Raw genomic sequence first — 56959 nt, 5'->3', positions numbered from 1 at the left:
CCCGGTGGCGGCATTGGGCGAGCCGGGTCGGGTAGGTAGGCGACGTGGCGGGTAACCGTCGCGTGACCTCGAAAGGGAACGCCCAGAGCCACCGCACGGGGGAGTGCAGCGCACATGGGTGTAGGAAGCGGCATCTTTCTCATCGCGCTCGGCGCGATCATGACCTTCGCTATCAGGGCAAACGTCTGGTGGATAGACCTGCGCGCGGTCGGCTGGGTGTTCATCCTGGCCGGACTGGCCGTGCTGCTGACCACCCTCTGGTTCTGGCAGGACCGGCGCAAGCGGGCCCGGACCCTCATCGTCGAGGAGAACCGGCTGTCTCATCCGACGGCGATGATGCCACCGCCGCCGGACCCGCCGCCGCCGACCGCGCCACCCTCCTGATCGCCTGAGCAGGTACGCCTGAGCCACCCGTCGCGCCCGGCGGGTGGCTCAGCCGCGTGCCGTGTGCCGCTGCGCGACAGGCGCCCCGCCTCGGCCCCACTGGGTCCAGGTGGCCGCCCCGCGGTGCACGGCCAGCTCGGCGGTCCGTAAACCCTCATCGTCAGACGTCTCCGGGTCGAGAAACGCCGACAGCAGCGAGACGCCCGGATTGTGGGCGATCAGCAGCACGACCCGAGCCGTCGGATCGGCGGTGCGGACCAGCGCCAGCAGTTCCTCGGGGTGGGCGTCGTACGCGCCGGGCTCGTAGCGGACGGTCGGGCGGGGACCTGTCGGCCCACCCTCCGGCGGTGAACCGGCCATCCCCATCGCCACCCCGTGCCAGGTCTGCCGGGTGCGCCGTGCGGTAGAGCAGATCACCACGTCGGGCAGCAGATCGTGGTGGGCCAACCAGGCGCCGGCCGCCGCCGCGTCGGCCTCCCCGCGAGCGCTGAGCGTGCGCCCGGCGTCATCCGTGCCCTCGTCGCCCTGCTCGGCCTTCGCGTGCCGGAGCAACACCAGTGTCCGCGTCTCGACGTGGCTGTCCGTCATGCCACCAGCTTGCCCGATTGGCGATCTCCCTGCCGGGGTAAGTCCAGGGATGCCGCACCCCCTACCAACGGCCGCGGCGGGCCGTACGCCAGGTTAGAGCCGAGGAGCGAGACATGGGCATTGGTGGCAGCATCTTCCTGATCGCGCTGGGCGCGATCTTCGCGTTCGCCGTGGAAGCCGACCTGGGTTGGCTGGACCTGGCCGTGGTCGGCTGGGTGTTGATGCTCGCCGGCGTGGCCGGCCTGCTCACCACCCTCTACTTCTGGAACAGCCGCCGCCGTACGGTGGTCGCCGCCCCGGTCCGCGAGGAGCGTGTGGTGGCCGACCGGGTGGTGCCGGTCCAGGGCGACCAGGTCATGCAGGAGTACCGCGAGGTGCGTCGGCCGGGCCGCCCGGTCTGATCCCGCACGCGCACACTCCGGGGTCCCGCAGCGTGGCGGGGCCCCGGCTCGCGTGTGTGGCGGTCGGCCTCAGGCGAACAGCGCGAAGTAGATCGCGATGTGGTGGCACAGCGCCGCCAGCAGCGTGCACGCGTGGAAGAACTCGTGGTGGCCGAAGACCGTGGGCCACGGGTTGGGGCGGCGCAGCGCGTAGAAGACCGCGCCGACGCTGTAGATGGCCCCACCGGTGATCAGCAGCACCAGCGCCGCGACACCTCCGCCGTGCAGGATCTGCGGCAGCATGGCCACCGCCACCCAACCGAGCGCCAGGTAGAGCGGTGCCGAGACCCAGCGCGGCGCGTGCGGCCAGATCACCTTGAGCGCCACACCGGCCAGTGCGCCACCCCAGACCAGGGCCAGCATCACAGTGGCCTGCCGGGTCGAGAGCAACATGGCGCAGAGCGGGGTGTACGTGCCGGCGATGAACACGAAGATCATGCAGTGGTCCATCCGGCGCATCACCTGGTAGCCGCGCTCCGACCACACGCGACGGTGGTACAGGGCGCTGGTGCCGAACAGCCCGCAGACCGTCAGGCTGTAGATGGCGCAGCTCACCAGGGGTGCCCAACCCGGTCGGGTGGCGGCGATCGAGCAGAGCACGATGCCGCAGACCACGGCCACGAAGAAGGCGTACGTGTGCAGCCAGCCGCGCATCCGGGGCTTGCCGATGTCGACCGGCTTCAGGCGAAGCGGGGCGGAGGTGGTCACAGCATCAGGTTACGGCACCGTAGGTTACTTTCAAGTAGTCAGACTGGTGACACCGCGCACCGTCACCGTGAACACCATGCGGGTACGGCATCGGCGAGGATGAGCCGATGCGGATCCGACCCGTCGGTGTGCACGCCCTGCTGCTCGACTGCACCACCCCGGCCGACATCCCCGAGGCGGCCCTTGTCGAAGCGTGGCGGGCAGAGTTGTGGCGCCGCCGCGAGCAGGGCGACCTGAGCGCCGTCGAGATCGTGCCGGCGGCCCGTACCGTCCTGCTCGACGGCCTGCCCGACCCCGCCGGCACAGCCGACCTGCTGTCCCGCTGGGCACCCGCGGTCACCGCCGCCGTCACTGCCGCCGCCTCCACTGCGCGCGGGGAGGTTGTCGTTCCGGTGGAGTTCGACGGGCCGGATTTGCCCCTCGTCGCCGAGCACTGGGACGTCGACGTGCCGGCCGTGCTGCGCCGCCTGAGCGGCACCCGGTTCCGGGTCGCGTTCTGCGGGTTCGCCCCCGGTTTTCCGTACCTGACCGGGCTCCCCGCCGACCTGGCGCTGCCCCGGCTGCCCACCCCCCGCCCCCGGGTGCCGGCCGGCTCGGTCGCCCTCGCCGGCCCGTACGCGGGCATCTACCCGAGCGCGTCCCCCGGCGGCTGGTTGCTGGTCGGCCGCACCGACCTGCCCCTCTTCGACGTCGACGTCGACCCGCCCGCCCGACTCGGCCCCGGCACCCGGGTCCGGATGGTGGCGACATGACCCGTCCGGCCGAGATCGAGGTGCTCCGCGCGGGTGCGCTCACCACAGTGCAGGATCTGGGCCGACCCGGCTGGGCGCACCTCGGCGTACCCCGTTCCGGGGCCCTCGACCCGACCGCCCTGCGGCTCGCCAACCGGCTGGTCGGCAATCCCGAGCAGGCCGCCGGCCTGGAGATCACGCTGACCGGCTGCACGCTGCGGCTGACCCACGCCGCCACCGTGGCGATCACCGGCGCCGAGGTGGCGGTGCGGGCCGGCGACCGTCCGGGCGACACCGGCCGTCCGCTCACCGTGCCGGCCGGGACCGTGCTGCGCGTCGGCCCCGCCCGTCGGGGCGTACGGAGTTGGCTCGCCGTGGCCGGTGGGATCGACGTGCCGCCGGTGCTCGGGAGCCGTGCCACCGACACCCTCGCCGGGCTCGGCCCACCCGTGCTGCGCGACGGCGACCGGCTGCCGCTGGGCGTGCCGCTGGCCGAACCCGCCCCGGTGGACGTGACAGTCGGCCCGCCACCCGCACCCGAACTGCGCCTGAGCGTGCGCCTCGGCCCCCGCGACGACTGGTTCACCCCGTACGCGCTCGGCCTGCTGTTCGGCACCCCGTACACCGTCAGCCCGGTCAGCAACCGGGTCGGCGCGCGGCTCGCCGGCGCGGCCCTGCCCCGCGCGGTCGCCGGCGAACTGCCCAGCGAGGGCATCGTGCTCGGCGCGATCCAGGTGCCGGCGGACGGCCAACCCCTGATCTTCCTCGCCGACCATCCGACCACCGGCGGTTACCCGGTCATCGGGGTGGTCACCGACGTGACCCCGCTCGCGCAGGCCCGGCCAGGTACTACCGTCAGATTTCATGGACCTCAACGCTGACCTGGGCGAAGGATTCGGCATCTGGCGACTCGGTGACGACGACGCGCTGCTGGCCCTGGTGACCTCCGCAAACGTCGCCTGTGGCTTCCACGGCGGAGACCCGTCCACCATGCGGAGGGTCTGCGAGGGCGCGGCGAAACGCGGCGTCGTGGTGGGCGCGCAGGTCGGCTACCGGGACCTGGCCGGCTTCGGCCGGCGGCGCATCGCATACGACTTCGCCGAACTGCGCGACGAGATCACCTACCAGTTGGGCGCGCTTGACGCGTTCTGCCGGCTCTTCCGCACCCGGGTCCGCTACCTCAAGCCGCACGGGGCGCTCTACCACGCGGCCGCCACCGACGAGTCCCAGGCGGCGGCGGTGGTCGCCGCCGTCAGCGGCCACGACCCCGAAATGCCCGTGCTCTGCCTGCCCGGCTCGACGCTCGCCCAGCTCGCCGTCGGCGCGGGGCTACCGGTGGTCGCCGAGGCCTTCGCCGACCGCGGCTACCTGCCCAACGGCTCGCTGGTGCCGCGCGGCGCACCCGGCGCGCTGATCACCGATCCGGAGGAGGTGGCCACCCGGGCGGTACGGATGGCCACCGAACGGACCGTCGTGGCGGTGGACGGCACCGTCATCCCCTGCCCGGTGGAGTCGATCTGCGTACACGGGGACACACCGGGGGCGGTCTCCGCCACCGAGCTGGTCCGCGCCTCCCTGATCGACGCCGACGTCCCGCTCGCCCCGTTCGCCGCCTAGGCGCCGAGCCCGCAGTGCCGGTCAGGCGTCGAGGCCGCGGGGCCGGTCAGGCGTCGAGGCCGCGCAGGACCAGCGGAAGCCGGGACGCTGCCCCGTCGACCACCCGCACCGGTACGCCCCAGTCCTGCCGGGTCAGGTGGCAGGCCGCGTGCTCGACGTCCGCGTCGCAGGTCGCCGCCTGCGCGGTCACCTGCAAAATACCGCCGGTCGCCTCGCTGTTGAGCACCAGCCGACGGGACAGCTCGGTGCCGGTGCCGGCGCCCTCCAGCAGCAGCTCCGGCGGGGACGCGGAGACCACCAGCCGGGTCGACGGCCCGTACGTCTCGTCCAGCTTCTGCCCCGGCGCGGGTGTGAAGACGATGTCCAGGGTGACCTCGCCCGCCGCCACGTCGGTCGGCTTCCGTTCGGTGCGGTGCCGAGGGCCGTCCACGGTGCTCGCACCCGCCGCCGACAGCGCGCCGGGCGCCAGCCGGGTCAGGCGGTGCGCGGCGGACTCCACCACCAGCACCTCACCGGCCGGGGTGAGCACCAGGTCGCTCGGCTCGGCCAGCCCGTCCGCGACCGTGGACACCTGGCCGGTGGCCGGGTCGAAGCGCCGCACCGCGCCGTTGTAGGTGTCCGCGATCAGCACCGACCCGTCCGGCAGCGCGCACACCCCCAGCGGGTGCTGGAGCAGCGCCGACTCGGCCGGCCCGTCCACGTGCCCGAAGTCGAAGAGCCCCTGCCCGACGGCGGTGCCCAGAACACCGTTCTCGACGTACCGGACGGCACTGGTCTCGCTGTCGGCGATCCAGAGCCGGACGCCGTCGGCGGAGACGGACAGCCCCGACGGCTGCGCCATCCACGCCTCGGCGAGCGGGCCGTCGCGCAGCGCCTCCACGGTGGTGCCCGCGTACATGCCGGCGGTCCGCTTGATCGGGTCGAACCACCAGAGCTGGTGGATGCCCGCCATCGCGATGATCAGCTTGTCGTCGTACCAGGCCAGGTCCCACGGTGAGGACAGGTCCACGGAGAGCGCGTCGTGCGCGTGGTCGTCGACCGAGGCCCGCCACTGCCGGCCGCTGCCGGCCACGGTGACCACCTCACCGGACCCCAGCCGTACGCCGCGCAGGAGGTGGTTCACGGTGTCGGCGACCACCAGGTCGTAACCGGCGACCTCGGCGACGTGCGTGGGCAGCAGGCAGAGGCCCTGCGGCTCGGAGAACGTCGCCGCTTCGGCCGGCCCGTCGGCCCGACCCCGCTCGCCCGAGCCGATCCGGCGTACCGGCGTCTCGCCGTCCGGGGCCACCTCGACCAGGGAGTGCCGGGCCGAGTCGGAAACCAGCAGGTTGCCGTCCGGCAGCAACACCGCCTTGCCCGGGAAGCGCAGCGCCGTCTCCGGGGCTGGCGGCGGGACGTACGGGCCGGTGCCCCGGTGCAGAGTGCCCTTCGCCTCGTGGGTGGCGATCAGCTCGTCGATCAGCCGGGCCAGCCCCTCGGCGTGGCCCTCGCCGGCCATGGTGGCCACCACATAACCCTCGGGGTCGATCACCGACAGGGTCGGCCAGGCCCGGGCCGCGTACTGCTGCCACATGTCCAGCTCGGGATCGTCGAGTACGGGGTGGTGCACGCCGTACCGCTCGACGGCCGCGACAAGCGCGTCGGCGTCCTTCTCGTGCTCGAACTTCGGCGAGTGCACGCCGATCACGACGAGCACGTCGCCGTACTTCTCCTCCAGTGGCCGCAGCTCGTCGAGCACATGCAGGCAGTTGATGCAGCAGAAGGTCCAAAAGTCAGCGAGGACGATCTTTCCGCGCAGATCCTGCAGGGTCAGGTCCTTGCCGCCGGTGTTGAGCCACTGCCGGCCCCGTAGCTCCGGTGCCCGTACGCGCGCTGTCGTTCCCATGCCTGTCAGCCTGCCACGCCCCGCAGGCCCGGCCCCCGTGACCCGGACGACAGGGCAGCCGGCCACGGTGATCGTTGACGGCTTAGCAACGCGATGCTCGGCGTGTCGAGTTGCTCAGCTGCCACCGATCAAGGAGGCGACGACGAGCCTGCGCAGGCATCTGTTGACCACTCGAAGGCCGGACCGGGTGGTCAGCGGCCGAGCGAGCCCACCTCGCTGATCTCGGTTGCCAGGGTTGGACAGACCCAGACGGCTCGGCCGGTGCGTACCACAGGCGTCAGAGGGTGACTCTCCGGATGCTCGGGACAGGGTGGCCAATTGGTGGCACGGCCCAGTGACCACAGCGCCTCGATCGCCCACTCCTGAACCTGGTCGGCGAGCGTGACGAGCTGGGTGACGGTCGGTTGGCCAAGGTCGACCGAGACTCCCTGGCCAGAGCCATCGGCAGCGTAGAGAAAGGCGCTGGCGGTATGGGCGTCGTCTCGCCACGGTTCGTCACGAAGGTCGGGCTGCACCCCGCCGTGCGCTTCGAGATCGGACAGGATCAGCTCCAGCGCCACCGCCAGTTCGCGTTCCACAAGCGGATTGTGCCCGAGTTCGGTGAAGCGGCGGGGAACGACGACAGCGGGGCCACGGTGTTGCCCGTGGCCCCGCTGTCGGTGGGTCTACTTGGTGGCCGGCTTGAGGCAGAGCACCCGGTTGGTGCCCTCGCCGGGCAGCACCACGTGGGGCTGAGCCGGGTCGGCGCACTTCTCCTTCGCGTCCACCTTGGATACGACAGTGAACGCGCCCGCCTCGCCGCAGTTCACCGCCGACGCGCCCTGGCCGACCTGCTTCACACAGGTGCCGACCGCCGGGTCGAAGGCCTTCGAGTCGTCTCCACCGCCGAACTTGCCGAGCAGCATCAGCAGGCCGAGCGGCACCGCCAGGATGAGCACGGCGGCGACCAGCACCGCGGCCAGGACCCGCCCGTTGCGCACCTTCGGCGCCGGCGCCTCCACCTTGGGCTCTTCCGCGTCCGGCTTGAACGCGTCGAACCGCCCCTGGTCCGACTCGGTGGCCTCCTGGCCCCAGGACGGCACCGGCTGCTGCGGCGGCGGGAAGGCCGGGAACTGCCCGCCCGGCGCCTGCTCACCGAAGCTCGGCGCGCTGCCCACCGCGGCGGCGCCCGTGGCCGGTGCCCCGAAGCGGTCGGCCGGGCGGTCACCGCCGGACTGCGGTCGAACCCCGTTCACGGGCCGGTTGTTGCCGGGCGCGTCGACGAAGGAGGGAACTCCGGGTGGGAACGCCGGCGGCGCGGCCGCGGCGGTGGGCTCGCCGAACCCGTTGGGTGCCGACGCGCGGTCCCGATCGTCGAACTGCGGCTCGGACGGCGAATCGTCGCCCCAACCGGGGAAGCCCTGCCGATCCGGTCCGTTCTGCCAGTCCGGCGTGGCCGGGCGCTCCGGTGCCTGCTGCCAGTCGGGTGCGCCGGGGCGGCCGGCGTCCTGCTGCCACTCGGGCGTGGCCGGGCGCTCCGGTGCCTGCTGCCAGTCGGGTGCGCCGGGGCGGCCGGCGTCCTGTTGCCAGTCGGGCGTGGCCGGGCGCTCCGGTGCCTGCTGCCAGTCGGGCGTGGCCTGGCGGCCGGCGTCCTGCTGCCAGTCGGGGATGCCCGGGCGCTCGGGGCTCGGCTCGGCCTGGAACGCGTCCAGGGCCGCCTGCTCCGGCTCGTTGTCCGGCTCGGGTTGGGTCGGGCGGCCGTACACCCGGGGTTGTGGCGTGGCGGCGCTTGTCGGCCGCATCGCCTGGTCGGCCGGAGGCATTACCCGGCTGGCCAGCGGTACCGAGGCGCTCGCCGAGGCGCGGCCCGCCGCGCCGGCGGCCGAGTCGGCGTCCGAGACCGGTACGACCGCGCGGCCCGCTCCGGACTCCGGGGAGGTACGCGGGGCAGGCACCACGGCGGCGCTCGCCGATGCCTCCTCGGCCCGGCCCCAGGCGGCCGGTTCGGCCTCGTACGGTGCGGCAGCGTCCGGGGCCTCCCGCTCGGCGTACGCCGGTTGCTCGGGGATCGGCGGGTACTGCGTCGAGGGCGCGTAGTCGGCAGGCGGGGCGGCGGCGAGGCTGGCGCCCGGCACGCGCTGCTCCTGCGGGGGCAGCGGCACCGCGTTGGCGGGTGAGATCCCCGGCGCGGGCGCGGGCTGGTAGATCGGCGGCTCGTCGGCCCGGTCGGCGTCCCAGCCACCGCGCGACTGGGCGGAGGCCTCCGCCTCGGCGCGGCCCCACACCTCGCCCGGCGCCCACGGCTGCACCTCAGCGACGCCGGAGCTGGCCTGCGGCGGGTTGTCCGGACCGGCGGCGGCCCAGCCGGGCGTCGCGTCGTTGCCGGGCACGCTGACGCTGGCCCGGGCGGTCGCGGGGCCGGCCTGCTCGGCCTGGGGCCATGCGGTCGGTTCCGGACGCTCGGCCGGCTGGTCCTGCGGCGAGAGCACCCAGTCCGGTTGCTGCGGGCGGCCTTCGGCGCCACCCCATGCGCCGGGTTGCGGAGCTTCCTCCTGCGCGTTCCAGTTCGGCGTGGGGACCTGTGCCGCCCCACGGGCGCTGGCCGGCTCGGTCTGCCCCCAGGCGGGGGACGGCTGCTCGGTCTGCCCGGCGGGTTGGCCCCAGGTCTGGGGGGCCTGCTCGGCCGGCGTCCAGACGGGCTGGTCCTCCCGGGCTGCGGCACCGACGGCCCAGCCACCGGACCCGGAGGGGTCGTCCTGCGGACCGGCCGCGCCGGCTCGGCTGGCGGGCTGTGCCGGCTCGGCGTTCCAGTCGGCGGCGGGCGGGTTTGCCTGCGCCGCGCCAGCGGCCCATCCGCCGGAGCGGGACGGGTCGTCCTGGGCGCCGCCGGCGGCCCATCCGCCGGAGCGGGACGGGTCGTCCTGGGCGGCGGGCCAAGTGGCGGTGGCCGGGGGCACCTGCGCTGCGCCCCGGGCGGCCGGCTGGGCCTGCGCCCAGTCGGGCTGCTCGGCGGAACCGGCGGACCAGGCGGGCGCGGCCTGCTCGGGTGGCGTCCAGCCCTGCTGCGGGGGAGTCCACGGGGTGGGCTGCCCCTGCTCCGGTGCGCCACCGCCGGTGGCCCACGCGGGCTGTGCCGGGTCGCTGGGCTGCGGTGCGGCGGCGGCACCCCAGGCGGGGTTCGGCTGCTGCTCGGACTGGGTCGCCCAGGCCGGGGTGGCGGACGAGTTCGGCCGCGCCGGTGGCGGGGGCGCCCAGCCCAGGTCGGGGCCGGCGGCGTCGTAGCCGTTGTCCGGCTGCGCCGGGCGGTCGCCGTACGACGCCGGTCCGCCGGCGCCCGGTGACACCTCGTCCGGCTCCTGGCCGGGGCGGTGCGGGCCCTCGGACGTCATGGGTGCGCCTCCTCCATCACATGTCGGCCGCCGGTGCCGATCGGTCTCCTCGGCATGGCTGCCGGCGTCACCGGCGTACCGCCGTGCCGGCTCCCCGCACCGTATCCGTTGGGCGCACGCGGCGTCCAAGGAGCACCGGTCGTCACTCCCCGTCGCCGGGTGGTGTCGAGCAGCTTCTATCGGCTCGGCGTCGGCCGGGCCGGTGGGCGGCGACCGAAGCCCACCGTACCGGGCGCTGCGGCAGGGCGGAATCCCGGTGTCAGGTGCTGGCGGAACGCCGATGGCCCACCCGGGGAGCCGGGTGGGCCATCGATCTGGAGGAGGTGCGGAATGTCGTGGAGCGTCAGCTCATGTGACGCTGGGCGATGACGAGGAGTTCCTCGCGAACGGCCGGCGAGTTGGCCGAGCGCAGCGCGTGCTCGATGGCACGGGCGCGGCGGTTGGCGTCGCGGTGGTTGCGGATTCGCTCGATCATGCTCATGGCTTGGGTCCCCCTGGCTATTCGGTTGTCGGCCCCTGATGCGTCTATTCAACAGCAGAACGCGGCCAACTTCCATCGATTATTAGGTGAGCTGAGACACTGGCCTAACAATCAAAGGTCAACAGGGTTCGTGGCCGACGGTTTCGTCGCCCAACGGACACGGCCGGTGTGCCGGGCGTTAACCCGTGGCACACCGGCCGTGGCTGGCGTCTCCAACCGTCAGGTCCAGGCGAGCAGTGCCGCCTCGGGGTCGGCGAGGAAGTCGCCGATGTCGCGCAGGAACTTCGAGCCCAGCTCACCGTCGATAATGCGGTGGTCGAAGCTCAGCCCCAGCGTGGTGACCTGCCGCGCCTTGACCTTGCCCTTGTGCACCCACGGCATCTCCCGCACCGCGCCGAAGGCCAGGATCGCCGACTCGCCCGGCGGCAGGATCGGCGTGCCGGTGTCCACCCCGAACACCCCGACGTTGGTGATGGTCAGGGTGCCGCCGGACATGTCCGCGGGTGAGGTGCGGCCGGACTTCGCCGTCTGCACCAGGGCGTTCAGCGCGTCGGCCAACTCCCGCAGCGAGAGCCGGCCGGCGTCCTTCACGTTCGGCACGATCAGGCCGCGCTCGGTGGCCGCCGCGATGCCGAGGTTGACGTACTCCTTCACCACGATCTCGTCGCCGGCCCAGGTCGAGTTGACCATCGGGTGACGCTTGACCGCCAGCAGCACCGCCTTCGCCACCAGCAGCAACGGCGACACCCGGACGTCACGCCACTCCCGCCGGCTGCGCAGGCGCTCCAGCGCCTTCATCGCCCGGGTCACGTCGACGGTCAGGAACTCCGTCACGTGCGGGGCCGTGAACGCCGAGCGGGACATGTTCTCGGCGGTGAGCTTGCGGACACCCTTGACCGGGATGCGCTGCTCACGGTCGGCGCCGAAGCTCGCGGCGCTCGTCGCGGTCGAGGTGGCCGCGACCGGCTCGGCCGCCACCACAGCCCCGCTCGCGGCCTGCTGTACGTCCTCCCGGGTGATCGAGCCCAGCGGCCCCGACCCGGTAAGCGCGCTCAGATCGACGCCGAGGTCCTTGGCGAGCTTGCGCACCGGCGGCTTGGCCAGCACGAGGCCGCCCGTCGCCGGACCGCCGTGCCCGTTCCGGACCGGCTCCGGCGCGACAGGTGCCGGCGCGACAAGCGCCTCGGCCTGCGCCGGGACGGCACCCTTGCGGGGCCGGCGCTTCGCGGCGGTGGTACGCGGGCCGTAGCCGACCAGCACCGCCGTCCGCCCGCCCGGGGCGACACCACCGATCAGACCCGGCTCGATCATGCCCTCGGCCGGGGCCACCTCAACGGCTGCCAGCGAGGCCGCCGACGGGGTGGGCAGGTCGCCTGTGGGCGTGGCCGTGGTCGACGGGGCGGTGTCCAGCGGGCCGGCACCGGGGTCGGTGTCGATCGCGATGATCGGCGTACCGACCTCGACAGTGGTGCCCTCCGGGTGGTGGATCGCCTGCACCTGCCCGGCCCACTTCGCCGGGATCTCCACCGCCGCCTTGGCCGTCTCGACCTCGACGATCGGCTGGTTCAGCTCGATGGTGTCACCGACCTTGACCAGCCAGGCCAGGATCTCGCCCTCGGTCAGCCCTTCGCCCAGGTCGGGCAGGTTGAACGTCTTGATCCGGGACATGTCGCTCACCAGCCGAAGGTGCGGTCGACGGCGTCGAGCACCCGGTCGAGGTCCGGCAGGTACTCCTCCTCCACCCGGGCGGCCGGGTAGGGGGTGTCGAAGCCCGTCACCCGCAGCACGGGCGACTCCAGGGAGTAGAAGCACTCCTCGGTGATCCGGGCGGCCAGCTCGGCCCCGAGGCCGATGTTGGAAGGCGCCTCGTGCACCACCACCGCGCGGCCGGTGCGCTTCACCGACTCGTAGGCGGCGGCGAGGTCCAGCGGGGACAGCGAGCGCAGGTCGATGACCTCCAACTCCCGGCCGTCCTCGGCGGCAGCCGTCGCGGCGTCCAGGCAGGTCCGCACCATCGGCCCGTACGCCAGCACCGTCACGTCGGTGCCGGGCCGCACGACCCGCGCGGAGTGCAGGGGGTACGCGTCGGACAGCGGCGCGTCCAGGTCGACCTGGCCCTTCTCCCAGTAGCGCCGCTTGGGCTCCAGGAAGACGATCGGGTCGTCCGAGGCGATGGCCTGCTGGATCATCACGTACGCGTCCTGCGGGTTGGAGCAGGTCACCACCTTCAGGCCGGCGGTGTGGGCGAAGTACGCCTCCGGCGACTCGGAGTGGTGCTCGACAGCGCCGATGCCGCCACCGAACGGGATCCGGATGACCATGGGGATGCTGAGCCGGCCGCCCGAGCGGTAGTGCATCTTCGCCACCTGCGACACGATCTGGTCGTACGCGGGGTAGACGAAGCCGTCGAACTGGATCTCGCAGACCGGCCGGTAGCCACGGATGGCCAGGCCGACGGCGGTGCCGATGATGCCGGACTCGGCCAGCGGGGTGTCGATCACCCGCTGGTCGCCGAAGTCCTTCTGGAGCCCGTCGGTGATCCGGAAGACGCCGCCGAGCTTGCCGACGTCCTCGCCCATGATGATGACCTTGGGGTCGGTCTCCAGGGCGCGGCGCAGACCGGTGTTGAGGGCCTTGCCGAGGGTGAGCGTCTCCGTGGCCATCAGTGGGCGCTCCCCTCGAACGACTCCATGTAGCGGTTGAACTGCGCGCGCTGCTCGTCGAGCAGTGGCGACCCGTTGGGGTAGACGTTGTCGAACATCGTCACCGGCTCGGGGTTGGGCATGCTGAGGACCCGCTCGCGCAGGTGCACCGACTCGCGGCGGGCCTGCTCGTCGACCTCGGCGAAGAAGGCCGCGTCGGCGATCTGCTGCTTCTCCAGGAATGCCTTGACCCTGGCGATCGGGTCCTTGGCCTGCCACGACTCGACCTCGCTGGCGATCCGGTAACGGGTCGGGTCGTCGGAGGTGGTGTGCGCGCCCATCCGGTAGGTGTACGCCTCGATCAGGCTGGGGCCCTGCCCGTGCCGCGCGTTGTCCAGCGCCGTGCGAGTGACCGCGTACGACGCCAGCACGTCATTGCCGTCCACGCGTACGCCTGGGAAACCGAAGCCGGCGGCCCGCTGGTAGAGCGGGACGCGGGTCTGCCGCTCCAGCGGCTCGGAGATCGCGTACTGGTTGTTCTGGCAGAAGAAGACGAGCGGCGCGTTGAACACGCTGGCCCAGACGAACGCCTCGTTCACGTCGCCCTGGCTGGTGGCGCCGTCGCCGAAGTAGGCGATCGCGGCCTCGCCGTCGTCGGTGCCGACCTTGCCGTCCATGGTGATGCCCATGGCGTACCCGGTCGCGTGCAGGGTCTGCGCGCCGATGACGATCGTGTACATGTTGAACTTGAACTCGTTCGGGTCCCAGCCGCCCTGGTCGACACCGCGGAACAGGCCGAGCGGCATGATCGGGTCGATGCCCCGGCAGTAGAGGACGCCGTGCTCCCGGTAGGTCGGGAAAGCCATGTCCTGCGTCCGCAGCGCACGCCCGGAGCCGACCTGCGCGGCCTCCTGGCCGAGGAGGCTGGCCCAGAGGCCCAGCTCGCCCTGGCGCTGCAGCGCGGTCGCCTCGGCGTCCAGCTTGCGGACCAGAACCAGATCGCGGTAGAGCCCGCGGTACTCCTCATCGGTGAAGTCGACGCGGTACTCGGTGCCGTCCGGCCCGGTGGCGCTGTCGATCCGTTCACCGTCGGGGGTGAGGAGCTGCACCAGCTCCTGGTTACCGGCTGCGCCCTTTTTGGAGCGGGGTGCAGCCCGCCTGCCGCGGGTGGTGCCCCCGGGGTCGCCCTTTGCCATCGGTCTCTCCCTGTCGTGTCTGCGTCGGCACCGGGGGGTCACCCGGCCACGCAACTCGTGCGCCTGCCCGGCTGCTGCCGGACCGGTTCCTGGCGGCCGCGCCTAGCCCCGGTGGGGGTTGCCGCACGGCGTGAGCCGGGTTCTGGCCGAACCCGGATCGGGGAGCGCCGGCGCCGGGCCGCGCCTGCCGCGAGGGTGCGCGGAGGTCACGGCTGCGTTGCCGTCGTGCTCCATATTCGCAGAGCAGGTGAGCGCGCCCACAGTACGCCCGCCCCGCATTCCGACCGCCCACGGTTTGGGGGCCTTTGTCGCCATCGTTGCGCCACGCGTCCACCGGTCGATCCGGTGCTGATTCGTCACCGTTCGGTCAGTGCCGCGTGTCGACACGCGGTGGATGTTGGCTGACGCAGGGTAACTGGGCGAGGCTGATTGCCGCAGGAACGTACCGATCGGGTGATTGGCCGGAATCTCGCCGGTGGACGCCCCGTGCGTGCTCCAACAGCGACGACAAGGGGTGTGCGGTGGACGAGCCAGGTGACGGTCCCGGCACACCCGCTCTCGGCCGCCACCGGTCTCCGGGCGACTACCGCCGGGTGATCGGGTCGCACCGGGCACCGGGCGCGGGTGGCCCCGCCCGGGGTTACCTGCTCACCGTCGCCCTGCTGGCCGGCACCGCGTCGATGCCCGTCCTCGCTGCGGTCAGCGCCGGCTCGGCCACACCGGGCAGCAGCGCGCTACCGGACACCAGCACCCCGTTCATCCCGACCCCGTCGGTCGGGCCGGTGGTCATCCCCATGCCGGTGACCAGTCAGCCGCCGCCGCTCACCCTGCCGTCACCGGGCACACCCAGCGCCGGCCCGACCGCGACCGCCGACTGGGTCCCCGCCGCTCCCTGGCGTCTCCCGGACGAGTCGTGGTCCGGCCCGACAGGCGACGACCGGGTGCCCACCCGCCGGGAGGAGTCCGCGCCGCCCGCGCCGCGACCCACCCGCAGCGCCCCGCCGGCCGCGCCCCCGCCGCCGTCCAGCCCGTCGCACTCGCCGGCGCCGACCGGGTCACCGGACCCCGACCCGACCGAAACGCCCACGCCGAGCCCGACGCCGGCCGACCCGACCACACCCAGCGCGACCGGTTCGTCGTCCGCCACGGCCGTCCCCACCAGCACCCTCTCCGCACCCGCCAGCACGATCCCGCCGTCGCCCGACCCGGGCCCGTCGATCACCCCGGGCCCGTCGGCCAGCCCGCCCGAACCCACCACCGCGCCGTCAGCGGCGGCGTCGCACTCGCGTAGTGCTTCGGCCCCGCCCGCCTCGCGCAATGCGTCGGCGCGCCGGGACGCGGGTGTGAACCTTCGATGATCAAGAGATTTGCGTCAGGAATCGCGGTCGCGGTGACGCGGACTTCTTGATCGCCGCGGTCCGCCGCAACCGCCGGCGTAGGCCGAGCCGGTCCGCCGGCCGGACCCACGCATCCCACCCTCTCCCCGACGGTACGGTGACGAGCAGGCGTCGCCGGTCGGCGGTAGGCGCGTACCGGAGGGGGTGGCGTGGGCGGCGGTGCGGAACCCCGCCCGGTCGCCGCCCGGCCCGGTCCGGGGCTGCGGGTCGCCCGACTGGTCACCGAGCTGACCGCCCCGGCGGTGCTGGTGTCGCTGCTGATGATCGCCGTGAGCTGGCACAGCACCCGGGGCAGTGGTCGCGGCCTGCTCTGGGGTCTGCTCGCGACGCTCTTCGTCACCGGCATCCCGTTCGCCTACATCGTCGGCGGGGTCCGCCGCGGTCGGTTCACCGACCACCACATCGGCCTTCGGGAGCAGCGCCGGGTGCCGCTGCTGGTCGGTCTCGGCTCGGTCGCCGCCGGGCTCGCCCTGCTCGTCGTCCTCGGCGCCCCCCGGCCGTTGCTGGCGCTGGCGGTGGCGGGGCTGGTCGGCCTGGTGGTGGCCGTCTCGGTGAGCCACTGGTGGAAGATGTCGATCCACTCGGCGGTCTCCGCCGGCACCCTGATCATCCTGGCGCTGACCTTCGGGCGTGGGTTCCTCGTGGCCGCGCCGCTGTTGGGTGTGGTCGGCTGGTCCCGCGTACGCCTGCGGGACCACACCGTGTCGCAGGTGCTCGCCGGCGGTGTGCTCGGCGCGCTGATCGCCGCGGTCGTCTTCGGTCTGCTGCGCTGAGCGACGCCGCCGGGCGAACTGCCCCGGGCGACTGTCTCCGGGCGGGCGGCGTGGGCCGCCCGCCCGGCGGTCGTCAGGCGCCGTCGTCGGCGAGGCGGTGCCGGTTCGCCTCGATCCAGGCGTCCAGCGCGGCCGGGTCGTCCGGGTCCACACCGTCGGCCATCAACTGCGCGACAGCGGCCGTGGCCGGGCTGCGCCGCTCGCCTGTCGAGTAGAGCCGGGCGAACTCCGGCACCATCTCCTCGATCGCCTCGTCGGTGCGTGTCGCGGCCGCCTCGGGCAGCCCGCGCTGCCGTGACGCGTACCGGGCCCAGGCGCGCAGCACCCGGGGCAGCATCGCCGCGTCGTCCATGTCCAGCACGGCACGACGGTGCACCCAGTCGAGCAGGAAGAGCCCGGACACCGCCGGGCTCCACCGCATCGGGTCGGCGTCCGGGAAGGAGGCCGAGTGGTCAAGCAGCAGGCTCAGGCAGAAGTGCAGCGAGGCGAGTTCCGGGCCGTCGACGCTGTCGAGCCCGAACCGCGCGGCCTCCGGCGCCGCCAGGAACCGCCGGACCAGGTCGGTGCGCTCGGCGGCGGACAGCGGCTCGACCTCCGCCGGACCGGTCGGATCGGCGGCCGTGGGCAGCAGCGCCAACCGCGCGCCGACAAGCGCGCGGTCGGTGGCGAGCGAACCCTCGTCGGGGAGCTCGGTCAGGTCGTCGGTGACCGAGAGGTGACGGGCCACCTCGCCGCGCAGCCGGGACGGATCCTCGGTGCGGAACCAGGTCAGCTCGTCGTCGGCGCACATCTGCCGGACCTGGTCCAGGATCCGCTCCGCCGGCCCGCCGACGAAGATGTCCTTGGTGATCCCGATGTTGTGGTCGATGAGGGCCACCAGCGCGTGCTCCGGGCCACCGGCCGCGTCGTCGTACGCGAAGGTGGCGAGGTAGGAGGTCTGGTCGCCGTACACGTCGCCGTACGCCCAGCTGCCGGTGAGGTGCACCCGGCCGAGCTGACCGGACCAGGTGGGCGCCTGGCTGCCCGGACGCACCCGCTCGGCGCCCTCGGCGGTCGGGACGAGCGTGGCGAAGACCTGCCGGATGGTGGTGGCCGCCGCGATCCGACGGCGGGCCGTGGCGGCGAGGAACCCGGTGACGAACTCCCGCACTGCGGTGTCGCGGTCGGTTTCCGCGATCGCGTAGACACTGCCCAGCAGCGCGCTGCCGAGCATCTCGGCGTCCAGGGCGGACTCCAGCTTGGTCACGTCGCGTGCGGCGTGCAGCACCGCGTCGTAAGGGGTCTGAGGCGTGGCCATGCTTCGACCCTACGCCGGTCGGGGCGTACGCAGAGGCGTCAGCGGCGGGCGGCTTCCCGCAGCGCGTCGCGTGCCTGCGCGTAGGAGGCCAGCACGATCCGCACCGGGGCGAGCACGTACTCCTCGCCGACGCGGGCGACCTGGGCCGTCAGCCGCAGCTCGGCGCGGCTGCGGGCCCGGCGGGCGGCCCAGCGCACCACCGGGCGGGTCAGCGCCGCCACCAGCAGCCCGGCCAGCAGGCCGCCGAGCAGCAGCACTGTGGGCAGCGGCACCTGGCCGACCATCGGGTTGTCCAGCGCGGGCAGGCCGAGCGCCCGCAGCGCGTAGCCGAGCACCAGCCAGCCCAACCCGACCACGGCGGCCAGGGTGACAAGCCACTGCACACCGCCGACGATCCGCCACCAGAGCGGCCGCCGGCCCAGGCCGAGGTCCGTGCCGGCGATCGTCGCGTCCAGCGCGTCCGGTAGGTCGCCCAGGCGGGACCGGGCGGCGGAGGTGACCGCCGCCGGCCAGGCGGCGGGCAGGTCGGCGGCGGCCCGGTCGGCCACCGCGCGGATCGCCAGACCGAGCGCCGAGCGCTGGGCGGCGGTCGGGTCGGGCACCGAGGTCGCCGCGACCAGGCTCTCCGCCGGGTCGGCCTTGTCGCCGGACGGGCCGGGCAGGTGCAGCCGGCGCAGCGGGTCGGGTCGGAACCGACGCCAACCCCGCACCACGGGCCAGCCGGTGGCCGCGCCGGCCCGATGCCGGTACGCCTTCTCCACCGCCTCGGTCACCGCGGGCACACCTGCCGTGCCGGCCAGTGCCCGGTTCAGCGCGTCGACTGCCGTGTCGTCCGGGCCGCCCGCCGGTCGGGCCGAGCCGACCAGTTCGTCGAGCCCGGCGACTACCGAGTCGGCGTCGCCGGCCAGCCGACGCAGGGCGGCCTGCCGTTCGGCGACCGTACGCTCCAGCGCGGCGCGTAGCCCGACCATCCCGGCCGGGTCGATGGCGGTGGTGGCGAGCAGTGGCACGCCGGTCAGCCCGTCGGAGTCGAGCAGGCGGCGCAGGTCGTCCAGGACGCGGGGCAGCTCGTTCGGCGACAGCCGGTCGGCCTGGTTGAGCACGACCACTGTGACGTCGCGGTGCCTGTGGAACTCGCGCAGGTAGCTGTCGTGGATGACCCGGTCGGCGTACTTCTGCGGGTCGACCACCCAGACCACCTGGTCGACCAGGCCGAGCAGCCGGTCCACCTCCAGCCGGTGGGACCGCTGCACCGAGTCGAAGTCGGGCAGGTCGAGCAGGATCAGCCCGTGCAGCGCCGTCTCGTCGTCCCCGTCGAGGGCGCTCTCCCGCACGAAGCGGTGCCGGGGCAGCACCCCGGTCCAGTCGAGCAGCCGGTTGGCACCCTCCAAGGGCCCCCACACGCACGCGTGTGTCACGCCTGTGGTCGGCCGGCGGACCCCGACCGGGGAGAGTTCCAGCTGGGCCAGCGCGTTGAACAGGCTGGACTTGCCACTGCCGGTGGCGCCGGCGAGGGCCACCACTGTGTGGTCACGGGACAGCGCGAGCCGGGTGCCGGCCCGCTCGACAAGGGTGTGCGCGGGCACCAGCTCGGCGTCCGGCAGCAGGCCGTCGACGGCGGTCAGGAACCTGCGTACGGCGTCCAGGCGGGCGATCAACGCGTCGGGGTCGACACGCTGATCCCCGCGGAACGCCTCGCGTACCCGGCCGGCGATGTTTGTCACCGCGAACCCTCCTCGTCGCCGACCCGCAGTGTGCCGTCGCCGGTGGCCAGGCCGCTGCGGTGCCGGGCCAGCTCGACCCGGCCGGCCGCCCGCCGCAGCGCGTCGCCGGCCGCCTCGGCGGGCCGGGCCTCGGCGGTGCGGGCAAGGAAGCGGTCGGCCTCCGCGTCCAGCAGCGTCCGGACCCGCGCCACCAGATCGACCCGGGCCTTGGCGGCGAGGGTACGCACCGCCTGGTCACCGAAGATCGCCTGGAGGACGGCCTGCGCGGCGACAGTCGTGCCGGCACCGGTGGCCAGCTCCAGCCCGGTGGGGATGAACGCTGTCGAGGCGAACACGGCGATCATCACGGCGAGCCCGGTGGCGTTCACCGCGTACGCGGCCGTGCGGGCCACGAACCGCTTGTCGCCGCCCTCGACCCGGACCAGCTCCAGCACGCCGCGTTGCCAGTCGCGGACCATCCGTTCGGCGCGTTCGGGCAGGTCGTCGCTGGGGTAGGCGAGCCCCGGCTCGAGCAGGTCCGCTCCCGCCGGGTGTGCCTTCCACCCGGTGTACGCGGATTCGGCGGCCTCGGACGCGACACCTCGCAGCAGGGTGATGAGCTGCGACTCGATGGCGTTGCGCAGCTCGGCGGCGGGTGCGGGCCGGCCGGTGACGGCGGCCACCACCCGGTCGCGGAGTCGCCCGATGCGGGCCTCCAGCGTGCGGAAGAACTCGCCGGTGCCGACGAACTCCTGCCAGCGAGCCAGCACCTCACCGCGGAGCAGTCGACCGTCCTGCAGGCCCTGCTCGACGGTCGACTCGGCACCCCGGTATGCCGCCCGGACCCGTTCGTCCAGCCCGTCGGCGGCGGTGACCTGCTCGTCGGCGGCGTCGGCAAGCTCCTCGACGGCGGGGTGCAGGGCGGCCAGCGCGCCGTCCAGGGTCTGCCGGACCACTGCGGCGCGGGCGTCGGCGTCGGCGGCCAGCCGGGCGAACCAGTCGGCAAGCGGCGCGGTGACGCCCTCGGGCAGCAGCCCCTGACCGTCGACCCAGGTCTCCGGGAGGACGAACAGCGGCGCTCGGCGCAGATCCTGTGCGGCGAGCATCTCGGCCAGGTGCGCGGCGATCTCGTCGCTCGCCTCGGCGGGTACCCGGTCGAGCACCATGGCGATCACGGCGCCCCGGGCCCGCGCGCTGCGCAGCAGCTCCCACGGCACCGCGTCGGCGTACCGGGCGGCGGTGGTGACGAAGAGCCACAGGTCGGCGGCGGCGAGCAGTTGGCTCGCGAGCGCGCGGTTGGCGTCGACGACGGAGTCGATGTCCGGCGCGTCGAGGAAGGCCAGACCCGGCGGCAGGGCGGGGGCGGTGACCAGGTGCAGGGAACGTGGGTCGTCGCTCGGCTCGGTGGTGCGGGTGAGGCCGGGCAGCAGGTCGCCCTGCCGGAACCAGGACGCGTCGGCCGGGTTGCAGACCAGCACCGGGGATCGGGTGGTGGGACGCAGTACGCCGGCGGCGCTGACCCGGGCCTTGACCAGGCTGTTGACCAGGGTCGACTTGCCCGCGCCGGTGGAACCGCCGACCACCACGAGCAGTGGGGCGTCCAGTCGGGCGAGGCGGGGCAGCAGGTAGTCGTCGAGCTGGTCGGTGAGGGCGCTGGCGGTGTGCCGGGCGGAGGCGGCGGAGGGCAGGGCGAGCGGATAGCGGGTGGCGCCGATCGCGGCCCGGAGGCCCGACAGCGCGCCGGGGAGGCTGTCGTCCCCGGTGGTGGCGGGCGGCTCCTCCGCGGCGTCCGGCGGGCCGGTGCGGGCTGCGACGGCGGGCGCGCCGGAACGGGTGGCGGAATCGCCGTACGTCGTCACCGCTAAAGCGTGCCCGACCGATGCAAGGGAAGACAACCGGACGGTAATAACGGCTAGGTTGCGTCGGGTCGGCTCAACTCGACTTGACGATTCGCCAGCGCGTGGCACTATTGAGTCAAGTTCACTCAACTTGTGGTGGGGTCCGCTGCGGGCGGTGCCCGCCAGCAGCCCACGGGCGACGCCCGTCACCTGCACAACCTTACGAAGCGAGGAAGCGAAGATGGCACGTGCGGTCGGTATCGACCTCGGCACGACGAACTCCTGCGTCAGCGTTCTCGAGGGCGGTGAGCCCACCGTCATCGCCAACGCTGAGGGCTCGCGGACGACCCCGTCGATCGTCGCGTTCGCCCGCAACGGCGAGGTGCTCGTCGGTGAGGTCGCGAAGCGCCAGGCGGTGACCAACCCGGACCGGACGATCCGTTCGGTCAAGCGCGAGGTCGGCACGAACTGGTCCGTCGACATCGACGGCAAGAAGTACACGCCGCAGGAGATCTCGGCCCGGACGCTGATGAAGCTCAAGCGGGACGCCGAGGCGTACCTGGGCGAGCAGATCACCGACGCGGTGATCACCGTCCCGGCCTACTTCAACGACAGCCAGCGCCAGGCCACCAAGGAGGCCGGTGAGATCGCCGGCTTCAACGTGCTGCGGATCGTCAACGAGCCGACCGCGGCCGCCCTGGCGTACGGGCTGGACAAGGGCTCCAAGGAGCAGACCGTCCTGGTCTTCGACCTCGGCGGCGGCACCTTCGACGTGTCGCTGCTGGAGCTGGCCGAGGGCGTCATCGAGGTCAAGTCGACGAGCGGTGACAACCACCTCGGTGGCGACGACTGGGACCAGCGGATCATCGACCACCTGGTCAAGACGTTCCGTGGCGAGCACGGCATCGACCTCGGCCAGGACAAGATGGCCCTCCAGCGCCTCCGTGAGGCCGCCGAGAAGGCCAAGATCGAGCTGTCCGCCGCCACCACCACCAACATCAACCTGCCGTACATCACCGCCGGCGCGGCCGGCCCGCTGCACCTCGACGTGACGCTCAGCCGCGCCGAGTTCCAGCGGATGACGCAGGACCTGCTGGACCGCTGCAAGGGCCCGTTCGAGCAGGCCGTGAAGGACGCCGGGATCAAGATCTCCGACGTCGAGCACGTCATCCTCGTCGGCGGTTCGACCCGGATGCCCGCCGTGACCGACCTGGTCAAGCAGCTCACCGGTCGCGACCCCAACAAGGGCGTCAACCCGGACGAGGTCGTCGCCGTCGGCGCCGCCCTGCAGGCCGGTGTGCTCAAGGGTGAGGTCAAGGACGTCCTGCTGCTCGACGTGACCCCGCTGAGCCTGGGCATCGAGACCAAGGGCGGCATCTTCACCAAGCTCATCGAGCGCAACACCACCATCCCGACCAAGCGCTCCGAGGTCTTCACCACGGCGGACGACAACCAGCCGTCGGTGCTGATCCAGGTGTTCCAGGGTGAGCGGGAGATCGCGGCGTACAACAAGAAGCTCGGCACCTTCGAGCTGACCGGCCTCCCCCCGGCGCCGCGCGGCGTGCCGCAGATCGAGGTCGCCTTCGACATCGACGCCAACGGCATCGTCAACGTGCACGCCAAGGACCTGGGCACCGGCAAGGAACAGAAGATGACGATCACCGGCGGCTCCTCGCTGCCGAAGGACGACATCGAGCGGATGCGCCGGGACGCCGAGGAGCACGCGGAGGAGGACAAGCGCCGCCGCGACGACGCCGAGACCCGCAACGTGGCCGAGGCGCTCCAGTGGCAGACCGAGAAGTTCCTCGCCGAGAGCGGCGACAAGCTGCCCAGCGAGAACCGGGAGCAGCTCAACGAGGCGCTCGGTGAGCTGCGCGGCGCCCTGGGCGGTCAGGACATCGAGAAGATCAAGACCGCGCACGAGAAGCTGGCGCAGGTCTCCCAGCAGGCCGGTTCGCTGCTCTACTCCCAGCAGGCCGAGCAGGGCCAGCAGCCGGGCGGCGAGGCCGGCCCGGGTGCGACAGGTGCGACCGGTCCGCAGGCCGGCACGGCAGGTGGCGCCGACGACGTGGTCGACGCGGAGATCGTGGACGAGGACGGCAAGAAGTGACAATCGGCCTCCGACACGTAACCACGGCGAAGGGGATGAGGTAGCCGCATGACGCAGAAGCCACGAGCCGCCGACCCGGGCGACACCGGGTCGACGCCGGGTGGCTCCGCGCCCACGGAGCCGGCCACCGGCGACGGGGAGCGGGTCGTCATCCGCAACAACCGCAAGCTCACCGACACGTCGGAGCCGGAGGGGACCGCCGCGGACGCGGAGACCGGCGCACCGGCCGAGGGCCTCGTCGAGGACGCCGAGGTCGTGGTCGACGAGATCGAGGTCGAGGTCAACGCCACCGACGGGCCGGAGCCGTCCGGGCCGCCGGTGGTGGACGCCCCGGCGCAGCCGGTGGACGGCGGTGGTGTCGGCACGTCGCTCGGCGCCGAGCTGGAGTCGCTCCGGGCCGAGCTGGACGAGCGCACCCGAGACGTCCAGCGGGTGTCGGCGGAGTACGCCAACTACCGCAAGCGGGTCGACCGGGACCGCAGCCTGGTGCAGGAGCAGGCGACCGGCTCGGTGCTGGCCGCGCTGCTGCCGATCCTCGACGACCTGGACCGGGCCCGGGAACACGGCGACCTGGTCGGGCCGTTCGGAACGGTGGCGGAACAGCTCACCACCGCGCTGGGCAAGTTCGGCCTGAACGCCTTCGGCGAGCAGGGCGACCCGTTCGACCCGACCCGGCACGAGGCGGTCGCGCACCAGACCTCGGCCGAGGTCAGCGAGCCGACCTGCGTGCAGGTCATGCGACGCGGCTACCAGCTCGGTGAGCGGCTGCTGCGCCCCGCGCTGGTAGCGGTCGCGGATCCGGAATAGTGCGAGACGGTGACCGGGCCGTCCCGTCCCCCGCACAGCGGTGGGCGGGACGGCCGGGCCACGACGGTCGGAAGGAGGAGGTGGTGGACCGGTGAGTTCGAAGGACTGGCTCGAGAAGGACTTCTACGCCGTGCTCGGCGTGGACAAGGCCGCCTCCGCGGATGACATCAAGAAGGCGTACCGCAAGCTGGCCCGGGAATCGCACCCGGATCACAACCCGGGTGACCCGAAGGCCGAAGAGCGGTTCAAGGCCGTGTCCGAGGCGTACAACGTGCTGTCGGACGCCGGCCGTCGCCGGGAGTACGACGAGATGCGGTCGCTGTTCGGTTCGGGCGCGTTCCGGCGTAACGCCCGGGCGGGCGGCCAGCCGGGCGGGATGCCGTTCGACGTCTCCGACCTGTTCGGTGGTGGTGCCGCCGGTGGCGGTGACCGCCGCTTCGGCGGGGCCGGCTTCCAGGACCTGTTCAGCTCGATCTTCTCGGGCGGGCAGGCCGGTGGGCAGGCCGCTCCGCGTGGTCCGGCGCGCGGCCGGGACGTGGAGACCGAGGTGGCCCTGGACTTCGGCGACGCGGTGCGCGGGGTGACCCTGCCGCTGACGTTGCGCGCCCCCGGCGTCTGCGACACCTGCCACGGCAACGGCGCCAAGCCCGGCACCCAGCCGCGTACCTGCCCGGTCTGTCACGGCGCCGGGGTCACCACCCGCAACCAGGGGTCGTTCAGCTTCTCCGAGCCGTGCGGCAACTGCCAGGGCGTCGGCACCGTGGTGGAGGAGAAGTGCCCGGAGTGCCACGGCAGCGGCGGGGTGACCAAGACCCGCACGATGAACGTGCGCTTTCCGGCCGGTGTGGCCGACGGTCAGCGCATCAGGCTGGCCGGGCGCGGTGAGCCGGGTGAGCGTGGTGGTCCGGCCGGCGACCTGTTCGTGCACGTCAAGGTCCGGCCGGACGAGCTGTTCGGGCGTACCGGAGACGACCTGACGTTGACGGTGCCGGTGACCTACGCGGAGGCCGTGCTCGGCACGGACCTGCGGGTGCCCACGCTCGACGGCGCGGTGACGTTGCGGGTTCCGCCGGGCACGCCCAGCGGGCGGGTGCTGCGGGCCCGGGGCAAGGGTGTGGTCCGTCGCGACGGGCAGGCCGGTGACCTGCTGGTCACCCTGGACGTGGTGGTGCCGGCCCGGCTGTCCGACGAGGCGCGGGCGGCGCTTGAGGCGTTCGCCGAGCAGAGCCCGCCGGCGGCGCGGGAACATCTCGACGCCCGGGTGCGTCGGGTCGGTTAGTCCGGTGGGATGGACGCGGAGGTGAGCGGGATGTCGGGCGAGTTCCTCGGTTCGGGTGACCCTGCCTACGAGGCCAAGGTGCTCATGATCTCGGTGGCGGCACGGATGGCGGGAATGCACCCGCAGACCCTGCGCCAGTACGACCGGCTGGGGCTGGTGCAGCCCGGCCGGGCTGCCGGCGGTGGCCGTCGGTACAGCGTCCGGGACGTGGTGCTGCTGCGCGAGGTGCAGCGCCTCAGCCAGGACGACGGGATCAACCTGGCCGGCGTCAAGCGGATCATCGGGCTGGAACGGTTGCTGGAGCAGGCGCAGCAGCGGGTCGCGCGACTGGAGGCGGAGCTGGACGCCGCGTACCGCCGGGTGGCCGAGCTGGAGTCGCTGGCCCGCTTCCCGGGCCGGGATCTGGTGCCGACCAACCGTACGTCCACCGCGCTGGTGGTGTGGCGTCCCCGCCGTACACCCGATCGCTGACCCTGTTTCCTCGGCCTGGCCCGTGCCGGATTTTCCGGCGCGGGCCAGGCCGTTTCCGTTAGCCTGTCGATACGGGTCCTATCGCCTTAATTCGGGCCTATCGGCGCGGTTGGGGGAGCGATGGCGGAGCCTGCGAAGAAAGTGGCCCAGCAGACGGAGGACCGGCTGGAAGACCTGGCCGACACCGTCCGGGAGAAGTTCGACAGGGTGACCGAGGGAAGTTTCCGGGATCGGATCATCGAGGGGCGGTTCGCCGAGGAGTCCGACGGCGACCACCGCCGAGCCGAGACCGAGCGCAAGCAGGACTGATCCGGTAGCCGACGTGCGGGCCGGGACCCACGGGGGGTCCCGGCCCGTTCGCCTAGTTGGTGCGGGCCGGGACGCAGGGGTGCCGCGGCGGGGGTCCCGGCCCGTTCGCCTAGTTGGTGCGGGCCGGGACGCAGGGGTGCCGCAGCGGGGGTCCCGGCCCGTTCGCCTAGCTGGTGCGGGCCGGGACGCAGGGGTGCCGCGGCGGGGGTCCCGGCCCGTTCGCCTAGATCCACTCGGTTTCCCGGAAGTCGTGGTGTCCGACTAAGCGGGAAAGCCCGGTTTCCGGGAAGGCGAGTTGACCAAGGGCGGATCGATCCCCCGGTCTCAGCCGAGGCGGCGGTTTTCGCGGACCAGGCCGCCCTCGCACCAGTCCCGGTAGACGAAGAGATCGGGTCGGGCCAGCAGCACGCGGCCGTTGTGCGCCCAGATCCTCATCAGCTCGTCGCCGTCACGCTCGGCCTGCTCGACCAGCTTGCGGAAGCGGCGCTTGGGGTGGGCGCGGAAGTTCGTCCGGATGCCGTCCGCGGCGTAGATGTAGAGGCAGTGCAGCGCGAAGCGCCGCGCGGGGCAGGTCGGGTCCATCGCCAGCTCGAAGAGCGTCAGCACCAGGCGGTCCCCGGAGACCAGGAGGTCCCAGTCGGGTGGCATGGACGACAACGGCACCGAATCGGGCTGGAACGCCCAGGCTCGCAACTCCGCCGGCGTCGGATCGACGGGGTTGGCAAAGCCGTGGAACGTCGACTCCTGCACGCTCACCGGCCAACCTTCCGCTCTCGCCCGCGTCTGGCAACGCTGCCTGCGGACCGTGGCTGCTGGGGCGAAACGGTAACCCGCCGCCGAGGGCTGCGGTAGTACCCGCAGGGAGCAATTCGGCATCCGCCGGCCGGGCCGCCCCGAACGGCCGTTCGGGTGTCCTGGCCACCGCCGCTGCCGCGCCGAAGGGGTACGGCAGCGGCGGTGCGCGTCAGTCGTGGATCGGCACCGGGTCCCGACGCTGGGCCGCCGCGCGGTTGCGCAGCCACCGCTTGAACCACGGGAAGTCCGGCAGCCGGGCCAGGATCGGCCCGGTAACCACGGTGATCAGGACGTACGTCGCGGCGAGCGCGGCCAACCGCGGCTCGACGCTGCCGGCCGCGACCGCGAGCCCGGCGATGACGATCGAGAACTCCCCTCGGGGTACGAGCGCCAGGCCGGCCCGCCAGCGACCGGGTTCGGCGATACCGACCCGGCGGGCCGCGAGGTAACCGGTGAGCGTCTTCGTCGCCATGGTGACAACGGCCAGCGCGAGCGCCGGCAGCAGCACCGGCGGAATGTCCTGCGGGTCGGTGGTCAGGCCGAAGAAGACGAAGAACACCGCCGCGAACAGGTCCCGCAGGGGCGAGAGCAACTCGGTGGCGTGGTGCGCCACCGGGCCGGAGAGGGCAATGCCGACCAGGAACGCGCCGACCGCCGCCGACACCTGGAGCGACGCGGCGAGGCCGGCGATCAGCAGGGTCAGACCGAGTACGCCGAGGAGCAGCGCCTCCGGGTCCTTCGCCGACAGGGCGGACGAGATCAGGTGGCCGTACCTGATGGCGACCACGAGCACGATCAGCACCGTGCCCACCGCGACGGTGAGCGCGATGCCACCGCCGAGCAGGCCGGTGCCGGCCAGGACGGCGGTGACCAGCGGCAGGTAGAGCGCCATCGCCAGGTCCTCGATCACCAGCACCGAGAGGATCACCGGGGTCTCCCGGTTACCGAGCCGACCCAGGTCGGCGAGGACCTTGGCGATGACCCCGGACGAGGAGACCCAGGTGATGCCGCCGAGCACCAGGGCGGCCACCCAGTCCCAGCCGAGCAGCAGGGCGAAGATGGCGCCGGGTAACGCGTTCAGCACCCCGTCGATCAGGCCGGCCGGTGCTGCCGAGCGGAGATTGCCGACGAGTTCGTTGGCCGAGTACTCCAGGCCGAGCATCACCAGCAGCAGGATGACGCCGATCTCGGCGCCGACCGCGAAGAACTCCTCGCTGGCGTCGAGGGGTAGCAGCCCACCGTGCCCGAAGGCGAGCCCGGCGAGCAGGTAGAGCGGAATGGGCGACAGGCCGATGCGCCGGCTCAGCCGACTGAGCAGCCCGAGCAACAGCAGCAGCGCACCGACTTCGATGAGCAGTGTGGTGAAATCGTGCATCCGCCTCAGCCGTCCGGGTCACTGTCGGCGAGGATGGCGGACACGCCGTCGAGACCCTGACGGGTCCCGACCACTACCACCACGTCACCGGCCGCGAAGCGGAAGGAGGGCTCGGGCGACACGTTCACCGTGCCGTCGCGCAGCACCGCCACGATGGAGGCGCTGGTGCGGGTACGCGCCTTGGTGTCGCCGAGCATCCGGTTGACGTACCGCGACCCCGCCGGGATGGCGATCTGCTCGGTGAGCAGACCGGCAGCCTGCTCGCGCAGCCCGGAGAGCTGACCGAGCATCAGCGACGCGCCGAGGATGTCGGCAAGCGCCTCCGCCTCGTCGTCGGTCAGCGGGATGTCCGCCTGGCAGGAGTCGGGATCATCCGGGTCGTAGAGGACAAGATCACGACGACCGTTGCGATGGGAGACCACGCCGAGTCGACGGCCGGATTCGGTCACCAGATCGTGGCGCACTCCGATGCCAGGTAAGGCAGTCTGTTCCACACGTACTCGCACCCGGGCAAGGCTACCGCTTCGGAGACGCCGATGATCGGACGGAGATCAGGTCGGGCGGTGGTACTGCTGCTCGTACCCCTGCTAGCTGGGTGTTCGATCGGCGACGTCCGCCGGAATCCACCTACCGCGCCGTCGTCCCGAGCCACCCTCACCGCGCCGTCTCCATCGGCCGCCGTCGCGGAGATCCGCCGCGTCCGGGTCGCCGTTCCGCAACGGTACGACCCGCCGTACGTCGAGTTCGTCGACGCCGAGCACGGCTACGCCCTCTTCGCCAGCTGCGGCGAACCGTCGCTCGACGACGACTGTCCGGCGTGGGTCTTCGCCACCGATGACGGCGGACGATCCTGGCGGGAGTTGCGACATCCCCACCCGGAGGCGAAGAACCACCAGCTCTACGCCGCGCCGGGGGTGCTGACGCTGTTGAGTGAGCCGCACGGCTGGTGGACCTCGACCGACGGTGGTACCTCGTTCACGCACACGCCCGACGGGCCACCGCGGCAGTGGGTCGGCGCGCAGGGTCGATTTCAGTTGATCGAGGGCAGTGGTCAGGTCGGCGAGTGGGACGGTCAGCGGCTGCACCCGCTGGCCACCCAGCCGCGCGTACCCGGAATGAACACGGTCGACGCGGGCGACGGCCTGCTGGTGGTCGCGGCCGGGGAGAAGGACGGGAAGCCGCACGCGGCGGTCTCGTTCGACAGGGGGCGGACCTGGCAGCAGACTCCGGTGCCGGCACCCGAAGGGCCCGTCGGCGTCCTGCGGGCCGTGGTCGATCGGGACGGGACGGGATGGCTGGTCGGGGAGCGGCCGGACCGTAGGTCCTTTCCGGCGCTCTGGCGACTGGGCCGGGGGTGGGATCCGATCCGGGCCGACGGACATCCGCCGCTGATCCAATCCGTTGTGCCGATCGGCGGCGGGCTGCTCGCGGTGACCGGCTCGGGAGGCACGGGCACTGGCACGGTCGGGGACGGTCGCTACACGGACCTGCTCTGGCCGATCGGCCCCGACCGAAACCTGTCGGTGCTCACCGACGGCACGATCGTGGCCGCCCGCGGGGACGGCGGCATCCTGCTCGGCGTCGGCCAGGTGGCCGAGCGCCGCTGGACGGAGATCATCCTCGAAAACCCCTGATCCACTCGACTTCCTGTAAATCGCGGTGTCGCGGTGGCCCGGATACCGCGACTTCCAGGAAGTCGAGTGGATCTAGGGCCGACACGCCGGTGCCCGCCCGGGGTGAGCGGGGCGGGCACCGACGGCGCGGACCGGTCAGCGGAGGCTGGCGAAGAACTCGCGGATGTCGCCGACCAGGACGTCGGTGGCCTGATGGGCGGCGTAGTGACCGCCGACGTCACCGCGGCCCTCGACGTCCGTCCCGTACGCCGTCCAGCGGACGATGTTCGTGTGGTCCCGCTCGGCGAAGCGGCGGATGGACTGGAAGTCGCCGGGGAACATGGCCAGCGCGGTAGGTGCCGTGGTCGGCTCGGACGGCTGCTCACCGGCGTGCGCGTCCTCCCAGTAGAACCGGATCGCCGAGGCGGCCGTGCCGGTGAACCAGTAGAGCGCCACGTTGGCCAGGACGAAGTCGTCGTCCAGGCTCTCGTCGAAGAGTTGGGCGTTCCAGGCCAGCAGCCCGATGGGCGAGTCGGCCAGGCCGTACGCCAGGGTCTGCGGTTGCTGGCTGTGCACCTGGTTGAAGGAGAACTTGTTCTCGTAGAACCACTGGAGGTGCCCCAGCGCCGCCTGGTCCGCCTCGGACAGCCCGGCGAACTCGGCCGGGTCGCCGGACGGGAACGAGAAGAGCTGGGTGACGTGCACGCCGAGGACGTGTTCGGCGTCGATCCGGCCCAGCTCCGGCGCGACCATCGAGCCGGCGTCGTTGCCGATGGCGCCGTAGCTGTCGTACCCCAGGCGGTTCATCAGCTCGGCCCAGGCGCGGGCGGTGCGGAAGCGGTTCCAGCCGGCGCTGCGGGTGGGGCCGGAGAACCCGAAGCCCGGCAGCGACGGGATGACCAGGTGGAAGGCCGGCGCGGCCGGGTCGCTCGGCTCGGTGAGCGGGCCGATCACATCGAGGTATTCCAGCACCGAGCCGGGCCAGCCGTGGGTGAGCACGAGGGCTGTGGCGTCGGGGCGGGACGACCGGACGTGCAGGAAGTGGATCTGCTCGCCGTCGATCTCGGTGACGAACTGCGGGTGGGCGTTCAGCCGAGCCTCGACGGCCCGCCAGTCGAACCCGTCCCGCCACCTGTCGGCGAGCGCCCGCACCCGGTCGTCGCTCATGCCGTACGCGTCGCCGGTGCCGGGCAGCGCGGCGGGCCAGTTCGTGCGACCGAGGCGGGCGGCCAGGTCGTCGAGGGCGGTCTGCGGGATCTCGACGCGGAACGGACGGATCGCGGTGCCGGTCATCTCGAACTCTCCTTCGGAACGGAATGTTTCGTTCTGCAATGACAGTAGCAGAGCGGAACGATCCGTTCCACTGTTAGGCTGAAGACATGTCAACGTCCCCCAGGCCCCTTGCCGGCCGCCGTGCCCAGGCCGCCCGCAACGACGAGGTGATCCTCGAAGCCGCCCGCGCGGTCTTCCTCGACGATCCGAAGGCGCCGATCGCCGCCGTCGCCGACCGAGCCGGCGTCGGCATCAGCGCGCTCTACCGGCGGTACGCGGGCAAGGAGGCCCTGCTGCGGCAGCTCTGCCACGACGGGCTGCGCCGCTACCTCGCCGTGGCCGAGGAGGCGCTCGCCGAGCCGGACGACTGGGCCGCGTTCGCCGGGTTCCTGACCGGGGTGGTCGACGCCGACGTGCACTCGCTCACCGTCCATCTGGCCGGCACCTTCACTCCGACCGAGGAGATGGGCCGGGACGCGTTGCGCGCCAGCGAGTTGGCCACCGTGCTGGTCGAGCGGGCGCACGCCAGTGGGCGTTTGCGCGCGGACGTGGTCGTGCAGGATCTGGGGCTGGTCCTGGAGGCGTGCGCGGCGGTGCGGGTGCCCGATCCGGAGCGGACCCGTCAGCTACGCCGCCGGCAACTCGCCGTGCTGCTGGGTGGGCTGTCCACGGCGGCGGACTCCGATCCGCTGCCCGGCCCGCCCCCGGCGGCCGGGGAGTTCGACTGGCGGTGGCGCCTACGGGAGTGATGGGCGTCACAGCGGTAGGGTTGAGTGGAATACGCTCAACTCTGGTTGTGTCCAACCCAGTGGACAACGCCGATCCGGGGGAGCCCATGAACACCGAAAGACTCACCACCAAGAGCCGCGAGACCATCACCGGCGCCGTCGCGCTTGCCAACCAGCGTGGCCACGCCACAGTCGAGCCCTGGCACCTGCTGCTGTCCCTGCTGGACACCGACGGCTCGACCGCCGCCGGCCTGCTGCGCGCCGTCGGGGCCGACCCCGCCGAGCTGCGCCGGGCCGCCCAGCGTGCTGTCGACGCCCTGCCTGCCGCGCGGGGCTCCAGCATCGCCGAGCCCACCCTGGCCCGGGAGTTCGTCAACGCCATCGGCGCGGCCGAGCAGATCGCCAGGCCGCTCGGCGACGAGTACACCTCCACCGAGCACCTGCTCGCCGGCCTGGCCCAGGTGGGCGGCGCGGTGTCCGCCGCGCTGAAGTCGGCAGGCGCCACCGAGGAGGCCCTGGTCGCCGCCTTTCCGACCGTGCGCGGCGGGGACCGGCGGGTCACCACCGCCGACCCGGAGCAGACCTACCAGGCCCTCACGAAGTACGGCGTGGACCTGACCGCAAGCGCCCGCGACGGCAAGATCGACCCGGTGATCGGTCGGGACTCGGAGATCCGCCGGGTCATCCAGGTGCTCTCCCGACGTACGAAGAACAACCCCGTCCTGATCGGTGAGCCCGGCGTCGGCAAGACCGCCATCGTCGAGGGTCTCGCCCAACGGATCGTCGCCGGCGACGTGCCCGAGTCGCTGCGCGACAAGAAGCTGGTCTCGCTGGACCTCGGCGCGATGGTCGCCGGCGCTCAGTACCGGGGCCAGTTCGAGGAGCGGCTGAAGTCCGTCCTGGAGGAGATCAAGAACTCCAACGGGCAGGTCATCACGTTCCTCGACGAGCTGCACACGGTCGTCGGCGCCGGCAAGGGCGAGGGTTCGATGGACGCCGGCAACATGCTCAAGCCGATGCTGGCCCGCGGTGAGCTGCGGATGGTCGGCGCGACCACGCTTGACGAGTACCGCGAGCACATCGAGAAGGACCCGGCGCTGGAGCGGCGCTTCCAGCCGGTGCTTGTCGGCGAGCCGACGATCGAGGACACCATCGGCATCCTGCGTGGGCTCAAGGAGCGCTACGAGGTGCACCACGGCGTCCGGATCACCGACGCCGCGCTTGTCGCCGCCGCGACGCTCTCCGACCGGTACATCACCGACCGGTTCCTGCCGGACAAGGCGATCGACCTGGTCGACGAGTCCGCGTCCCGGCTCCGGATGGAGATCGACTCCCGGCCGGTCGAGGTGGACGAGATCGAGCGGGCGGTCCGTCGGCTGGAGATCGAGGAGATGGCGCTGGCCAAGGAGCCGGACGCCGCGTCCGCCGAGCGGTTGGCGCGGCTGCGCCAGGAGTTGGCCGACAAGCGTGAGCAGCTCACCGTGCTCTCCGAGCGCTGGCAGACCGAGAAGAGCCACATCACCAAGCTCTCCACCGCCAAGGAGGAGCTGGAGCGCCTGGGCGGCGAGGCCGAGCGGGCCGAGCGGGACGGGGAGTTGGAGCGTGCCGCCGAGCTGCGCTACGGCCGCATCCCGGCCCTCAAGGTCGAGCTGAAGCAGGCCGAGGAGGAGCTGGCCCAGCTCCAGGCCGACGGCGCGATGCTCAAGGAGGAGGTCGGCGCGGACGACATCGCCGCGGTGGTCGCCTCGTGGACCGGCATCCCGGCCGGCCGCCTGCTGGAGGGCGAGACGGCCAAGCTGCTGCGGATGGAGGAGTCGCTGGGCGGCCGGGTGGTCGGCCAGTCCGAGGCCGTGGGCGCGGTCTCCGACGCCGTACGCCGGGCACGGGCCGGTGTCGCCGACCCGGACCGCCCGACGGGCAGCTTCCTCTTCCTCGGCCCGACAGGTGTCGGCAAGACGGAGCTGGCCAAGGCGCTCGCCGAGTTCCTCTTCGACGACGAGCGGGCGATGGTCCGCATCGACATGAGCGAGTACGGCGAGAAGCACTCCGTGGCCCGCCTGGTAGGTGCCCCACCCGGGTACATCGGCTACGAGGAGGGCGGGCAGCTCACCGAGGCGGTGCGCCGCCGCCCGTACTCGGTGATCCTGCTGGACGAGGTGGAGAAGGCCCACCCGGACGTCTTCGACATCCTGCTCCAGGTGCTCGACGACGGTCGGCTCACCGACGGGCAGGGCCGTACGGTGGACTTCCGCAACGCGATCCTGATCCTCACGTCCAACCTCGGATCGTCGGTGATCAGCGACCTGACACTGGCCGAGGAGCAGCGCCGGGAAGGCGTTCTCGCCGTGGTGCGGTCGCACTTCAAGCCGGAGTTCCTCAACCGGCTGGACGACATCGTGGTCTTCGCCGCGCTGCGCGGGGACGACCTGCGCTCCATCGTCGACATCCAGCTCGACCGGATGCGACGGCGCTTGGCCGACCGGAGGCTCGGCCTGGAGATCACCGATTCCGCTCGGGACTGGCTCGCCGAGCACGGCTACGACCCGATCTACGGTGCCCGCCCCCTGCGCCGCCTGGTCCAGACCGCGATCGGCGACCAGCTGGCAAAGGCCCTGCTGAGCGGCGCAATCCGAGACGGCAACACGGTGAAGGTCGACCAAACCCCGGGATCGAAGTCCCTGACGGTGACCCCGGCCTGACCTACGGTGATCAAGAGGTTTGCGTCATCGGGACGTCTTCTCATGGCGCAAACCTCTTGATCAACAGGGTGAGAGGTGGGCGGGGAGGGAAAGGGTTGGGGCATGTTCGGGATGCGTGCGGCTTGGGAGCGGGACCTTCGTGCGGCTGTCGACGAGTTGGTAGTCGCCGACACGCTCGCCTTCGGTGGGGTGGGGATCGCGGGTGCGACGTTGCCCGTGACCGAGGCGTACCACCGGGTCGAGGCCGCGCTCGACGACCACCCCCAGGAGGTACGCCGGCAGCTCGACCGGCTGCTCGCCGAGGGCTCACCCGCCGGCCGGGCGTACGCGGCGACGCTGCTGGAGCGCGCCGACCCGGCGGCGGCCCGGGCGGCGTGGACGTCGCTGCGGGACGACCGCACCGAGTTCACCACCTTCGTCGGCTGCGTCATGGGGCGCTCCACCCTCGGCGACTACGCCACCCAGCGACTCGCGGCGGCGTGACCCTGCCGCGACACCATCCGCCGGCCGCGCCGGCGTGACAGAGCACGCCGCATCCGGGCATCCACAATGACCACGCCGGGCGACACGTCGGCTGCCGTCGGTAGCTGAGCTTTCGGTCACGACACGACTCAATTCGGTGCGCGAGGTTGTTACCGTCTGCGCCGACGTACCTGGGGAGGTGGTCGGGTGGACGGGGCGCTTGCGTACCTGGTGGCGGCGTTTGTCGTACTCATCGTGGTCGTGCTCGTGATCGTCGTGCGGACCCGGCGGCGGGCCGCGGCCCGGCCCACCGGCGTGCCGCCGGCCACCGGGCCCACCCGCGACGGCGCCCACCGACTGGCGCCTGGTGATCGCGTGCGGATCGGCCAGCGGGAGTACGTGGTGAGCGGCACCATCCGCCTGGTCGAGGGGGACTGGAGCTGGGTGCAGCACCTCCTCGACGACGCCTCCGGCACGCCACACCGACTCTCCGTCGAGGGCGACGGCGGCCCCGAGCTGGAACTGGTGCTGTGGACCGCCGAGCCCGGCGCGACAGTCACCCCCGGTGCCCCGACCATCGACCTGGGCGGGTTGCGGTACACCTGGGCCGAGACCGGGAAGGCGCGCTACACCGCCACCGGCGAGACCGGCCTGCCGCCTGCCGGGACGATGCGCTATCACGACTACCAGTCGGGTGGGAACGCCCGGCTCTCCTTCGAGGCGTATGGCGAAGAGGGCTGGCGGGTCGCCCGTGGCGACCTGCTCGACCCCGCCAACCTGGCGATCCGACCCACCGACGACGGGCGCTGAGCGACCCGACGTACGCGCCGCGTTCGGCACGGCATGCCGGACTGGCCGGTTGCCGATACGGTGTGTGCCCGATCTAGGGAAGGAGAATCGTGGTCGATTCCCAGAGCACGCCGGCCCGTCAGCGGCCATCCACCGTATCGATTTCCAGCTATCTGCTCTACCTGTTCCTGGCGTGCCAGGTGATCAGTCTCATCGTCACCCTGTCCACCATCGGCAAGACCCGCGACGTGCTCCGCGACGCCTACTCGAGCAGTACCACCGAGGGCGCGGACCAGGTGGCGGACTTCGTCTTCGCGTTCGCCCTGGGCGCCGGCATTCTCGTGGTGCTGCTCTCGGTCGTGCTGGCCGTGCTGGCCATGTTCAACAACCGGGGTAGCAACGGTTCGCGCATCACCACCTGGATCGTCGGCGCCATCATGGTCTGCTGCACGGGTGGGAACGTGCTCAACGGCGCGGGCGGTGGCAGCTTCGCCACCGGTGGTAACAGCGGCGGCGACATGCCGAGCGGCGACGAGGTCCGGCGCCGCCTCGAGGAGGCGCTGCCGTCCTGGATCACCCCGGTCAGCATCCTGCTCGGCGTGATCAGCCTGCTCGCGCTGCTGGCGGCGCTCATCCTGCTGGCACTGCCCAAGTCGAACGAGTTCTTCCGCAAGCCCGCCGCGGCCTGGGAGCCCCCGACCCCCGGCGCCAGCTACCCGGGCTACCCGCAGGCTTCCGGCCAGCCCGGCTACCCGTCGGCTCCCGGCCAGCCGGGCTACCCGTCGACCGGGGAGCCGGGTTACCCGTCCGGTGGCGAGCCGGGTTACCCGTCGACGCCGGGTCAGGCACCCGGATCGGAGCAGCCGGGCACGCCGCCGTCCGCGCCGCCGTCGGGCCCGTCCGGCACCGACCGGCCGGACGACACGCCGCCGGGCGACCGCCCCGGACCGACCCCGCCGTCGACCAGCTGACCGCTGGATAGGCACGACGCCGACGATCCCTCCGAGTAGGTTGCACCCGACGCCTACCGGAGGGATTCGTCGTGTCGTACCCCGAATCGGCACCGCCGCGCCGGCCCGCCGTAGTTCTGCTGGCCTCGACCGTGCTGCTGGTGATGGCGGTGGGCGCACTCGCGTACGCCGTCGTCGACCTGACGGTGCTGGGCCGGACCGTGGACGCGTTCCGGGCTGCTGCTCGTGACACCTCGGCGAGCTCGCAGCAGATCGACGACGTGGTGACCCTGCTGCGCGCGTCGGCGGTTCTGACCGCGGTGGTGGCCGCCCTCTCCGCGCCCGTGCTCGCCGGCCTGGCCCTCGGGCTGCTGACGGGTCGGCGCGGCGTGCGGGTGGCAGCCTGGGTGGTCTGCGGGCTCGGCTTGCTCGCGGGCTGCTGCAGCGTGGCGGTGCTCGTCGGCGAGCGGGCCGCGCCGTTGCGGTTGGGCGCGGACGAGCGGGCCACCGCCGAGCTGCTCGGCCTCATCGCGGACGCTTACCCGTCCTGGTGGATTCCGCTCAACGCCGGGCTTTCGGTCGGGCAGGCCCTCGGTTACCTTGTGGTAGCAACGCTGCTGACCCTGCCGGCGGCGAACGCCTGGTTCGGTCGACACCGTTCGACGGCACCCACCGCGCCGCCCGCCCCCCAGGCGTTCCCGCCCGCACCGCACCAGCCCCCGCAGCCGCCCGCCACGCACCAGTACCCGCCCAGGTGAGGACCCGCCCGTGACGCTCGATCCCACGACCGCCGAGCGACGGGCAGTGGTCACCGGCGCCACCGCCGGCATCGGCGCGGCGTTCGCCCGACGGCTGGCGGCCGACGGTTGGCACCTGGTGCTGGTCGCCCGGGACGCTGGCCGACTGGCCGAGATGGCTGCGGAGTTGGGTGCGCGGCACGGTCGTACCGTGGAGATGTTGTCGGCGGACCTGTCCACCGATGATGGCTGCGCCACCGTCGAGCGGCGACTGACGTCCGACAGTCAGGTCCACCTGCTCGTCAACAACGCCGGCATCAGCCTGAACAAGCCGTTCCTGCGCTCCACAGCGGAGGACGAGGCACGCCTGCTCCGGCTCAACGTGCACGCCGTCATGCGACTGACCCTGGCAGCCCTGCGCCCCATGACCGAACGGCGTGACGGGGCAGTGATAAATGTCTCTTCGGTTGCGGGGTTTGGCGCGGTGATGCCCGGATCGACCTACTCGGCCAGCAAGGCGTGGGTCACCAATTTCAGCGAGTCCGTCGGCCAGTCGGCACGCCCATTCGGTGTTCGGGTGATGGCTCTCTGCCCCGGCTACACCCGCACCGAATTCCACGAACGGGCCGGCATCAACATGTCGAAGACCCCGGAGTGGTTGTGGCTGCGGGCCGAGGATGTCGTCGACGAAGCCCTTCGTGACCTGCGAAAAGGCAAGTTGGTGAGCGTTCCGGCGTGGAAGTACAAGGTGGCGGTCGCCGGTCTGCGGCACGCGCCGATCCGACTGCTCCAGGCGGTCGCCCGCGACACCCGTAGCCGGATCGGTCGCGACGAACGCTGAGCCGTCGGCGCCCGGTGGTGCCGGGAACGCCGTGGTCCGGCGTTGGCGCACCGCCGCCCGGCCGGTCGCAGAGCGTAGTCGAACATCGCCAACCATCGGTGCCTCGCCGGCCCGATCGGGGAGGGCCGTGCAGACGCCGTTCAGACTTGAGCAGTAACCTCTATCGCCATGGGGGACCACGACGACCTGCGTAAATTCATTACCGACCTGGCTGTGGTCCACGGACGGGTCGTGCTCTCCTCGGGGCGCGAGGCAGACTGGTACGTCGATCTGCGACGTGTCACGCTCCATCACCAGGCCGCTCCGTTGGTCGGTCGGGCGCTGCTCGATCTCACCGCCGACTGGGAGTACGAGGCCGTCGGTGGGCTCACCCTGGGCGCGGACCCTGTCGCGCTCTCGATGCTGCACGCCGCCGCTCCGACCGGCCGCGCCCTGGACGCCTTTGTGGTGCGAAAGGCGGGTAAGGCGCACGGTCTGCAGCGACGAATCGAGGGACCGGAGGTGGCGGGCCGCCGTGTGTTGGCGGTGGAAGACACGTCCACAACGGGCGGAAGTGTGTTGACCGCTGTCGAGGCGCTTCGCGAGGCCGGAGCCGAAGTCGTGGGCGTGGCGGTTATTGTTGATCGAGGCGCCGGCGACGCGGTGCGAGCCGCCGGATTGCCGTACAGGGCGGCCTATACGTTGGCTGACCTCGGCCTTGTGGCGTAAAAGTTTGCCGATTCGGATCTGCTGATATGCAGGCGGATCGATGCTGCTGGTGGAAGGATGGAATACGTGGGAACTGCGTTGGCCGAAATGACAATGCCTCAGATCTCGCCGCTTGCCGGTGAGCCGATCGAACGTGCCGATGCCGAGCGTCTCGCGGGGGTCCTCAAGGCCCTCGCGGATCCCGCTCGGTTGCGGCTGCTCAGCCTGATCCAGTCGGCCCCCGAGGGCGAGGCGTGCGTCTGTGACCTGACCGCGCCGCTCGGCCTCTCTCAGCCGACGGTCAGTCACCACCTGCGTATCCTCACCGAGGCCGGCTTGCTGGAGCGGGAGAAGCGCGGTGTCTGGGCGTACTACCGGCTGGTCCCGAGTGCGATCGCGACGATCGCCGACCTGCTGACCCCGCCGCGTAAGCGGGCCACCAAGAAGGCCCGCTGACGTAGGCGCTGCGCACCGTCCCATGCCGGGGCGGTGTCCGGTGGCGAGCCAGGGGTGGCGCCACCGGTGGGTGATACCTGCTCGTCCTCGGCCGCACCGCCGCAGGGCGGGCCTGACATGCCGACGGCCGACCCCCTCACCAGGGGGCCGGCCGTCGTCGTATCTCCGATCAGCGCTCCTGGCCGTGCCCCGGGTGCCGACGGTCGTGCGGGTGCTCGTCGTGGTCGAACTTCTCGCGTACCGCCTCGACCGCGCCCGCAGCGCTGGCCGCCGCGACCACCGCGACCGCCTCGCCGCGCTTGCGCGCCCGCCGGTCCCGCAGGAACTCGAAGAAGATCGGCAGCACCGAGATCACGACGATCAGGGCGACCACCGGCAGGATGTAGTGGTCGATCTTGTCGCCGATGGCCTTGTAGATCCGATCGGCGAGCAGGTAACCGATCAGCAGGATGCCGTCCACCCAGAGCACCGCGCCGACGATGTTCCACATCAGGAACTGTCGCGCCGGCATGCCCAGCGCCCCGGCAACCGGGTTGAGGAACGTCCGCACGATCGGAATGAAGCGCGCCAGCACCACGGCCTTCGCCGGACCGAACTTCTGGAAGTAGTACTCGGCCTTCTCGACGTACTCCTTCTTGAACAGCCGCGAGTTGGGCCGCTCGAACATTCGCCGGCCGTACCGCGCGCCGAGCCAGTGGCCGAGCTGGGCGCCGAGGATCGCGCAGATCGGCCCGCCGATCAGCAGGCCGGCCAGGGAGAGCCGGGTGCCGTCACCGAAGATGGCGTCCGCCACCGGCGAGGCGGCCACGCCGGCGAGGAACAGCAGCGAGTCACCGGGGAAGAAGAAACCCACCAGCAGGCCGGTCTCGGCGAAGAGGATCACCCAGACGCCCACCAGCCCGAAGGTCTGCAACAGGTCCTTGGGATCGAGCGGGTTCAGGGCGACGCTCTCCGTGAGGGCGCGGGTCTTCTCAGCTGTGTCCACGGCCACAAAGGGTACCGAAGCCCGTGGCCGGGCCGCGCCGGACCGGGCCCCACCACCCGCTGGTTGTAAACGACGGTGCCCCGCCGACCATCGTGGTCGGCGGGGCACCCGTGGTGCGGGATGGATCCAGTTGTGCGGGTGGATCAGGCGACGAAGCGGGTCCGGCGGCGCTTGGCCACCAGGTAGCCGCCGACGCCCGCGGCGAGCAGCAGGGCGCCGAGGCCGGCGATCAGGCCGGTCGACTGGCCGGTGATCGGCAGCGCGCCACCGTCACCGCCACCCTGGCCACCAGCGGCGCCCTTGATGGTGACCGCGGCGGTGTCGTTCTTCGGGTTGAGGTCGGCGATGGTGGAGCCCTCGCCATCCAAGTTGAAGTGCAGCAGGCGAACGGAGCCCGGCGCGCCGGTCAGCTTGTCGATGCGCAGTCCGAACTCGAAGACGGCAGCGTCACCCTTGTGCAGGTCGTCGTACCACTCGCAGAAGTAGGCGCGAGCGCCCGGCTCGCCGAACCCGCCGGTCTCCTCGCCGTCCTTGAACGGGGAGCACTCGGTCGGCGCGGTCACGACGGTGGCACCGGCCGGGATGGTGATCTCGGCGGCGGTGGTGAGTTCACCCGGCGAGTACGAGTTGACCTTCGCCGGCCCGTTGTTGACGAAGCCCACCTTGGCGGTGACCGTCTTACCGACACCGCCGGCCACCTGGGTGCCGTTGGCGGCCACGTCGGCCCGCTGGTTGCCCGTCACGGTCGCCACGATCTCGGTGTGGTTGTTGCTGGAATCCTCGTCGGTCTGCTTGAGCTGCCGGGCCAGAGCGGTCGGCGCCGGGACCAGGGTCAACTCGGCGCCGGTGCCCTTCTCCCAGTCATCGCTCTCGAACGGGGAGTCCGCGAGGAACTCGGCCCAGTCGCCATCGGCGAACCACAATCCCGAGCCGTACTGCGTGCTGGGAGCCCAGGTGTCCGAGGCGATCTTCAGCGCGGACGAGGTGTCCAGCTGGAGGACCGCATTCGGCTCGATGTCCTGCTTGAACTCGCACTTGGCGAAGTTCGCACCGAACTCGCTCAAGTAGGAGCAGTTCGAGTGGCGCTGAGCGGGGGCGATGCTTGACATGGTGCTCAGGAGCAGCACAGTGTTCCGCGCGGCCTTGTCGCCGATGTTCGCGACCCGCAGCGGCGCCTTCATCGAGGCGCCCGGCGCCCCGGAAATCTCGAGCTTGTCGTCCGCCTTCAGATCGACCCCCTCGCCGATCTCGACGGTGGACATGACGGTGACGCTCGTCATGCCCTTCGCGGACAGGGTCAGGTTGAGGTCACCCTTCTGCCCAACCTTGGCGGAGTCCTTGGCCTTGACGGTCAGATCGAGGACGTAGTCGATGGTCTCGGCGCCCTTGAACTTGCAGGCGATGACCGGGCCGGACTCTTTGCAGTCCGCACCGTCGGCGACGGTGACCGAGGCGAAGTCGGTCACCGCGCCTCGACCAATCGTGACGGTGAAGTCCTCGGGCAGCGCCTCCGCGAAGGCCAGCAGCGTGACGGACTTGGCCTCACCGCCGGCGGCGAGAAGGGCGTTGTTGGCGTACAGGAAGACCTCGTTCGAGGGCTCCTCGGCGAGGGCCGGGCTGGCGGAGGCGGCGATGACCGCGCCTGCTACGCCCAGTCCGGCGAGCCAGCGCCGGGTGGAGTGGGTGAGCATGAGGGGGATTCCTCCAGTTGGGGGATTCAGGTGGAGCCAGCGGATCTTAAGGAATCGCTAAGGTTCGCCGCCGCCCTGATCACCGCCCGGCCGGCAACACCAACCGAAAGGTTGATCAGCGGCTCCGCAACGTTCCGCCCGCCCACTCCCGTCAACTGAGGCAGGACCTCGGGAGGTGCAGTGACGTACGAGGAGTTCGCGGACGCGCGACTTGCCCCGCTGCTGCGGTACGCGGTGATGCTCACCGGTGATCCGCACCAGGCGCAGGATCTGGTGCAGGAGACGATGGTCCGCGTCCAGCTCAACTGGCGTCGGGTCGCCCACGCGGACTCGCCCGAGCGGTACGTACGCCGGATGCTCACCAACCAGTACGTCGACTGGAAGCGCGGCTCGTGGATGCGCCGGGTGCTGCTGCGCGGGGAGCCCGACGAGTCCCTGCCGTCGTCCGCCGACCACGCCCAGTCCGCCGTGGACCGGGACCAGATCTGGACCTGGCTGTCCCGGCTGCCGCGCCGGCAGCGCGCCACCCTCGTGCTGCGCTACTACGAGGATCTGCCCGACGCCGAGATCGCCGACATTCTCGGCTGCGCCGTCGGGACCGTACGTTCGTCCATCTCCCGGGCGCTGGCCACGCTCCGGGCCGAGTACGTGGAGGTTGGCTCATGATCGAGGATGACCTGCGGGCTGCCTTCGCCCGGCACGAGCCGCTGACCCCGCCGACCGGTCCGCTGCGCGCCGCCATCGACCGGCTGACGATCAGGCGACGCCGACGCCGTCGCCGCTGGCAGGCCGGTGGCACCGCGCTGGCCCTGCTCGGGGTGCTGGGGCTCGGGGTGCCCCTGCTGACTCCCGAGCGTGCGGGGCCGCCGCCCGCCGCTGAGTTGCTCGGTGAGTCAGGTCGACCGACGCCCACCGGCGCGCTGAACATTCTGCTGCTCGGCATCGACGGCGACGGGCGGACGGCGGCACGCGCGGATGCCGTGCTGCTGGTGCACATCCCGGCCGACCGCAGCCGCCCCTACCTGGTGTCGCTGCCGCGCGACCTGGGGGTGCCGATTCCGGGGCAGGGAACCGACAAGCTGAACGCCGCGTTCCCGTTCGGCGCCGGGTTCACCCGGCCGGAGCTGACCAAGGGGTACGAGCTGACTCGGCGAACGGTGACCGAGCTGACCGGGGTCCGGGTGGACGCCGGCGTGGTGCTGACGTACCGCGCGGTGCGCTCGCTTACCGACGCCGTTGGTGGCGTCCCGGCCTGCCTGCCCGAGCGGGTCCGTTCGGTCCACACGAAGCGGCTCTTCCCGGCCGGCTGCCAACGTCTCGACGGTGCCGCGTCGGTCGACCTGCTGCGTCAGCGCTACGGTCTGCTCAATGGCATCTGGGACCGGGACCGCAACGCCCGGCTCTTCGCCGCCGGCCTGGTGCGCCAGGCCGCCGACCAGGGCGTGCTCACCGATCCGGTACGCCTCGCCAAGTTGCTGACCATCGTCGGCCCGGACCTGGTGGTGTCACCCGACCGGGGCGCAGTGCTGGACCTGCTGCGGCTCGTCCCCACCCTGCGGACCGTCGATCCGGTCGGGCTCAGCCTGCCGGTCGCCGGGGTGTTTGAGAAGGACCGCTACCTGCGTACCGACCCGAAGCTCGCGCCGGAGTTCCTGACCGCGCTGCGGGAGGACCGGCTGGGCGACTGGGTGGCCCGCCACCCGAAGCTGGTCGACGGCCCCCGCTGAGCTGTCAGCGGTAGTCGTCCTCGTCGGTGGTGACCACCCGGGCCTGCTCCATCGCGTCCCAGTCGTCGACCTCCAGGCCGCGCTGCGGCTCGGGGTCGACGTCGGCGGGGTCGACCGCTGCGGCCTGTTCGACCGCGTCGGCCGGCTCCGCCTCGGGGTCGCGTTCGTCCGCGGCGAGGTGGTCGCCGGGGGTGAAGTCCTCATCGGGCTGACCCATGGTCCCTCCCGGGTTGTCGGGGCACGATTCCCACCACCGTACGGGCTGAGTCGGTGTCGCGCGCGGAAGCCGAGTCGGCCGAATCACCCCGTGACGGCGCGCGCCGATGCCAGGATGGTGCCGTGGGCTTCCTCATCCGACTGGCGATCACGGCGGTCGCGTTGTGGGTGACCACGCTGATCGTGCCCGGCGTCGACGTGCACGGCCGCTCCGGTGGCAACACCGTGCTCACGCTGATCGTGGTGGCGCTCATCTTCGGTGTGGTCAACGCGGTGCTCAAGCCGATCATCCGGGTGGTCGGCTGTGTGTTCTACCTGCTGACCCTGGGCCTGTTCGCGCTTGTGGTCAACGCGCTGCTCTTCCTGCTCACCGACCGGATCGCCCGCGGGCTCGACCTGCCGTTCCAGGTGGACGGCTTCTGGGCGGCGTTCTGGGGGGCGATCGTGATGACAGTGGTCACCTGGCTGATCAGCGTCATCGTGCCGGACCGTCTGGACACCCGGTGAGCGGGTGACACCCCCCTCGATTAGTCCGGCGCACCGCACCTGCGGGATACTGCCGGGCGGAGGACAGCGCGGTCCGGCGCACACGAGAACAACAGCGGCCAGCACGGCCGAGAGTGGTAAGTAAGGAGCGCATCACATGCCCATCGCTTCCCCCGAGGCCTACGCGGAGATGCTGGACCGCGCCAAGGCTGGCCGGTACGCGTACCCCGCGATCAACGTGACCTCCTCCCAGACGCTGAACGCGGCGCTCAAGGGCTTCGCCGACGCGGAGAGCGACGGCATCATCCAGGTCTCCACCGGTGGTGCCGAATACCTTTCCGGTCCCTCGATCAAGGACATGGTCACCGGCGCGGTGGCGTTCGCCGCGTACGCGCACGAGGTGGCCAAGAAGTACTCGGTGAACATCGCCCTGCACACCGACCACTGCCCGAAGGACAAGCTGGACGGGTTCGTGCGTCCGCTGATGGGCATCTCGCAGGAGCGGGTGAAGCGCGGCGAGCAGCCGCTGTACCAGTCGCACATGTGGGACGGGTCCGCCGTGCCGGTCGCGGAGAACCTGCAGATCGCCTCGCAGCTGCTCGACGAGGCCGCCAAGGCCAAGATCGTCCTTGAGATCGAGGTCGGTGTCGTCGGTGGCGAGGAGGACGGCGTCGAGAACGCCATCAACGACAAGCTCTACACCACCACGGATGACGGCCTGGCCATGGTCGAGGCGCTCGGCCTCGGCGAGAAGGGCCGCTACATGGCGGCGCTCACCTTCGGCAACGTGCACGGCGTCTACAAGCCGGGCAACGTCAAGCTCCGTCCGGAGATCCTGAACCAGATCCAGGAGGCGGTCGGCGCCAAGTACGGCAAGGACAAGCCGCTCAGCCTGGTCTTCCACGGCGGCTCGGGCTCCCTGCTGAGCGAGATCCGTGAGGCTCTCGACTACGGCGTGGTGAAGATGAACATCGACACCGACACCCAGTACGCCTTCACCCGGCCCGTTGCCGACCACATGCTGCGCAACTACGACGGCGTGCTGAAGATCGACGGCGAGGTCGGCAACAAGAAGCTGTACGACCCGCGGGCCTGGGGCAAGGCCGCCGAGGCCGGCCTGGCCGCTCGGGTTGTCCAGGCGTGCGAGGACCTGCGCTCCACCGGCACCACGATGACCAAGTAACGACTGTCCACCGACGGCCGGCTCTCCCTCGGGGAGCCGGCCGTCGCCGTCAGGTGGTCAGCAGGCGGACGGCCTCGTGGACGTCGTCGGTGAGGTGGATCGTCGTCGACAGGTCACCGAACGGGGACGCGGCCAGCAGCGGGCGCAGCAACGCCTCGACCGGCAACTCCCGCGTCCAGTAGTCGCGGTCCAGGAAGATGTACGCGCCGCTGGCCCCGTCGGTGCCGTAGTAGGTCTTCGTCGCCGCCTGGAACACCTCCTGCACCGTGCCCGCCCGTCCCGGTGCGAAGACGATGCCGCCCCGGGCGAGCCGCAGGATCGTGTCCTCCCGGATGGCGTTCGAGAAGTACTTCGCGATCCGCCCGGCGAACAGGTTCGCCGGCTCGTGCCCGTACAGCCAGGTCGGGATCGCCAGCCCACCGCTCCGTGCCCACCCGGCGTCGCCGGCACGCTGGCGAGGCACGCTCGCGTACCGCTGCCGGACCGTCAACGCCACGGCCGTGTACCGGTGGTGGTCGGTGAAGTCGGGCGCGGTGGCCAGCAGGTCGATCGCCGCCGTCAGGTCAACCGCCGGCCGGTCCGCCAGGTACGCGCCGAGGTTCGCCGCCTCCATCACCCCGGGACCACCGCCGGTCACCACCAGGCGGTCGGCCCGCGCCAGCTCCCACCCCAGCACGGCAGCCATCCGGTACGCCGGACTGCCGCGCCGCACCGCGTGCCCGCCCATGATGCCCACCACCGACTGCGGCCCGTACCCGCCCAGCCAGGCGCGGGTGGCGTCGGCGAGCGCGTTGTCCACGCCGTGGTCGTGCAGCCGCTGGCCGAGCGCCTCCTTCACGTCCGGCAGCGCCCCGCCGTGCGCCCGGTAGTGCTCGTACACCCGGGTGTCGTACATCCCGGCGAACCCGCCCTCGGCGAACCCGGCGGCCAGGTCGTCCGGGGTGTAGAGGTGCGCCGGCTGGGTCGGGTACGGCAGCCCGGAGAACGGCGGCACCACGTTCGCGCCGCGCCGGACCAGGTCGGCGCCGACCTCCCGGGAGGCGAACCGGCAGCCGACGAAGAGCGTGCCGGCGACCTCGACGGCGGTCAGGTCGGGCACCGGGGCGAGGTCGAGGCGCAGCCCCTGCACGGTCAGCCCGGTGAGGCGACCGGTGAGCAGCTGCCTGTCGAACTCGTCCCGGGTCTGGATCTCGTCGGCGTGCAGGTGCGGTTCGATGACGTCCGTGGGAGGTGGGCTTGGCACCGGGCCATCCTGCCCCTTCGGCGGCGTCGGCCAAACCTCGGGCCGGCGGTGAACCGACAGGAGCCCGGTGGTCGTGGCCACCGGGCTCCTGCGTAACCGGGTCCTGGGGAGGCTCCGGACCAATAGTTGTAGTGGAAAACACCTGGCGGCGGCATAGGCCGCAGGCGTGACCAACTCCTCAGCCGTTCAGCGGGACGTGTCGGCCGACCCGCTCGCGTGTCGCCCTGTCCAGCGGGTTGAATGGGGCGATGCAGAACCTTTTGCCGGAGCCACCGGCCACCCTCCTGCCCGCGAACGACGAGGCCGACGCCGCCCTGGCCGCCGCCCAGGAGGCCGGCACCGATGAGGCGTTCGCCGAGGTGGCGGCCCGCTTCCCGACCTTCAGCGCGGCCTGGGGCGCGCTCGCGGCCCGGGCGTTCGCGGCCGGTGCGGTGGTGACGGGGTACGCGTACGCCCGCACCGGCTACCACCGCGGCCTGGATCAGCTCCGCCGCAGCGGCTGGAAGGGCCACGGGCCCGTGCCCTGGTCGCACGAGCCCAACCGGGGCTTCCTCCGCTGCCTGTACGTGCTCTCCCGGGCCGCCGACGAGATCGGCGAGGCCGACGAGGCGGCCCGCTGCGCCCAGTTCCTGCGCGACTGCGACCCGGCCGCGGCGGACGCGCTGGCCAGCAACTGAAACAGCCCGAGGGCCGGCCCGACGTCGGGCCGGCCCTCGGCGGCTACAACCCTTCGGCGACCGCTGCGGCGATCTTCAACCAGGCGTCCCGGGTGGCCGAGGAGAGCCCGCCGTACCGGATCGGCTCGCCGCTGTCGATGAGCCGCTCGTACGGCGCCAGCAGCACCGCCCGGGTCCGGGCCGCGAAGTGCTCCTGGATGGCCGGCAGGTCGATCTCCTTGCGGGACGGCGGCATCGACACCACAGTCACCGCCTGCCGGACCAGCCGATGCCGACCGCTCTGCTCCAGGTGGTCGAGCATCCGGGCGGCCGTCTCCGCCGAGTCGTTACGGGCCGACATGGTGACCACGAGCTGGTCGGTGGCATCCATCGACGCCTGCCAGTTCTGCGCCCGGACGTTGTTCCCGGTGTCCACGAAGATCAGCTTGTAGAACCGGCTGACCACCTCGCGGATCTCGGCGAACGCGGCCGCGGTCAGCATCTCGCCACCGGTCGCCGACTCGTCCGAGGCCAGCACGTCGAACATCCCCTCGCCCTGCGAGCGGACGTACTGCGACAGGTCACCGACCCGACCGTGCGCCCCCTGGAACTGCCCGAGGTCGCGCAGCATGTCCCGCACCGTGCGGGAGTGGAAGTCCTGCTGAGCCCGCATCCCGAGGGTGCCCTGCGTCTCGTTGTTGTCCCAGGCCAGCACGTAGCCGCCGCGCTTCTGGCCGAACGTCATCGCGAGCAGCAGGATCGCCACCGTCTTGCCGGCGCCGCCCTTCGGGTTGACCACGGTCACCTGCCGCAGCCCACCGAAGTTGCGGCGCACCATCTCGATGTCCCGCTTGAGTTCCTGCTCGTGCCGCCCCGGCGAGAGCCGGACCAGACCCATCTTGTTGACCACCGCGCGTACGCCCATGGTGGCCACCGGATCGGCGGGCCGGACCTGCCGGCGGCGGGCGAAGTCCTCGGCCGTCGGCGCGGCAGTGGTCTCCGGCGTCCAGGTGGCGTCCGGGTAACCGGTGGCCGGCACCCGCGCCACCGGGTCGGTCTCCTGGTACTGCTGCGGCGGTACCGGTGGAACCGCGGCGGCGCCCTGCTGCCACGGCGGCGGATACCAGCCCGGCGACGGCGGAAAGGGCCCCGGTGGCGGGGTCGGCACCGCGCCCTGCTGCGGTGGCTCGACCGGTGCAGGGCCGGGGACCGCCGGCGGATACGTCTGGCCGGAGTAGGTCTGGCCGGCGTACATCTGCCCCGCTCCGGTGCCCTGGTCGAACGCGGGCGGTGGCGGTGGTGCGGGAATCGACGGTGGTGCGGGAATCGGCGGTGGCGCGACGCTGGCCTGGTCCTCTGCCGACGAGGGCAGGTTGGCCGGCCGCTGCGGCGGATACGCCCAGGGGGACTCGGTCGCCGGCCGCGCCGCCCCGACGGCAGGGCCTTCCTCCCCGGTACCGGCTGCTCCGTCACCCTGCGGCGCCGCTGCCGCCCCTGCCGCTGCCGGGCCCGCCGCTACGGCCGGGCCTGTGGTGGAAGGGCCTGCGAGGGCTGGGCCCGCCACTGCCGGACCTGCGACGGCCGGGCCTGTCGTGGAAGGGCCTGCGGTGGCCGGGCCTGCTGCGGTCGGGTTTGCCACGGCCGGTCGGTCGATGGGCGTTGCTGCTGCCGTCGGGCGGTCCAGGGAGAACGGCAGGTCCAGGTCGACGCCGCCCGACGCCGTCGGCGAGTGGGCGACCTGACCTGGGCCACGCTCGTCAGCCGGCACCGTTCCGGTCCCGCTGCCCGTCGCCCCGGCTGAGGTGTTCGCCGCTCCGCTCGCGGTGTCTGTCGTCCCTGCTGCGGTGCCCGACCCTCCCGCTGCGTTGCCCGGCACTCCGGTCGCGGTGTCGGTCGACCACACTGCGGTGCCCGGCACTCCGGTCGCGGTGTCGGCCGGCCATGCTGGGGTGCCCGGTCCGCCGGATGCGGTGCCCTGTTCCCCCGCTGCGGTGCCCGGTCCGCCGGTTGTGGTTCCCGGTGGCCCCGCTGCGGTGCTCGCTGACGCGTTGGTGGTCGCCGGCATGACCGTGTCGGTCGTCGGAGCGCCGGGGGTCGCCTGTGACGTATCGCCGTCTGGGCCGAGGAGAGCGCCCACCCCAGGCGGAACCGGTGCCGTCGATGCGACGGGCGGCACGGGCGCAATTGCCGGCGCCGACGGAATGGCGGGCGCGGGTGGGGTAGCCGGCGCCGATGGAGTGGATGGCGCGGGTGGAGTGGCCGGCGGCTCGGCCGGCGGCCAGCTCGGCTGTGCCGGTGCCCAGCCCGTACCTGCACCGTTCGGGCCGGTGGCTCCCCAGCCGTTCGGCGGCGACACTGCCCCGGTCAGGGACGGGTAGTCCGACGCAGACGGCGGCGGCAGGGCTGCGGCCCCCGGCTGCCCGGGAACCGGCGGACGGCCGATCGGCGGCGCTGGCACCGGCGGCGCGACGGTCGACGACGGTACGGACGGCGACGGGCCACCCCGCTGCTCGGCGACGGCCGCCCACGGCGGCACCACGTCACCGGCGCCCCGCTCGGCCGGATCGGGCGGCCAGAGTGGTTCGACGTCCCGCTCCGGCACCGGCTGCTGGCCGGGCACCTGCGCCCGGTCGGCGTTCTTGTCCATTACGGTTCCTCCCCAGTCCTCCTGCGAGGATAGGCCCACCGGACGACCGGGGCCGGTCGGCGCAGCCGGGGTCAGACCACCCAGACCGCCCAGGCACCCGGTTCGATCCACCAGGAGCGCTTGCGGGTCAGCTCACCCTCGACGCCGTCGTCGAGGTAGGGCACCTTTCCCTCCCGGGGCAGCACCGACACCGCCCGTCCCCGGGCCCGCCGCACCTCCAGGCGTACCCGCTTGCGTCCCAACGCCGACCGGACGACCACCGGCACGGCCACCGCGACCTCGACCTGGCCGTCGGCCGGGTCCGGAGCGGCCAGCAGCGTCACGTCGTCGAGCGACGCGTACCCGCCGGCGTTGCCGATCGCGCATGCCAGCAGCGGTTCGTCGCCGTCGGTGAGGATGGCGTCGTCCACCTCCACCCGGGCCCGCCAGTGCAGCGGGCGGCCGGCGTCGTCGGCGGCACCCAGCAGGGCGCCGTCCAGGGTCACCGAGCCACCGTCGTTGCGCAGCAGGTCCAGCCGACGCGGCGTGCCGTCCAGCACGGCGGCGGCCACGGCCGCCGGGTCGCGGGGCAGCCCGAGCTGTGCGGCCAGGTCCCGGTGGGCGCCGCCGCGCGCCGGGTCGAGAGGGAGTACGGCGACCGGCGGCAGGTCGGGCAGGGTGCGATCGCCGCGCAGGTCGGCGGGACGCTTGCTCGGCGCCGGGGCGTACCGCTTGACGAGCCGGCGCAGCACGGCGCGCAACTGCGCGTCGCTCGCCGTGGCGACGACCAGCCGGGTCTTGCCGTCCGAATCCGGCCAGGTGAGACCGTCCGGGCGGGCCGAACCGTCGAGCTGGGCCAACACCGCGTCGATCTCGGCGTCCGAGCGGGCGGTGACCGTCTGCACACGAGCGCCCCGAGCGGTGAGCGCATCGGCGCAGGCCAGCACCGGCACCCGCGGCCGATCGGTGGCGCAGACGTCACCCGATGCCTCGCCGGCGTCGGCTCCGGTCGTCTTGCCGGAGTCGGCTCCGGTCGTCTTGCCGGCGTCGGCCGCGTCGACGCCGGTGTCGGTTCCGGTCGCACCGCCGCAGCAGGCCCCGCCGCTGCCGCAGCCCCCGGGAGCATCGCGCTCCGACGCGAGGGTGAGCAGCACCACGTCGTACACCGAAGGAGCCTCCTGCCTCTCGACGCGACCCCTGCCGGTCGCGCCGTCACTACTTGTTAACCTGACACCCCGGGCTCGCCAACCGGTCGCCACCTGGCACCCGAGCCTTCTGGAGGCGGAAAAGATGCCAGCGATCGTGCTCATCGGCGCTCAGTGGGGCGACGAGGGCAAGGGCAAGGTTACCGACCTGCTGGGTGAGCGGGTCGACTACGTCGTGCGCTACTCCGGCGGCAACAACGCCGGGCACACGGTCATCACCCCGGACGGCCAGAAGTACGCGCTGCACCTGATGCCCTCCGGGGCGCTCTCGCCGAGCGCGATGATCGTCATCGGCAACGGTGTGGTGGTCGACCCGAAGGTGCTGCTCGCCGAGATCGACGGTCTCGCCGAGCGCGGCGTGGACGTGTCCCGGCTGCGGATCTCCGGTGACGCGCACCTCATCATGCCGCACCACCGAGCGCTGGACCGCGTGGTCGAGCGGTACCTCGGCTCGTCCCGGATCGGCACCACCGGCCGGGGCATCGGCCCGGCGTACGGCGACAAGGTCGCCCGGATGGGCATCCGGCTCCAGGACCTGCTCGACCCGGGCATTCTGCGCAAGAAGCTGGAACTCGCGCTGCGCGAGAAGAACCAGATGCTGTTCAAGGTCTACAACCGCAAGGCGATCGACCTTGAGGCCACCGTCGAGGAGTACCTGGAGTACGCGGAGCGGCTCAAGCCGTACATCGCCGAGACCCGGGCCATGCTCTGGGACGCCCTGGACCGCGGCGAGACCGTGCTCCTGGAGGGTGCCCAGGCCACCATGCTGGACATGGACCACGGCACGTACCCCTTCGTGACGTCGTCCAACCCGACCGCCGGTGGCGCCTGCGTGGGCGCCGGCATCCCGCCCACCGCGATCAACCAGGTGATCGCGGTGAGCAAGGCGTACACCACCCGGGTCGGCTCGGGGCCGTTCCCGACGGAGCTGTTCGACGCCAACGGCGCGCACCTGCGCAAGATCGGTGCGGAGTACGGCACCACCACCGGGCGGGAGCGCCGGTGCGGGTGGTTCGACGCGGTCGTGGCCCGCTACGCCTGCCGCCTCAACGGCGTCACCGACCTGGTCATCACCAAGCTGGACGTGCTCACCGGGCTGCCCAAGGTGCCGATCTGCGTCGGGTACGAGATCAACGGCAAGCGGGTCGACGACATGCCGATGAGCCAGACGGACTTCCACCACGCCACGCCCATCTACGAGGAGCTGGACGGGTGGTGGGAGGACATCACCAAGGCGAGAACCGTCGAGGACCTGCCGGAAAACGCCCGCCGCTACATCGCGAGGGTCGAAGAACTCTGCAACACCAGGGTGAGCGTCATCGGCGTAGGCCCAGGCCGAGAAGAAAACGTAGTCCAACACCCCCTCCTCCCCTAACCCTCAACCCTCGGGGCCTTCCCGCCCACGAAAACCGCCCCGGTGATCATGGGGTTGACGACGGATTCGATCGACAAAGGTCCCGTCAACCCCATGATCACCGGCGCGATGCGCGGCGCAGCGGGGGGCGGACAGTAGGATGCTCGGTTGTGCGGGTTCTTTTGGTGGGTGGTGGTGGGCGGGAGCATGCTCTCGCGCTCGGGTTGGCCAGCGATCCGGCTGTTTCCGCATTGATTGCCGCGCCTGGTAATCCGGGGATCGCCTCGGTTGCCGAGCTGCGGGCCGTCAAAGCCTCCGATCCTTCCGCGGTGGCCGCGTTGGCGGTGGAGACTGCCGCTGACCTGGTCGTGATCGGCCCGGAGGCGCCGCTGGTCGCGGGGGTCGCCGACGCGGTACGCGCCAAGGGCATCGCGGTGTTCGGCCCCTCCGGTGCGGCCGCCCAGCTCGAGGGTTCCAAGGCGTTCGCCAAGGACGTGATGACCGCCGCCGGTGTGCCGACCGCCCGGGCGTACGTCTGCACGGACGAGGAGACCACCGCGCGGGCGCTCGACGAGTTGGGCGCCCCGTACGTGGTCAAGGACGACGGGCTGGCCGCCGGCAAGGGCGTCGTGGTGACCGACGACCGGTCCGCCGCGCTGGCGCACGCCGCCGAGTGCGGCCGGGTCGTGGTCGAGGAGTTCCTCGACGGCCCGGAAGTCAGCCTGTTCGTGGTCACCGACGGCGAGGCGGCGCTGCCGCTGCTGCCCGCGCAGGATTTCAAGCGGATCGGCAACGGCGACACCGGCCCGAACACGGGCGGCATGGGCGCGTACGCGCCGCTGCCCTGGGCCCCGTCCGACCTGGTGGACGACGTGATGCGCGACGTGGTCCATCCGACCCTCGCGGAGATGCGCCGCCGGGGCAACCCGTTCGCGGGCCTGCTCTACGTGGGCCTCGCGATGACGGCGACGGGCCCCCGGGTGATCGAGTTCAACGCGCGTTTCGGTGACCCGGAGACCCAGGTCGTGCTCGCCCTGCTGGAGACGCCGCTGGGCGGGCTGTTGCAGGCGGCGGCCACCGGCACGCTCGCCGAGCACCCGCCACTGCGCTGGCGCGACGGCAGCGCGGTCACCGTGGTGCTCGCCGCGCAGGGCTACCCGGCGGCGCCGCGTACCGGCGACGTGATCACCGGCGCGGATCGGCCGGGCATCATCCACGCGGGCACCGCCCGTCGGGCCAGCGACGGCGCGTTGCTGTCCGCAGGCGGCCGGGTCCTCTGCGGTACGGCCACCGGCCCCGACCTGGCGACCGCCCGGGATGCGGCGTACGTGCTGGTGGACGGGGTGGAGCTGGCCGGCTCGCAGCACCGCACCGACATCGCCGCAGCCGCGATCGACGGCCGGATCACCATCCCGGCCTGAACGGCGCTTCGCCTGAGCGGCGGCCCGCCTGCGGCTGAGTGGTCGTCAGCCGTAGTAGCGGCGTAGTTCCCGGGTGAGCACCTTGCCGGTGGCGTTGCGGGGCAGGTACTTCACGAAGACCACGTCCCGGGGGACGGAGAACCGGGCCAGGTAGTGGCGGACGTACTCGCGGACCGCCTCGGGGTCGAGCGTTTCGCCGGGGTGCAGGGCGAGGAACGCGGCCAGTCGCTGCCCGTACTCGGGATCGGGTACGCCGATGACGGCGGCCTCGCGTACCTGCGGTAGTTGGGCGAGGAGGTCCTCCACCTCTGAGGGGAAGACGTTCTCGCCGCCTGAGACGATCATGTCGTCGGCCCGGCCGTCGACGAAGAGCAGCCCGTCGGCGTTGAGTCGGCCGAGGTCGCCGGTGTCGAGCAGGCCGTCGCGTGTCTCCCGGATGGCACCGGAGGTGTAGCCCTCGAAGAGCATCTCGTTGCCGACGAAGATGCGGCCGACCTGTCCTTGCGGTACCGGCTGGCCGTCGGTGCCGAGCATTTCCAGGCGGGTGCCGTGCGGCGGTCGGCCGGCCGTGGTGGGTGCCTGGCGCAGGTCCGGGGGGCCGGCGATGGACGCCCAGGAGACCTCGGTGGAGCCGTAGAGGTTGTAGAGGACGTCTCCGTACACGTCCATGAACTTCGGGGCGAGCCCGCCCGGCAGGGCCGATCCACTGACCGCGACGACCCTGAGCGGGGGGCGCGGGTCCGGTGGGGGCACTTCCAGCAGCCGTTGGAGCATCACGGGTACGGCGAAGAGCGCGTCGCAGCGGTGTGCCGCCAGTGCGGCGAGCGTGGCGGCCGGGTCGAAGCGGCGGTGCAGCACGATGGTGGCCCGCAACGCGAAGCACACCTGAAGGGCGGCGAATCCCCAGGTGTGGAAGATCGGGGCGGCGATCAGCACCCGGTCCTTGGCGTGCAGGGGAATGCGGTCGATGATGGACACGAGCGGCCCGAAACCGCTGGGTGTGGGCCGGCGGGCGCCCTTGGGTGCGCCGGTGGTGCCCGAGGTGAGGACGATGATCCGGCCGTCGCGCTCCGGCGGGTGCAGCTCGCCGGGCAGTGCTCCGGCCACCAACTCCTCGCGCGCGCGTTCGTCGAGGCGGTGCAGCTCGGCGGGGAGGCCGAGGACCCGTTCGGTGAACTCGTCGTCGTGCACCAGCAGCCGCAGTCGCTGCTCTTCGGCGACGGTGGACAGTTGGGCGGCGGAGAGCCCGGTGTTGACCAGCACCGCGTCGACGCCGAGCAGGGTCGCCGCGACGATCGTCTCGATCAGTCCGCGATGGTTGCGGCACAGCACGCCGATCCGGTCGCCGGCCTGCACGCCGAGCCCGGCCCGCATCGAACGGGCCATCCGTTCGGCCCGGTCGAGGAGGCCCTGATACGTCAGTTCGATGCCGTCCTCGTCGATGATCACCGGCCGGCCGGGATCTCGGGCGGCCGCCTGGCGTAGTTCGCCGGCGAGGCTCCACCCCCAGGTGCGCAACGCGTTGAGCTGGGAGGCGATCCGGACCGGGCTGCCCGGCGTTAGCAGCCCGCGACGGGTCAGCGTGGCAACGGTGAACGGCAGGTCCATGCCGCAGACCTCCTAGGGATGGTACGCGGACGGGCAGTCGATGTTCCCGCCCGTCAGGGTGTCGTCCCTTGATCATGCACCGAGCGCGGCTGGAGGCCCAGTCGGCGTCGGCGGGGGGTGACGAAGACGGCACAGGTCGTGGAAACCGCTGCCCTGCGGCCCCGCCGTGGTCGGCGTAACCACGAGTCGAGTCTCGCCTGGCTTGAATTAAACAATGTGAAAGCGAAATGCTGCCATTGCTGGGAATTGACACACAATCGTCTCGGTCGAGCCGGGGTCGGAGCCGTTCAGTGAACGTAAACAGTTCTTCCAGATCGCCCACCTATGTTGAGGAGCGAAGGTCTGCGATGGAAAGGCGAAGTGTTCGACGTCTAGCGCTGCGTGTTCGCTTCCATCGCCCAAGTAGCGCTTCCGAGAATGTGGAGGTTCGATGAACCTGTTGAAAAAGCGTACTCTTGCCGCAGGGGCGGGAATTGTCGTAGCCGTGACCGGCTCCCTCTTCGCGATTTCTTCGCCTGCCTCGGCGGACTACGCGTGCCCGGCGAGGCAGGTGTGCTTCTTCCAGGATAAGGACGGCCATGGAAGCCCGGCCACGCTGGCGGGTCTGGTCCAGGGTGGCGGCGGCGTCGCCTACTTCTCTGATCACAAGTTCCACAACGGTGTGAACCTCAATGACCAGGCGTCCTCCGTCTTCAACAACACCAACCAGTACCTCGGGGTCTACGAACACACCATCTACGGTGGGCGGTGGCAGCGGGTCAAGCCGTACGGGTGGGCTAATTTCGGGGGTGACCTCAAGAATGACACCGCCTCGTCCGCCCGGTTCGTCGACGAGGGGTGCACGCCGGGGCCGGAGTGGTGCCTTTAGGCCCACGGCGTCGGGCCTGGCTCAGGTCTTATCGTCGCCCTGTGGAACAGCGATGCTCTCCGGCAAGCCGCCCCACTGCCAGTCGGTCCAGGGGGCCAGCCACCGCATCTGAGCTGAGGATTTTCCACAGCCGGGGCCGCGGCCCGGGGCAGCTTACGTGCGTCAGCGGGGCCCGGGGGATGTCAGTCCCGGGCCCCGCTGGTGGTGTGGGTCAGATGCCGTAGATGAACTGTTGGTCGACGGGGCCGGCGTTGTTGGTGTT

The 56959-nt window shown here is 72.0% G+C and carries 53 protein-coding genes; 30 read left to right on the top strand and 23 right to left on the bottom strand.

Going from position 1 to position 56959, the window contains the following annotated elements:
• Window positions 1-114: 114 nt before the first annotated feature.
• Window positions 115-384, top strand: a complete 270-nt coding sequence (locus ACLQ26_RS24920) for a DUF6458 family protein (protein ID WP_007454197.1) — start codon at window positions 115-117, stop codon at window positions 382-384.
• Between the two features lie 48 nt (window positions 385-432).
• Here ACLQ26_RS24920 and ACLQ26_RS24915 read toward each other — a convergent pair whose 3' ends face one another.
• Window positions 433-972 (bottom strand): SixA phosphatase family protein, encoded by a 540-nt coding sequence (locus tag ACLQ26_RS24915; protein WP_425746735.1) that lies wholly within the window; start codon window positions 970-972, stop codon window positions 433-435.
• Between the two features lie 113 nt (window positions 973-1085).
• Between ACLQ26_RS24915 and ACLQ26_RS24910 the strand changes: the two genes are divergently transcribed.
• Window positions 1086-1373 carry a DUF6458 family protein gene (locus ACLQ26_RS24910; protein WP_425746734.1) on the top strand — a complete coding sequence of 96 codons (288 nt, stop codon included), beginning with the start codon at window positions 1086-1088 and terminating at the stop codon, window positions 1371-1373.
• Window positions 1374-1442: 69 nt separating this feature from the next.
• On the opposite strand, the gene trhA is transcribed toward ACLQ26_RS24910, so the two are convergent.
• Window positions 1443-2120, bottom strand: a complete 678-nt coding sequence (gene trhA, locus ACLQ26_RS24905) for a PAQR family membrane homeostasis protein TrhA (RefSeq protein ID WP_393290717.1) — start codon at window positions 2118-2120, stop codon at window positions 1443-1445.
• A gap of 107 nt (window positions 2121-2227) precedes the next feature.
• On the opposite strand from trhA, the gene ACLQ26_RS24900 reads away from it, so the two are divergent.
• From ACLQ26_RS24900 to ACLQ26_RS24890, 3 genes are read left to right on the top strand one after another with little or no spacing between them, the layout of a single operon-like run.
• On the top strand, window positions 2228-2872 hold the full coding sequence (locus ACLQ26_RS24900; protein WP_425746733.1) for a 5-oxoprolinase subunit B family protein: 645 nt from the start codon (window positions 2228-2230) through the stop codon (window positions 2870-2872).
• Entirely contained in the window at window positions 2869-3732 is an 864-nt protein-coding gene (locus ACLQ26_RS24895) for a biotin-dependent carboxyltransferase family protein (protein ID WP_425746732.1), read from the top strand. The genes ACLQ26_RS24900 and ACLQ26_RS24895 overlap by 4 nt, the downstream gene beginning before the upstream one ends.
• Window positions 3716-4468: a LamB/YcsF family protein gene (locus tag ACLQ26_RS24890; RefSeq protein ID WP_425746731.1), complete on the top strand. Its 753-nt coding sequence runs from the start codon at window positions 3716-3718 to the stop codon at window positions 4466-4468. The genes ACLQ26_RS24895 and ACLQ26_RS24890 overlap by 17 nt, the downstream gene beginning before the upstream one ends.
• A gap of 46 nt (window positions 4469-4514) precedes the next feature.
• Here the strand turns inward: ACLQ26_RS24890 and ACLQ26_RS24885 are convergent, their stop codons facing one another.
• The 7 genes from ACLQ26_RS24885 to pdhA all read right to left on the bottom strand — a co-directional run bounded on the left by ACLQ26_RS24885 (window position 4515) and on the right by pdhA (window position 14040).
• Window positions 4515-6353, bottom strand: a complete 1839-nt coding sequence (locus ACLQ26_RS24885; RefSeq protein ID WP_425746730.1) for an NHL domain-containing thioredoxin family protein — start codon at window positions 6351-6353, stop codon at window positions 4515-4517.
• Window positions 6354-6544: 191 nt separating this feature from the next.
• Window positions 6545-6931 carry a hypothetical protein gene (locus ACLQ26_RS24880; RefSeq protein WP_425746729.1) on the bottom strand — a complete coding sequence of 129 codons (387 nt, stop codon included), beginning with the start codon at window positions 6929-6931 and terminating at the stop codon, window positions 6545-6547.
• An 87-nt stretch (window positions 6932-7018) separates the two neighbouring features.
• On the bottom strand, window positions 7019-9721 hold the full coding sequence (locus ACLQ26_RS24875) for an LppU/SCO3897 family protein (protein WP_425746728.1): 2703 nt from the start codon (window positions 9719-9721) through the stop codon (window positions 7019-7021).
• 343 nt (window positions 9722-10064) lie between these two features.
• A complete protein-coding gene (locus ACLQ26_RS24870; protein WP_007454215.1) occupies window positions 10065-10202 on the bottom strand; it encodes a hypothetical protein in 138 nt (45 codons plus the stop codon).
• Window positions 10203-10421: 219 nt separating this feature from the next.
• Entirely contained in the window at window positions 10422-11879 is a 1458-nt protein-coding gene (locus tag ACLQ26_RS24865) for a dihydrolipoamide acetyltransferase family protein (protein ID WP_425746727.1), read from the bottom strand.
• The gene (locus ACLQ26_RS24860) at window positions 11876-12865 is read right to left on the bottom strand and encodes an alpha-ketoacid dehydrogenase subunit beta (RefSeq protein ID WP_363681029.1); all 990 of its coding nucleotides are present in this window, start codon (window positions 12863-12865) and stop codon (window positions 11876-11878) included. Before ACLQ26_RS24860 ends, ACLQ26_RS24865 begins: the two co-directional genes overlap by 4 nt.
• Window positions 12865-14040 carry a pyruvate dehydrogenase (acetyl-transferring) E1 component subunit alpha gene (gene pdhA, locus ACLQ26_RS24855; RefSeq protein ID WP_425746726.1) on the bottom strand — a complete coding sequence of 392 codons (1176 nt, stop codon included), beginning with the start codon at window positions 14038-14040 and terminating at the stop codon, window positions 12865-12867. Before pdhA ends, ACLQ26_RS24860 begins: the two co-directional genes overlap by 1 nt.
• 521 nt (window positions 14041-14561) lie before the next feature.
• On the opposite strand from pdhA, the gene ACLQ26_RS24850 reads away from it, so the two are divergent.
• Window positions 14562-15398, top strand: a complete 837-nt coding sequence (locus tag ACLQ26_RS24850; RefSeq protein WP_425746725.1) for a hypothetical protein — start codon at window positions 14562-14564, stop codon at window positions 15396-15398.
• 188 nt (window positions 15399-15586) lie between these two features.
• Window positions 15587-16210: a phosphatase PAP2 family protein gene (locus ACLQ26_RS24845; RefSeq protein WP_425746724.1), complete on the top strand. Its 624-nt coding sequence runs from the start codon at window positions 15587-15589 to the stop codon at window positions 16208-16210.
• 73 nt (window positions 16211-16283) lie between these two features.
• Here ACLQ26_RS24845 and ACLQ26_RS24840 read toward each other — a convergent pair whose 3' ends face one another.
• The 3 genes from ACLQ26_RS24840 to ACLQ26_RS24830 are packed head-to-tail and all read right to left on the bottom strand — an operon-like array spanning window position 16284 to window position 21069.
• Window positions 16284-17507 (bottom strand): hypothetical protein, encoded by a 1224-nt coding sequence (locus ACLQ26_RS24840; protein ID WP_425746723.1) that lies wholly within the window; start codon window positions 17505-17507, stop codon window positions 16284-16286.
• Window positions 17508-17545: 38 nt separating this feature from the next.
• Window positions 17546-19231, bottom strand: a complete 1686-nt coding sequence (locus tag ACLQ26_RS24835; RefSeq protein WP_425746722.1) for a GTPase — start codon at window positions 19229-19231, stop codon at window positions 17546-17548.
• Window positions 19228-21069, bottom strand: coding sequence for an ABC transporter (locus ACLQ26_RS24830; protein WP_425746721.1), 1842 nt, complete (start codon window positions 21067-21069; stop codon window positions 19228-19230). Before ACLQ26_RS24830 ends, ACLQ26_RS24835 begins: the two co-directional genes overlap by 4 nt.
• A 220-nt stretch (window positions 21070-21289) precedes the next feature.
• Here ACLQ26_RS24830 and dnaK point away from each other — a divergent pair, with 220 nt between their 5' ends.
• The 5 genes from dnaK to ACLQ26_RS24805 all read left to right on the top strand — a co-directional run bounded on the left by dnaK (window position 21290) and on the right by ACLQ26_RS24805 (window position 26024).
• Window positions 21290-23158: a molecular chaperone DnaK gene (dnaK, locus tag ACLQ26_RS24825; RefSeq protein ID WP_363681042.1), complete on the top strand. Its 1869-nt coding sequence runs from the start codon at window positions 21290-21292 to the stop codon at window positions 23156-23158.
• A gap of 48 nt (window positions 23159-23206) precedes the next feature.
• Window positions 23207-23965 (top strand): nucleotide exchange factor GrpE, encoded by a 759-nt coding sequence (locus tag ACLQ26_RS24820; protein WP_425746720.1) that lies wholly within the window; start codon window positions 23207-23209, stop codon window positions 23963-23965.
• A gap of 91 nt (window positions 23966-24056) precedes the next feature.
• Window positions 24057-25244 (top strand): molecular chaperone DnaJ, encoded by a 1188-nt coding sequence (dnaJ, locus tag ACLQ26_RS24815; protein ID WP_363681046.1) that lies wholly within the window; start codon window positions 24057-24059, stop codon window positions 25242-25244.
• A gap of 30 nt (window positions 25245-25274) precedes the next feature.
• On the top strand, window positions 25275-25715 hold the full coding sequence (locus ACLQ26_RS24810; RefSeq protein WP_030332087.1) for a heat shock protein transcriptional repressor HspR: 441 nt from the start codon (window positions 25275-25277) through the stop codon (window positions 25713-25715).
• 141 nt (window positions 25716-25856) lie between these two features.
• Entirely contained in the window at window positions 25857-26024 is a 168-nt protein-coding gene (locus ACLQ26_RS24805; RefSeq protein ID WP_425746719.1) for a hypothetical protein, read from the top strand.
• Window positions 26025-26348: 324 nt separating this feature from the next.
• Here the strand turns inward: ACLQ26_RS24805 and ACLQ26_RS24800 are convergent, their stop codons facing one another.
• From ACLQ26_RS24800 to ACLQ26_RS24790, 3 genes are all read right to left on the bottom strand, one after another.
• Entirely contained in the window at window positions 26349-26780 is a 432-nt protein-coding gene (locus tag ACLQ26_RS24800) for a hypothetical protein (protein ID WP_266247753.1), read from the bottom strand.
• Window positions 26781-26988: 208 nt separating this feature from the next.
• Window positions 26989-28194 carry a cation:proton antiporter gene (locus ACLQ26_RS24795; protein ID WP_425746718.1) on the bottom strand — a complete coding sequence of 402 codons (1206 nt, stop codon included), beginning with the start codon at window positions 28192-28194 and terminating at the stop codon, window positions 26989-26991.
• 5 nt (window positions 28195-28199) lie between these two features.
• Entirely contained in the window at window positions 28200-28700 is a 501-nt protein-coding gene (locus tag ACLQ26_RS24790) for a cation:proton antiporter regulatory subunit (RefSeq protein ID WP_007454242.1), read from the bottom strand.
• Window positions 28701-28730: 30 nt separating this feature from the next.
• Between ACLQ26_RS24790 and ACLQ26_RS24785 the strand changes: the two genes are divergently transcribed.
• Window positions 28731-29828 (top strand): WD40/YVTN/BNR-like repeat-containing protein, encoded by a 1098-nt coding sequence (locus ACLQ26_RS24785; protein ID WP_425746717.1) that lies wholly within the window; start codon window positions 28731-28733, stop codon window positions 29826-29828.
• Window positions 29829-29963: 135 nt separating this feature from the next.
• On the opposite strand, the gene ACLQ26_RS24780 is transcribed toward ACLQ26_RS24785, so the two are convergent.
• Window positions 29964-31100 (bottom strand): epoxide hydrolase family protein, encoded by a 1137-nt coding sequence (locus ACLQ26_RS24780; RefSeq protein WP_425746716.1) that lies wholly within the window; start codon window positions 31098-31100, stop codon window positions 29964-29966.
• 86 nt (window positions 31101-31186) lie between these two features.
• On the opposite strand from ACLQ26_RS24780, the gene ACLQ26_RS24775 reads away from it, so the two are divergent.
• From ACLQ26_RS24775 to ACLQ26_RS24735, 9 genes are all read left to right on the top strand, one after another.
• Entirely contained in the window at window positions 31187-31828 is a 642-nt protein-coding gene (locus ACLQ26_RS24775; protein WP_425746715.1) for a TetR/AcrR family transcriptional regulator, read from the top strand.
• An 86-nt stretch (window positions 31829-31914) separates the two neighbouring features.
• Window positions 31915-34506 (top strand): ATP-dependent chaperone ClpB, encoded by a 2592-nt coding sequence (gene clpB, locus ACLQ26_RS24770; RefSeq protein WP_425746714.1) that lies wholly within the window; start codon window positions 31915-31917, stop codon window positions 34504-34506.
• 102 nt (window positions 34507-34608) lie between these two features.
• Window positions 34609-34989 (top strand): hypothetical protein, encoded by a 381-nt coding sequence (locus ACLQ26_RS24765; RefSeq protein WP_425746713.1) that lies wholly within the window; start codon window positions 34609-34611, stop codon window positions 34987-34989.
• Window positions 34990-35175: 186 nt separating this feature from the next.
• Window positions 35176-35778, top strand: a complete 603-nt coding sequence (locus tag ACLQ26_RS24760; RefSeq protein WP_425746712.1) for a DUF4178 domain-containing protein — start codon at window positions 35176-35178, stop codon at window positions 35776-35778.
• An 89-nt stretch (window positions 35779-35867) separates the two neighbouring features.
• The gene (locus ACLQ26_RS24755; RefSeq protein WP_425746711.1) at window positions 35868-36728 is read left to right on the top strand and encodes a hypothetical protein; all 861 of its coding nucleotides are present in this window, start codon (window positions 35868-35870) and stop codon (window positions 36726-36728) included.
• 71 nt (window positions 36729-36799) lie between these two features.
• Complete coding sequence (locus ACLQ26_RS24750) at window positions 36800-37465, top strand: hypothetical protein (protein ID WP_425746710.1); 666 nt, start codon at window positions 36800-36802, stop codon at window positions 37463-37465.
• A gap of 10 nt (window positions 37466-37475) precedes the next feature.
• Entirely contained in the window at window positions 37476-38285 is an 810-nt protein-coding gene (locus tag ACLQ26_RS24745; RefSeq protein WP_425746709.1) for an SDR family NAD(P)-dependent oxidoreductase, read from the top strand.
• 168 nt (window positions 38286-38453) lie between these two features.
• On the top strand, window positions 38454-38993 hold the full coding sequence (pyrE, locus tag ACLQ26_RS24740) for an orotate phosphoribosyltransferase (protein ID WP_007454251.1): 540 nt from the start codon (window positions 38454-38456) through the stop codon (window positions 38991-38993).
• A gap of 57 nt (window positions 38994-39050) precedes the next feature.
• Window positions 39051-39428, top strand: coding sequence for an ArsR/SmtB family transcription factor (locus ACLQ26_RS24735; RefSeq protein WP_007454255.1), 378 nt, complete (start codon window positions 39051-39053; stop codon window positions 39426-39428).
• A 169-nt stretch (window positions 39429-39597) separates the two neighbouring features.
• Here the strand turns inward: ACLQ26_RS24735 and ACLQ26_RS24730 are convergent, their stop codons facing one another.
• Window positions 39598-40419, bottom strand: a complete 822-nt coding sequence (locus tag ACLQ26_RS24730; protein ID WP_425746708.1) for a DedA family protein — start codon at window positions 40417-40419, stop codon at window positions 39598-39600.
• 137 nt (window positions 40420-40556) lie between these two features.
• Window positions 40557-42104, bottom strand: a complete 1548-nt coding sequence (locus tag ACLQ26_RS24725; RefSeq protein WP_425746707.1) for an LPXTG cell wall anchor domain-containing protein — start codon at window positions 42102-42104, stop codon at window positions 40557-40559.
• A gap of 180 nt (window positions 42105-42284) precedes the next feature.
• On the opposite strand from ACLQ26_RS24725, the gene ACLQ26_RS24720 reads away from it, so the two are divergent.
• Window positions 42285-42770 carry a SigE family RNA polymerase sigma factor gene (locus ACLQ26_RS24720; RefSeq protein WP_425746706.1) on the top strand — a complete coding sequence of 162 codons (486 nt, stop codon included), beginning with the start codon at window positions 42285-42287 and terminating at the stop codon, window positions 42768-42770.
• Window positions 42767-43831, top strand: a complete 1065-nt coding sequence (locus tag ACLQ26_RS24715) for an LCP family protein (RefSeq protein ID WP_425746705.1) — start codon at window positions 42767-42769, stop codon at window positions 43829-43831. Before ACLQ26_RS24720 ends, ACLQ26_RS24715 begins: the two co-directional genes overlap by 4 nt.
• A gap of 4 nt (window positions 43832-43835) precedes the next feature.
• Here the strand turns inward: ACLQ26_RS24715 and ACLQ26_RS24710 are convergent, their stop codons facing one another.
• Window positions 43836-44048, bottom strand: a complete 213-nt coding sequence (locus tag ACLQ26_RS24710) for a hypothetical protein (protein ID WP_358139396.1) — start codon at window positions 44046-44048, stop codon at window positions 43836-43838.
• Window positions 44049-44170: 122 nt separating this feature from the next.
• Here ACLQ26_RS24710 and ACLQ26_RS24705 point away from each other — a divergent pair, with 122 nt between their 5' ends.
• Window positions 44171-44554, top strand: a complete 384-nt coding sequence (locus ACLQ26_RS24705; protein WP_425746704.1) for a phage holin family protein — start codon at window positions 44171-44173, stop codon at window positions 44552-44554.
• A gap of 136 nt (window positions 44555-44690) precedes the next feature.
• Window positions 44691-45716: a class II fructose-bisphosphate aldolase gene (fbaA, locus tag ACLQ26_RS24700; protein ID WP_363681080.1), complete on the top strand. Its 1026-nt coding sequence runs from the start codon at window positions 44691-44693 to the stop codon at window positions 45714-45716.
• 49 nt (window positions 45717-45765) lie between these two features.
• Here fbaA and ACLQ26_RS24695 read toward each other — a convergent pair whose 3' ends face one another.
• Window positions 45766-46959 carry an LOG family protein gene (locus ACLQ26_RS24695; RefSeq protein WP_425746703.1) on the bottom strand — a complete coding sequence of 398 codons (1194 nt, stop codon included), beginning with the start codon at window positions 46957-46959 and terminating at the stop codon, window positions 45766-45768.
• Between the two features lie 248 nt (window positions 46960-47207).
• On the opposite strand from ACLQ26_RS24695, the gene ACLQ26_RS24690 reads away from it, so the two are divergent.
• Window positions 47208-47636: a DUF3151 domain-containing protein gene (locus tag ACLQ26_RS24690; protein WP_266247783.1), complete on the top strand. Its 429-nt coding sequence runs from the start codon at window positions 47208-47210 to the stop codon at window positions 47634-47636.
• Window positions 47637-47679: 43 nt separating this feature from the next.
• On the opposite strand, the gene ACLQ26_RS24685 is transcribed toward ACLQ26_RS24690, so the two are convergent.
• Both ACLQ26_RS24685 and ACLQ26_RS24680 read right to left on the bottom strand, forming a co-directional pair.
• Window positions 47680-49533 (bottom strand): chromosome partitioning protein, encoded by a 1854-nt coding sequence (locus tag ACLQ26_RS24685; RefSeq protein WP_425746702.1) that lies wholly within the window; start codon window positions 49531-49533, stop codon window positions 47680-47682.
• Window positions 49534-50333: 800 nt separating this feature from the next.
• Window positions 50334-51407 (bottom strand): hypothetical protein, encoded by a 1074-nt coding sequence (locus ACLQ26_RS24680; RefSeq protein ID WP_425746701.1) that lies wholly within the window; start codon window positions 51405-51407, stop codon window positions 50334-50336.
• 124 nt (window positions 51408-51531) lie between these two features.
• Between ACLQ26_RS24680 and ACLQ26_RS24675 the strand changes: the two genes are divergently transcribed.
• Together ACLQ26_RS24675 and purD are read left to right on the top strand one after the other, a co-directional pair.
• Window positions 51532-52821: an adenylosuccinate synthase gene (locus ACLQ26_RS24675; protein ID WP_425746700.1), complete on the top strand. Its 1290-nt coding sequence runs from the start codon at window positions 51532-51534 to the stop codon at window positions 52819-52821.
• Window positions 52822-52970: 149 nt separating this feature from the next.
• Window positions 52971-54221, top strand: a complete 1251-nt coding sequence (purD, locus tag ACLQ26_RS24670) for a phosphoribosylamine--glycine ligase (protein ID WP_425746699.1) — start codon at window positions 52971-52973, stop codon at window positions 54219-54221.
• Between the two features lie 45 nt (window positions 54222-54266).
• On the opposite strand, the gene ACLQ26_RS24665 is transcribed toward purD, so the two are convergent.
• Window positions 54267-55829 (bottom strand): AMP-binding protein, encoded by a 1563-nt coding sequence (locus ACLQ26_RS24665; protein WP_425746698.1) that lies wholly within the window; start codon window positions 55827-55829, stop codon window positions 54267-54269.
• A gap of 430 nt (window positions 55830-56259) precedes the next feature.
• On the opposite strand from ACLQ26_RS24665, the gene ACLQ26_RS24660 reads away from it, so the two are divergent.
• Window positions 56260-56697 (top strand): peptidase inhibitor family I36 protein, encoded by a 438-nt coding sequence (locus ACLQ26_RS24660; protein ID WP_425746697.1) that lies wholly within the window; start codon window positions 56260-56262, stop codon window positions 56695-56697.
• The last annotated feature ends 262 nt before the right edge of the window (window positions 56698-56959 follow it).

Source organism: Micromonospora sp. DT43 (assembly GCF_049841645.1).
In the GTDB taxonomy this organism is placed as follows: domain Bacteria; phylum Actinomycetota; class Actinomycetes; order Mycobacteriales; family Micromonosporaceae; genus Micromonospora.
This window is presented reverse-complemented; position numbering and strand designations above follow the sequence as displayed.

Coding starts and splice junctions, on each gene's coding strand:
- ACLQ26_RS24920 (WP_007454197.1), top strand. CDS start 115: ATGGGTGTAGGAAGCGGCATCTTTCTCATCGCGCTCGGCGCGATCATG.
- ACLQ26_RS24915 (WP_425746735.1), bottom strand. CDS start 972: ATGACGGACAGCCACGTCGAGACGCGGACACTGGTGTTGCTCCGGCAC.
- ACLQ26_RS24910 (WP_425746734.1), top strand. CDS start 1,086: ATGGGCATTGGTGGCAGCATCTTCCTGATCGCGCTGGGCGCGATCTTC.
- ACLQ26_RS24900 (WP_425746733.1), top strand. CDS start 2,228: ATGCGGATCCGACCCGTCGGTGTGCACGCCCTGCTGCTCGACTGCACC.
- ACLQ26_RS24895 (WP_425746732.1), top strand. CDS start 2,869: ATGACCCGTCCGGCCGAGATCGAGGTGCTCCGCGCGGGTGCGCTCACC.
- ACLQ26_RS24890 (WP_425746731.1), top strand. CDS start 3,716: ATGGACCTCAACGCTGACCTGGGCGAAGGATTCGGCATCTGGCGACTC.
- ACLQ26_RS24885 (WP_425746730.1), bottom strand. CDS start 6,353: ATGGGAACGACAGCGCGCGTACGGGCACCGGAGCTACGGGGCCGGCAG.
- ACLQ26_RS24875 (WP_425746728.1), bottom strand. CDS start 9,721: ATGACGTCCGAGGGCCCGCACCGCCCCGGCCAGGAGCCGGACGAGGTG.
- ACLQ26_RS24870 (WP_007454215.1), bottom strand. CDS start 10,202: ATGAGCATGATCGAGCGAATCCGCAACCACCGCGACGCCAACCGCCGC.
- ACLQ26_RS24860 (WP_363681029.1), bottom strand. CDS start 12,865: ATGGCCACGGAGACGCTCACCCTCGGCAAGGCCCTCAACACCGGTCTG.
- pdhA (WP_425746726.1), bottom strand. CDS start 14,040: ATGGCAAAGGGCGACCCCGGGGGCACCACCCGCGGCAGGCGGGCTGCA.
- ACLQ26_RS24840 (WP_425746723.1), bottom strand. CDS start 17,507: ATGGCCACGCCTCAGACCCCTTACGACGCGGTGCTGCACGCCGCACGC.
- dnaK (WP_363681042.1), top strand. CDS start 21,290: ATGGCACGTGCGGTCGGTATCGACCTCGGCACGACGAACTCCTGCGTC.
- ACLQ26_RS24820 (WP_425746720.1), top strand. CDS start 23,207: ATGACGCAGAAGCCACGAGCCGCCGACCCGGGCGACACCGGGTCGACG.
- ACLQ26_RS24810 (WP_030332087.1), top strand. CDS start 25,275: ATGTCGGGCGAGTTCCTCGGTTCGGGTGACCCTGCCTACGAGGCCAAG.
- ACLQ26_RS24795 (WP_425746718.1), bottom strand. CDS start 28,194: ATGCACGATTTCACCACACTGCTCATCGAAGTCGGTGCGCTGCTGCTG.
- ACLQ26_RS24785 (WP_425746717.1), top strand. CDS start 28,731: ATGATCGGACGGAGATCAGGTCGGGCGGTGGTACTGCTGCTCGTACCC.
- ACLQ26_RS24780 (WP_425746716.1), bottom strand. CDS start 31,100: ATGACCGGCACCGCGATCCGTCCGTTCCGCGTCGAGATCCCGCAGACC.
- ACLQ26_RS24775 (WP_425746715.1), top strand. CDS start 31,187: ATGTCAACGTCCCCCAGGCCCCTTGCCGGCCGCCGTGCCCAGGCCGCC.
- clpB (WP_425746714.1), top strand. CDS start 31,915: ATGAACACCGAAAGACTCACCACCAAGAGCCGCGAGACCATCACCGGC.
- ACLQ26_RS24765 (WP_425746713.1), top strand. CDS start 34,609: ATGTTCGGGATGCGTGCGGCTTGGGAGCGGGACCTTCGTGCGGCTGTC.
- pyrE (WP_007454251.1), top strand. CDS start 38,454: ATGGGGGACCACGACGACCTGCGTAAATTCATTACCGACCTGGCTGTG.
- ACLQ26_RS24735 (WP_007454255.1), top strand. CDS start 39,051: ATGGAATACGTGGGAACTGCGTTGGCCGAAATGACAATGCCTCAGATC.
- ACLQ26_RS24725 (WP_425746707.1), bottom strand. CDS start 42,104: ATGCTCACCCACTCCACCCGGCGCTGGCTCGCCGGACTGGGCGTAGCA.
- ACLQ26_RS24715 (WP_425746705.1), top strand. CDS start 42,767: ATGATCGAGGATGACCTGCGGGCTGCCTTCGCCCGGCACGAGCCGCTG.
- ACLQ26_RS24710 (WP_358139396.1), bottom strand. CDS start 44,048: ATGGGTCAGCCCGATGAGGACTTCACCCCCGGCGACCACCTCGCCGCG.
- fbaA (WP_363681080.1), top strand. CDS start 44,691: ATGCCCATCGCTTCCCCCGAGGCCTACGCGGAGATGCTGGACCGCGCC.
- ACLQ26_RS24690 (WP_266247783.1), top strand. CDS start 47,208: ATGCAGAACCTTTTGCCGGAGCCACCGGCCACCCTCCTGCCCGCGAAC.
- ACLQ26_RS24675 (WP_425746700.1), top strand. CDS start 51,532: ATGCCAGCGATCGTGCTCATCGGCGCTCAGTGGGGCGACGAGGGCAAG.
- ACLQ26_RS24665 (WP_425746698.1), bottom strand. CDS start 55,829: ATGGACCTGCCGTTCACCGTTGCCACGCTGACCCGTCGCGGGCTGCTA.
- ACLQ26_RS24660 (WP_425746697.1), top strand. CDS start 56,260: ATGAACCTGTTGAAAAAGCGTACTCTTGCCGCAGGGGCGGGAATTGTC.